This window comes from Paenibacillus sp. MAHUQ-45 (assembly GCF_058133325.1).
In genome coordinates, this window is record NZ_JBYUPV010000004.1 from 403,701 (window position 1) to 449,008 (window position 45,308).

The window sequence follows — 45,308 nt, forward strand, 5'->3', positions numbered from 1 at the left end:
GACCCGAGCACGCTGCAAACGATGATTGGTGGACATACGATTCTCGTAAATAATGGTAAGGCAGCAGCGTTCTCTCGCTCTACGAGCAGTATCGATGGCACTCGTGCCCGTACAGCACTGGGTTATTCCCAAGATGGCCGCTATGTGTATGTGATAGCCGTAGAGAAGAACAACAACAGCACTGGAATGTCGCTCAGCGAACTTCAATCTTTCATGACCAATATTGGAGTCTGGAAAGGACTGAATCTGGATGGTGGCGGTTCTACAACTATGGTCGACCGGCCACTTGCCGAAACCTCGACTACACTGACTTTTAATACAGAGTATGGGACAGAGCAGCGAAGTGTCGTTAATGGACTTGGCGTGTACACCTCTGCGCCGCAGGGCGAAGTAAAGGGCATCAAGATTAGTGGCAACACTACATTGCTGATCGGTCAGAAGGCGACTTACTCTTTGAAGGGGTATGACACATACTACAACCCAATTGACGTTGCTGCAGGAAATCCTACTTGGAAATCAAGTGGTGACAGCGTGACAGTTAAAGCGGGTGAAGTTACAGCGGTGAAGCCGGGAACCGTTACATTGACGGCGGCTAGCGGCGGGGCAAGTGCAAATACTAAGGTGACGGTGCTAGGCGGGAGTGACTTGAACGGCTTGTCCATTGGCACCGCAACAGCGCCCCTGACAGCCGGAGCTTCGGTTTCAGTTCCAGTAACAGCTGTTACGAAGAGCGGAGCGTCTGTGACAGTTCCAGCTTCTGCATTGAAGTGGGAATTTGTTGGTTTTAAAGGCAGTGTACAGGATGGCAAGCTGACGGTAGCCTCTGTGGATGAAGGCGTCACTACCGGTTATGCCATTGCCCGATATGATGGCTTCAGTACCGCTGTTGTACTCTCGAAGGCGGCGGCTACACCTTGGGAGGATTTTGAGAATGTGAATTATCCTATTGCTTTCACCACTAACGCTTCTGGTGTAAAAGGGACAGCAGTTGTTACGGACGGAGGACCTGACCGCGTAGGCTCAAAGGTATTGTCCATGAGCTATGATATGACTGCTGGCAGCGGTAAAATGTATGCTTACGCTCAGTTTAATGGAACGAATGGCAAAGTAATCCCTGCTACAGCAACCTCAATGTCCGTGGATGTAATGGGTGACAAGAGTCTAAATTGGATGCGAGCAGAAATCTTGGATAACAGCGGTGCAACGGTGTATGTCGATCTGGCTAAGGTGATTGATTGGACGGGATGGAAGAGCCTGAATATCGATCTAACAGGTTCAGGTATCAAATTCCCGGCGACACTGAAACGCCTCTATGTTGTGAATGTAGAAGAAGGACAGGATGAACGTTCCAAAACAGGTACTGTAGCTTTTGACAATATCACCTTCACGATGCCGTCGCTATCGAGTGAGGCGGGGCTTCCTAAAGGAACAGCGTCAATGATTATCGGTTCTAAAACAGTTGTTGTGAACGGTCAGAATAAACCGATAGATGTAGCTCCGATTGTCAAAGACAACAGTACCTATGTGCCGATTCGTTATGTACTGGATGCTTTTGGTGGGACTGCAACGTGGGATCCGGTTAACAAGAGAATTCTCGTGCTGCGCGGGTCGAAGGTGCTTGATCTGACACTAGGCAAGAAGGAATTTGTCTTGAACGGAAAACGTCAAAGTGCTGAGGTAGCTCCCTTACTCCTACAAGGCAGGACTTTAGTACCGCTCAGATTGGTTTCTGAACAATTGGGATTAACCGTAAAATGGGAACAGAACACGAAGACCGTAACTATCGAATCGTGATATGTTAATATAAAGGCAAGCCATTAACAACGATCCGATAGAAATGGGGCAAGCATCCGTGGAATTTCAAGCCGATGCGATAGATCGCGTCATCAAGAACACCATCGACGTGATGGAGAGCAGCAAGTATCAGATATATGAAATCCTGCAGGTAGCGCGTGATGAGCTTGTTGCCCTCACTAAGGAACTGCAGCGTGTGATGGAAGAAACGGATGAAACATTGCAAAAGGTAGACAAGCTGGAACTGCAATACCACCGCTCCCGTATCCGGCTGACGGAAGTCAGCCGTGATTTTGTCCGTTATTCGGAGAAGGATATACGCATTGCCTATGAAAAAGCCACGGAACTTCAGCTTGAGCTGATGATGACACGCGAGCGGGAGGCTTATTTGCGAACCCGCCGTGATGAATTGCAATTGCGCGTCCGCGCTGTCGAAAATTCTGTGGAACGTGCGGAATCGATTGGTTCGCAAATGAGTGTAGTCCTGGAATATTTGTCCGGGGAACTGGGACAAGTGACCCGAATTGTCGAATCGGCGAAGAATCGACAGATCATTGGACTCAAAATTATTCTAGCCCAAGAAGAGGAACGGAAGAGAATTGCCCGGGAAATTCATGACGGTCCCGCTCAAATGTTGGCGAATCTAGTCCTTAGGACGGAAATTGTTGAAAGAATGCTGGTAAAGCAGGAATTTGGGCTGGTACAGGACGAAGTATTAGACTTGAAAGGGCAGGTTCGTTACAGCCTGGAGGAAATGCGCAAGGTTATTTTCAACCTTCGTCCGATGGCACTCGACGATTTGGGACTAATTCCGACATTACGGAAATATGTGCATGATTTTGAGGAGAAGACGAAGATCCGCACCTCTTTTGAGACGAGAGGCAAGGAGTATCGCCTTTCTTCAGCCATGGAAGCGGCGGTGTATCGCCTTGTCCAGGAAGCACTGTCTAATGCTGCGAAGCATGCCTACCCTAGCTATGTATTGGTGGAGATCACCTATCAGGCACAGTTAATGAAGATTGTGGTAAGAGATAATGGATTGGGGTTCAATGTGCAAAAAATGAAGACAGAGCAGGGCAGCCGGGAAAGCTTCGGCTTGCTGGGGATGCGCGAACGCGTGGAGCTTCTGGAAGGAAGAATGGAAATTGAATCAGCCGAGAACCAAGGCACAACAATCGTAATTCACATTCCGACGAATGTGGAGAAGGGAAAGGAGTAATACAATGGAGAACCAGAACTCTGAAAAAATGGCTATAAAAGTGCTTTTGGCGGATGATCATCAGCTTTTTCGTGAAGGACTCAAAAGGATTTTGAACATGGAGGAAGATATCGAGGTCATTGGAGAATGCGGTGATGGCATTCAGGTCCTGGAATTCTGCAATGTCAACAAGCCGGATATTGTCTTGATGGATATCAACATGCCAGTTGAGAACGGCGTGGAGGCTACGCAAAAGCTTCGGGAGATGTTCCCTGATGTAAAGGTTATTATTCTATCCATCCATGATGATGAGAGCTACGTGTTTGAGACACTGCGCAAAGGCGCTAATGGGTACCTATTGAAGGATATGGAAGCAGAATCACTGATCAATGCTATCCGTTCGGTATGCGGCGGCCATGCTTTTATTCACCCAAAGGTAACTGGTAAACTGATTAATCAGCTTCGTCGCATGACTTATCTGAACGAAGCGGGTGCGATGGCCGAGACAACGGTGAAGGAAGCTGGTGTTAAATTCGTTGCCGGGGACAATAATCCGCTGACTCGCCGTGAAGCAGAAGTTCTGCGTCTGATGGCAGAGGGCAAGAGCAATAAAATGATTGGTGAATATCTCTTTATTAGTGAGAAAACCGTTAAGAACCATGTGAGTAGTATTCTACAGAAGATGGAAGTCGACGATCGTACGCAGGCTGTAATCAATTCGATCAAGTACGGTTGGGTAACTTTGTAAAGCATCTATTGTTTTAATAGAGCGTTCTCGAGGATCTACGTATCTGGGACGACGTTACATAGTATTTTAAATGTCCGGCAGTCTGGTGTCTGTAAAGCCAAGTTGATCGGAAGAATAAGAAACTGTTACGCCTGTCTTTGCCCCCTGGTTATTATCTGCAAAGATAAGGGTAGGATTGAACCAGGGGGCAGCAGCGTCCGGGAACCAGGCTTGTAACATGAAAAGGTGTGGGCTGTCACCGACCCCTAAGTATCGGCATATATTGTCGGTATACAGAGGAGGTGCATCTCCGTGGTAGCCCAATTAATATGGATTGCGGCGGTTTATTCATCCGCAGTAGCCCTTGTTCACGTGCTGCATATCCGGGAGAAGTCCCGTCAGGCACGGGAATCCGGAAAGTGGATTCAATATATTCTTATTACCCGTAATCACGAATCTGTGGTGGAATGGTATATTCGGGCACTGACGTTTCATGCTTTTCTTACAGGAAAGCCCTTACGAGTGCTTGTGATGGACGATAACTCCAGTGATACAACAATGGGGATCGTATCTAGGATGGCCCGGAGCGGCTGCTACCTTGACTTGGCAACCGCTGTGCCTGCTCTCGGCCAGGAAGAAATGTCGAAATCGCGAGGAATTATACTGGATTTGCGGTTGTCGGGGCAAACCGTCCGATGGCCTATGATGCAGGTGGAAGGAAGTAGGGGATCGAAATCAAAGCATGGCGATATTTAAATGACTATGTAAGCAATGGGTGAAGCACACTCTCCGGTAAATAGGGGAGTGTGCTTTTTTGTATGTCATGGGAGGTCGTGAAAGAGACTGTGGGGATATGTAAGCTGCAGAATAGAAAGTAACAAAAAGTGAAGAGGAAAGAAGAGAGATTAGGAACTGAAGGGACAAAAGCGTTCGTCTAAAAGATTCCGAAAGAAGGCTTACGTTGGAAGTACAAGCTAGTCAGATTTCAACTGCTAAAGGCAGCTTAATTCAGAAGAAACCTGGGGACAGCTGCGACTGTCAATACAATCATTCCACTGTAGTAAAGACCAAACCTTATGTTCGAATCTTAGGTTCGTTTCATTATAGAAGACTACTTCTGAGTTTTAATGGGGGAGGAATTGTGATGAAGGCTGCAATTTATGCTGTGGAGTGCAATGGTACATGGAGGGTGTGGATTTCTCTGGCGCTGGCTGTGGACTTTTGTTGGTGGGGAGGTCGGGAGAAGAGAAGCGGAGATTGGCATCATCCGCAAGAGGTGGGACGCTTGGTGCTGCTCTCGCCGGAAATGCCACTGGGTTGGGCGGTGCTCGTTCGTGATCGTTTCCAGTCGGATAAACTTATGCACATTTGGGGCAGCGGGGAGTGGAGTAAATACATAGAGGATATTCTTCAAGCTGAGTTAAGGACAGAGCGTGAAGCAGGCGCTATTGGGCATTCAGAGTGGCTGGCAGGCGGAATTGCGATTTGGGGATTTGCGGGTGGTAGATGGCAATTGGCGGAAGGGAGTTACAACAAGAGAGTTAGCGATGATAGGGGAATGGAGGAAGGTCAGGCTTTTTTGAGAGGTGAAAGGCGGAATGCTGATAATGTATCTCCAATTGGAGGGGCGTTGACGAATAATTTAAAATGGGATAACAACGTTGGGGATCGGAGTAATGAGGAAGCGGTACCCTTTCTTGGAGACAGGGTTGAGAACTTGCCTCTTCTAGCAAGCCAAGCAGAGCAATTGGTACATGCGGTGGCCGGGCGATCTCTGCTAGAAGCGGAGCTGGAAGCGCTGCTGCTGGATCAAAGCCCGGCATTATGCGGTCATTGGCGCCGCGCTGCCCAGCTGGCGCATTTGCAAGGGCGGCTGAGGATTGAAGCCGCTGTCGGAGAGGACGCGCGTTACGAAGCCGCGCGTCAAGGGCTGCGCCAGCTCCCGTTGGTCGCTGGCGCTCTGCGTGCGGCTGCCGCCTGGGCGCCGCACCAGGCCCTCCCGCGCTGCCATCGCTGCGGCAGCGCTGCCACTGCCCGCACAGCATGCGCCGCGTGCGGGCTCTCGGGTTGCGCCTACTGCGAGGCCTGCCTCGCACTTGGGCGCAGCCGGGCTTGTACGCTGCTGCTGCGCAGCGCAGCGACCCCGGCCGTGCAATGCACGGCCAGCTCTGACCCCACCGTGGCGGCACGCCGGTGGGGGCTTAGCGCGGCCCAGGCGGGAGCCGCCGGGGCTGCGCTGGCTTTTCTGGCGGAGCGGCGGCAGCGCTCCGCGGTCTTGAGTCTAGAGTACTCCGCTGGCTCGGACCAAAAGCGCTCCTCCGTCCCGAGCCCAGAGCGGTTCTTGCTCTGGGCGGTGACAGGAGCGGGAAAGACGGAGATGATTTTCCCGCTCCTGGAGGCTGTGCTCGGCGCCGGAGGCCGGGCGCTCGTAGCAACACCGCGGCGGGACGTTGTACTGGAGTTGGCGCCGCGGCTGGGACGGGCTTTCCCGGCGGAGAGCCTCGCCGTGCTGTACGGCGGCAGCGCAGAGCGCTGGGTGGGTGCCCGAATGACATTGGCGACCACCCATCAGCTGCTGCGCTTCTATCACAGCTTCGATCTCGTTATCATAGATGAGCTGGATGCTTATCCCTATCATAACGATCCGATGCTGGCCTATGCGGCAAGGCAGGCGTGCAAGCCGGACGGATGTTTCATCTACCTGTCTGCCACGCCGCCGATGGATATGCAGCGTCAAGTCAAATCGGGGAAGCTGGCCCATGCCAGGGTCCCCGTCCGTTTCCACGGACATCCTTTGCCTGTTCCGCGGCATTTGGCTGCGGACCCGGTGAGGATCTGTCTGAAACGGGGGAGTTTGCCGAAGAAGCTGATTCAAGAGCTGAAGATATCGCTAGACCGCAGCGCACAGATTTTTCTATTTGTATCCCGAATCGCCCACATCGAAGGTTTGTTGCTGCTTCTGCGTCGCCGTTTCCCAGGCATAGCGATAGAAGGAACCTCCTCTCAGGACGCAGCAAGAGGGGAGAAAGTGATGGCGTTCCGTGACCGCAGCATTTCGCTGCTTGTGACTACAACGATTCTTGAGCGCGGGGTAACTGTACCACGGAGCGATGTATTTATCTTAGATGCGGATAGTTCGCTTTTTGATGAGGCCTCACTTGTTCAAATGGCCGGCCGCGCCGGGCGCTCCAAGGATGATCCAGCGGGCCGGGTCTTCTTCATCTCTCCGCAGTGGAGCCGTTCGCAGCGGGGAGCCATTGGCCAGATCCGGACCATGAACCGAATTGCTCGTCAAAAGGGCTACATTCGTAAGGAGAGTCTCCAATGAATAGGCTGTCACAATGGTTGAGACAAGCAGAGCGACTGCTAGCTCCTCCTTTAACCAGGTGTTTGATTTGTGGGAAGAACAGTAAGGGATCGTCGCCTTTGCCCGAAGTCTGTTCAAACTGTGTTGCTGCGATACCCTGGATACAGGTTCCTCGTTGCACCATATGCGGCAGGCATGTAGGCTGCCCGGATTGCACGCGAAATAATGAACCTACTCCACTGATTTGCAACCGTAGTGCTGTGGCTTATAACGAGGTAATGCGTGAATTGATAGGGCAATATAAATACAGAGGGAATGAGAAATACACGTTTCTCTTAGGCTTAATGTTAGACAGGGCTTATGGTTTGCTGAAGGCAGAGCAGGAAAGAGAGAGGCAATTCCGGGTGAAAGAACAGAGAAGTCCCTCACTCCTTTCTCTTCTTGGCTATAAAAGCTATAAAAGAAGAGAAGTGTGGCGAGCAGATCTGCTGGTTCCCGTTCCGGTCAGCGGGGCCAGATTGGTGGAGCGAGGCTTTAATCAGGCAGAACGATTGGGCCATGTGTTATCCTCGCGAAGAGGCATACCGCAACTTGAGCTGCTGCTTCGCACTCATCATACGGGGAAACAGAGCTTTAAGAGCCGGGCCGAACGGTTATCAGACATGAAGCATGCCTTTGCCATTGACCCTGGGATGACAGATAGATTCACTGGTTGGCTACAGACACGACGTAACCCTGGTGCTCCTTTGCGCATCATTATAGTAGATGATATTTATACAACAGGAAGTACATTGCGTGCCTGTGCTGAGCCCATGCAGCATCTTGCAGATGATTGTGGCGTAGCTGTGGAGATTCGCAGTTTGACTTTGGCACGCTCCTAGAGAACTATTTCTTCGTATATCCTTTGCAAGAGATAGACGAATGCCCTTCAATCATGTAATCTAGGAGCATAAGAATTGTAATGTTTGCACAAAATGTATGGGAGGAGCGGCTGCTTGTTATGAATCTCGACAATTGTCCAAGGTGCGGCCGGTTATACGTCAAGAATCTCATGGAATTATGCCAGCCGTGTATCAAGGAACTGGAGCATCACTATGAGATCTGCGTAAATTACTTGCGAGAAAATAGAGGAACCAACATTCAGGAATTGTCCGATGCTACGGAGATCTCCATTAAAGAGATAACCCGTTTTATTCGGGAAGGCCGGATTTCCATAGCTAACGCACCTAATATGATGTATCCATGCGAAGTATGCGGAACCTTGATCCGGGAAAATCACATGTGTGACAGCTGTCGCAATCGTTTGCGAAAGGATCTTGCTAATGCCGCGAAGGAAAGTGCCGCTGCAGATGCCTCCAGTCTTTCTCAAGAGGGTGCATACCGTGCTATAGATAAGCTTCGTTAGCCCTAAATCTGCAAAAAAACGTTTGCAGCTATAAAAAATGTTTCAACAAGCGCCGATAAACTTAGTAAAGATTATCGGCTTTTTTATATTACAAGGAAGGTGGCAGTTATGAAAATTAACGAGACCGGACGAATTAACGCGATTAACCCCTATCAGCGGAGTGCCGAATCGCAAAGGCAGGAACAAATGAAGAAGAATTCGCGCAAGGATGAGGCTACTTTTTCCGATGAAGCCTTGAAGCTCTTGCAGGCTCAGAATAGCGGCAAGGCAGATGCTGAACGCGCCGTTAAGATTGAAAGCTTGAAGCAGCAGGTCTCCGCTGGTACTTATCAAGTAGACGCAGCCAAACTCGCAGAGAAACTCGCCCCCTATTTTAAGCAATCCTCCGAGAATTAGGTGAATTCATCCATGGCATTGACAACATTGATCGAACTGCTGGAGCGGTTGGACGAGGTGCATATCCAAATGCTGGATCTGGCCGCTACCAAGAAGCAGGCAATTATGGAGAACAAGATTGAAGTGCTGATCGATATTCTGAATCGTGAATCCAAAATGATGAAGTTGGTTGGACAGCTTGAGGAACAGCGTACACAAGCAGCGTATGCCTTTTTGCAAGGAGTGGGAATCCGCTCCAATCTGAATCTAAATCTGACAGAGCTATCCAGACTAGTATTCGACCCGGAAGACAAGTCGCGTCTGCTGCAAATCCAGAAGAAGCTCTCAGATACGTTGCACCATTTAAAAGAAGCCAATGATCTCAACCAGAAGCTGATTGAGCAATCACTTACTTTTATAGATTATTCCTTGGACCTTATGGTCGGAAGACCTAATCAGGAGATGACCTATCACCATCCGTCTGATAAGGGCAGCAATGTGTATCGGTCGGGTCTATTTGACGCCCGGGGATAGAAGATATCAATGAACCGTTTTGCCGAAGCAAAACCAGAGGAGGAGCCAGAGGAATGACATCCACATTTCATTCGATAGAAACGGCAAGACGAAGCCTTTTCACCCAAACTACAGCCCTTAATACCACCGGACATAATATAGCAAATGCCAATACCCCGGGCTATACTCGCCAGCGTGTCAATATGAACGCTACCAGGCCTATCGAAGCTTATGGTCTTACTAACTCTACCGTCCCGGGCCAGCTTGGAACAGGGGTGGAGTTCTCTTCCATCGACCGTATCCGGGAGAAGTTCCTGGATGATCAATTCCGGGGAGAAAATTCAGCCAATGGCGGCTGGAGTATCCAATCGGATACGCTGGACAAGCTGGAGGCTATTGTCAACGAACCTTCCGATACCGGTATACGTACCGTACTCGATAACTTTTGGAAGTCTTGGTCGGATCTGAGCAAGAATCCAGAGGATCCTACAGCGCGCAAAATCGTTGTGCAAACGGCACAGGCTCTGACCGACGCAATGAACTATATGAGCACTCAATTGAACAACCTAGAGAAAGATATTAACTCTAACATAGATATTAAAGGGAAGGAAATTCAAAGCTACCTTTCTTCCATCGCAGATTTGAATCAATCCATTAACAAAATTGAAGGCATGGGTGATAAGGCCAATGATCTTCGTGACCAGCGGGATTTACTGACCGACAAGCTCTCCAAGATTGTGAACATCAGTGTAGTAGAGACAGAAACGGGCTATAACATTTCCTTGGGAGGACAGCCGCTGGTTCAAGGGGATACAGTTTCCGCTACCGTAGATGACGCATTTCTCAATAATGCCTATGCCTCAGGCGACCTTAAGGGCGGCGAAGTTTTCGGCATGATTAAGTCGAACACAACTTATGTTGCTGATTATAAGAAGCAGCTTGACGTTATGGCCAACACGCTTGCCAACGGCAATATGGAAGTCACCGTCCCGGCCGGCTCTAACCTTCCGGAAGGAACGGTCCTAACCAATGATGTCAAAATTACTTTGGTGGATGGGTCAGTCACAACACTTGGTAAAGGGCAAGCTATGCCTAAGGGAGCAGCATTGTTCGAAGACGTGAAGACGATTGTCAAAGGATTGAATGGTCTGCATCAGTTAGGCTATGGGATGGATGGCAAGGCTGGACGTTCCTTCTTTACAGCAGGAGACAACGGTGGAGATATAACTGCTGGCAACATCAAGCTGAACGCTGATATTATCGCCGATGTGAGCTTGTTTGCAACTTCGCTGCGAACAACCATCGGGGCAGATGGGAATCCGCAGATTATTAAAGGCAATAACACCTTGGCACTTCTGATGAGTAATTCCAAGGACAACTTGATGACTACACCTGATGGCAACAAGACAGGTACTATCGGTTCTTATCTCAGTTCCATGGTCGGCCAGTTAGGTATTCAATCACAGGAAGCCAAACGTCAGACTGAGAATTCCGACTTTCTCGTGCAACAAGTGGATGCCCGTCGGCAATCTGTCAGCGGTGTATCTTTAGATGAAGAAATGTCCAACATGCTGGTCTTCCAGCACGCCTATAGTGCCGCTGCACGCTTTATGACAACCTATGACGAGATGCTGGATAAGCTTATTAACTCAACCGGCACCGTTGGAAGATAAGGAGGAAGAGGCACATGTTAAGAGTCACATCGAATATGATGAATTCACAATTGCTGCTTAACCTGAACCGCAACGCGAGAACGATGAATGATACTCAGCTACAACTCTCGAGCGGCCGCAAAATCAACAAGCCCTCCGATGATCCGGTAGGCATTACCTATTCTCTCCGCTATCGCGCAGAGCTTTCATCTAATGAGCAGTATACAAGGAATGTCGATAGTTCCCTTTCCTGGCTCGATTTCAATGACACGGTTCTGGGACAGGCGGGAGATGTCATTCAACGTCTGCGCGAACTGACTGTACAGGGTTCAACAGGAAGCAATCCCCAGACGGCGTTGGACAGTATTAACCAAGAAGTACTGCAGTTGAAGGAGCAACTCGTAGACATCTCCAACAGTAAGCTTAATGGTAAGTACATTTTCAATGGTGAGGAGTACACTACCAAACCATATGATTTTACCAAAGGTGCCGACGGCACTTATGATGTTTCTAAAGAGATCACTACAGATAACGGACAAATCCAGTTTATCGTAGGTGAAGGTGTGCAGATGCCGATCAATATTACCGGAAATGATGTGTTTGGTAGTATTGGGGATGCTGATAATCTGTTTGCAATCATCAATAATATTTCTGAGGGCCTGAAATCGGGCAATATTACGGCTGTCTCCAGTCAACTGGATAAAATCGATACTCGTGTAGAGACGATTCTCTCAGCTCGTTCGGAGATTGGTGCCAAGACCAACCGTGTAGAACTGATGCGGGATCGTTTATCTGACTTGAATACGAACCTGACAGATCTGCAAGCCAAGACCGAAGATGCCGATTACGAAGGACTCATTATGCAATCCAAGATTCAAGAGAATATCTATAACGCTTCGCTTTCGGTGGGAGCCAAGATTATTTCCACTACATTAGTTGACTTCATCAGGTAATTGAGGTGAGCCTTATGCTCCAGCCTATACTCCAGATTCGTCAGACTCCGGCATTGCTTGGAATAGATGCAGAACCGGGTTCGTTTTCGATTACTCAGCCCAAAGCTGAGGTCAAGACAACTACGACTCCGGGCGAACTAACCGTTCAATCTTTCCGGCCCGAGCTTCAGGTAGATCAGTCTCGCGCTTGGGCTGCTTATCATGGTGGCAATATGCTTGATATGAATAAACGCATATACTCCGGTATTCAGCAGTTATATCTGCAAGGGTTGGCTAGAAGGGTAGAGCAGGGCAACCGGATGGCTGAATTCTTTAAGCCAGGCAACACTATCGCTGAGGTTTACGGTACAGATACCGAGCCGAATTCTTTCCCAGAGATGCGCGGACCGGCCTCTTACGATAATGTGGATATACATATTGAGACCAGGGCTCCACAGCTTGATTATCGTCCTGCGAAGGTTGATATTGAAGTGGAAAGGCATCAGCCAGAGATCGAGTATACTCGCGGAAAATTTGATATTTATATGAAACAGTATGCTTCTGTGCAGTTTATTCCGCCGGAAGTGGGCGTTCAATTGTAAAATAAGCTATAGAGGTGCCTAGAGCGCCTGTATAGCTTTTCTGTTATTTGCAATTTATTAGAATTGGTTTTGCGCAGCAAAACTTTTTGAGGAGTGAACAATTTGATTATAGAAACACTTTCCTGGGGTGAGCTTGAAGTACAAGAGGAGCAACTCTATCATTTCTCCAAAGGGATTCCGGGCTTTGACGAAGAGACGGAGTTTGCACTGATCGCGATGGTGGAGGCGCCATTCTGGTATTTGCAATCTATCAAGAGTAAGGGACTGTCCTTTTTACTCGGTGATCCGTTCTCGTTCTATCCTACCTATGAGTTTGAACTGCCGGATGAAGAAGCGGAGGAGCTTGGAATGGGCTCCAATGCCGCTGTACGCTGCATGATTACACTCAAGGAACAGACAGAGCAATCTACGATTAATTTGTTGGCTCCCATTGTCCTGAACCCGGATAACCGAACCGGAAAACAAATTGTGCTGCACAAATCACCTTATCACACGAAGCATAGTCTGCTGCAAATGCAGGTGGCTATCGACGGAAAGGATGGTGGATGATATGCTGGTGCTTTCCCGAAAGAAGGGAGAATCGATCGTCATCCAGGATCAGATTGAGTTGACGGTTTTGAGTGTGGAGGGTGACACGGTGAAAATAGGAATCTCCGCTCCAAAGCATGTTGATATTTTTCGCAAAGAAGTTTATCTCTCGATACAGGAAGCCAATCGCGAGTCTGCCGCTCCCCAGCAATCCGATCTTTTTGCACTCATTCATCGACTGCGCGGACCTAATGGCAGCGGCGAATGAAAACGAATATTCACTTCCCTGAGGCGTAAGCCTCAGGTTTTTTTGTGATGTAGGCATTTTCGACAAGAAAATATTGAAAAAAATTTCGAATTGCTCTAAACAGTTTGCGGTACGAAGTCGATATATGTAGTAGACGCTGATCCGGCAGGGCGGCCGACCTTAATGGTTCGGCGTTTACCACAAGGATGTGGAACTAACTTAATTTCAGGGAGGAAATACCAAATGATTATCAACCACAATATCGCGGCGTTGAATACTCACCGCCAACTATCTGCTAACACAGCTAACACTAACAAAAATATTGAGAAACTGTCTTCCGGTCTTCGCATCAACCGTGCTGGTGACGATGCTGCCGGTCTGGCAATCTCCGAAAAAATGCGCGGTCAAATCCGCGGTTTGGATCAAGCTTCCCGTAATGCTCAAGACGGTATCTCTTTGATTCAGACAGCTGAAGGCGCGCTGAACGAAACTCACAGCATCCTGCAACGTATGCGTGAAATCTCCAACCAATCCGCGAACGGTACTAACACTGATACTGACCGCGGCGCTCTGCAAGATGAAATGAACCAACTGACTTCCGAAATCAACCGTATCGGCAACACTACTGAGTTCAATACTCAAAAATTGCTGAATGGTGGTATTGGTTCCGGTGAGAGCGGTAAAGTTACACAAGCAACTAAGGCAGAAATTGCTGGTGCCACTACGTTTGTAGGAAATGCAGATGCCTCTGCTTTAACAGCAGCTACAATTAAAATTGATGGAACTACATTCGATATTACTTCTATACTGAAAAAAGATTTCAGTGTAGCAGCAGTTCCGGGTCCTCCGGCTGTGCCTGCAACGGCCATTACGAAAGATGATCTGATCACTCAATTAAACAATGCTACATCGGGTGGAGTAAAACTTTCTGATCTCGTGGATATCAAAGACAATGGTGCAGGCTTAACTTTCACAGCAAAATCAAGTGGAAGTACAAGTTCCCTTACTATTACTGCTGATGATAATGCAGCAGCAGTAATGCTTGGGTTTGCAAATGCAGCAGCTACTGGAAAAGAAGTTAAAGGTAACCCGACTACTGTAGAGCGTGCAGGCGTGCAAGGTGGAACGGCACTTAACGCTACTGGTGCTACTAACCCAAGTATCGCATCTGGTGCAACTTTGAAAATCAAAGTTGGAACAGAAAGCGATGTTGAAGTTAACCTGAACTCTGGTCCTAATGCAAAAACATATGACACTAAAAATGCAGATGCTAATGTAGCAAAAGCTGCCATGGACGATCTGGTTAAAGACTTGAATGCTGCTCTTCAAAAAGCCGGATTAGATAGCAAAGTAACTGCTTCCTTGTCTAAGGATAATGAAATTCAATTTATTTCTGAGACAGGAAAAGATATTAGTGTAGCAGATGGATCTGGTGCTGCTCTGGCACAACTTGGGTTTACTGCTGCTCAAGGTAAAGCTATCAAGAACGTAGAACAAGTCGTAGGCGCTGGCGCTCAAGGTTCTGGCTTCTCCACGAAGTTCCAAATTGGTGCTAACACTGGTCAATCCATGTCCCTACAAATCAATGATGTTCGTGCTTCTGCTCTTGGCATCACTGGTAACGCTGGACAAGCTGGATTCACTAAAGAAAATTCCGTTACTAACGGAACTAACGATGTGAAAGCAGAAGCTGCCCTGAACATCTCCACAAGAGAAGATGCTTCTAAGGCTATCGCAGTTCTGGATAAAGCTACTCAATCTGTATCCAGCGAACGCGCTAAGCTTGGTGCTGTTCAAAACCGTCTGGAGCACACTATCAACAACTTGGGAACAGCTTCCGAGAACCTGACTGCTGCTGAATCCCGTATCCGTGATGTTGATATGGCGAAAGAAATGATGGAGCAAACAAAGAACAATATCCTTGCACAAGCTGCACAAGCTATGTTGGCTCAAGCGAACCAACAGCCACAAGGCGTTCTGCAATTGCTTCGTTAATTTTAAATCTCTTTTATCGAGCCCTGGGGAAACCCGGGGCTTTTTTCTTTTTTTATATTGACTTTTATTGAAATCCCTAAAATATCCTTCAGACTAACCGATATATAGAGTATAAAATGAGCGTCGTTGGAGGTCGGGGTTAATGAATGTTCAGTTTTCACTTTCTGCCAGTTCGGTTTCGGGTGGACAAGGCAGACCTGAAGTTACATCCGCTAATAGTTCGGTAACAGCTGTAAGTCAAATGTCAACTATTCGGGATGCCAAGGATATGGACCTGAGAGAGAAGCAAGGTGTTAATGTATCTGTTGCCGAAGAGCAGCTCATTCGGACCATAGAACGGGCAGTGAGATCCCTTCAAGGCCCTCAGACCACGCTGGAGATCAGCATCCATGAGAAGACGCATGATATTATGGTGAAAGTTCTCAACAAGGATACAGGAGAGCTTATTCGGGAAGTTCCGCCAGAAAAAACGCTTGATTTAGTTGCTAAAATGATGGAAATTGCAGGTATATTGGTAGACGAGAAAATTTAAGTTTAGGAGGTGCTGTTTTGGTAACACGGATTAATGGATTTTCGGGTATGGATATTGATAGTATGGTTAAGAGTATGATGAATGCCAAACGGGTACCACTCGATAAGTTAAACCAACAGAAGCAAATTCTGCAATGGACCCGTGAGGGATACCGGGAAGTTAACAGTAAACTGTATGATTTTCGGACCAATAAACTGGGAACAAAATATGGTGTGAGCGCTGCTATGAATACTCAGAAGGCGGTCACCTCTGGAGATACTGATGCGCTAAAGGCAGAGGCTAAGGCAGGCGCAAACGGAATTGATATGAAGGTAAGTATTACCCGACTGGCAACTTACACAACTGTAAAGACTGATAGTATTGGAATTGGCAAGACAGGAGCGCTTACCCTGGGGGAATTGGATAAAACCGATACGTCTAATATGGATGCTGAGGAAAAAGCGACTTATGAAAAAAATGCCTATAAACTCACTATAAATAAAGTCAGTTTCGAGGGTTTTACAAAAAACACAACGATTTCTTCCATGATCTCTACGATTAATGCTGACACCAAAGCAAATGTGGTTGCCAGTTTTGATGAAGTAACAGGGCAGCTACTAATTCGTTCTAAGGTTAGTGGGAATCCAGTTCAGCCGGATCCAGATGATGTAGTTCCAGCTGACGAGGATCCAGTTGGTCCGTATCAGCCGGCTCAGCCGGCTCAAGATCCTACAAGTACAGACAGAAAAGTAGAAATAGGAGCAGATTCCAAGGTGCTCTCACTTTTTGGAGGTATTACAGAGAACAAAAATGGTCTGGATGCTAGAGTAATAATTAACAATCAGAAACTTCTGTACAAGAGCAATAACATCAGCGTGAACGGTGTCGACTTAACGTTACAAAAAACAACTTCTAAAGATAATCCTGTCTTTATCAAAACTCAAGCGGATCCACAAAAAGCGCTAGACACAATCAAGGGATTCATTGAAGATTACAATAGCTTAATTACCTCTTTGAATGCTAAGATCAATGAAGCTAAATATCGCGACTTTCAGCCGCTGACAGATGACCAGAAGAAAGATATGAAAGAGGATGATATCAAGACATGGACAGAGAAGGCCAAAAGCGGTCTGTTCAAGAACAATGATATTATAAGCCCTCTTCTCACACAAATGCGCGGTATCCTAACAGAAAAGCTTGGGCCGCTTAGCTCCCTTGGCATCACCACTGGAAATTATATGGAGAACGGAAAGCTGGTTCTTGATGAAGAAAAATTTAAGAACGCCGTGAATGCTAATCCTCAAACGGCAATAGATCTTTTCCAGGGCCCTGCAAATGCACCCAAAGAGGGCATCTTTCGGAAAATGCAGGACAAGATTACAAGTGCAATTGAGAAGATGTCTGATCGTGCAGGTACCAATAGGTTCTCTATGGATCTTTCGAGTGCTTTTAAAGACGAAAGTGTTATGGGTAGAACGCTGAAGGATTACAATAACCGCATTGCTACCTTGATGACCAATCTAAACAACACCGAAGACCGCTACTACAAACAATTTTCAGCGATGGAAAAAGCCATGAGCAAGTTAACCGCTCAGTCCTCCAGCTTGTTATCCGGCCTAGGAAAATAATAAATTAAAGGGTGAAATTCATGCTTACTTCTCCATATGAAAAATACCGTCAGTCTTCTGTTCAGACATCGACACCCGCACAATTGGTCATCATGCTGTATGACGGAGCGATCAGGTTTGTGAGAGCTGCAATGGATGGACTCAGCAAGCAAGACTATGAGAAAACAAGCCTAAATCTAGGGAAAGCTCAGACGATTGTCAGTGAGCTTATGAGCACATTAGATCAATCCTATGAAGTCTCCAAATCGCTATATTCATTATATGAATATACGAATTATTTACTGGTTCAGGCTAATATCAGCAAGAGTTCAGAGAAAGCGGAAGAAGCGGTTGGCTATCTAACGGATCTCCGGGAAACCTGGTTGCAAGCCTCCAAGATTGCCGCAAGCCAGACCGAAAGCGCTCATGGATAAGCTTATTGTCGATTTAAATAGTCTCACCCAAGACATCATGAACCGACTCTATGACTTGGCTTATGAAGAGATTGAAGAATTTGTAGAAGAACGTCAGAAGCTTGTCGATTCCTTGGTGTTTGAAGTCGAACGTGGCAAGCCTACTTCTGCACAAAAACTCGAAATCACACGTATTTTGGAACACGACCCTGAAATCATGGCTCGCATGAACGCCCTTCGCCTGGAAGCACAAGACTGGCTATATAAGCGCAATCAAGCCAAGGCCCAGCGCAGCGCCTACGAGGCTGCCTACACCCCTGACAGCTTTCTAATGGACCGCAAAAAATAAAGTCTTTGTTGTTTCAGCGAAGGAGCAGACGGGTATTATATAACGTCTGCTCCTTTTGATCGTTATCATTTTGTAAGCTCTTAATCTGGAAAATTAATGAATGGTAAATAATTGCATGTAATCATTTACTATTCCAATTGACAATTGAGAAGCAGCGGTGGTATAGTCGAGTTGTGAGCAAGACTCACGTTCATCTGATGACGAAGGGAATGTTTAATCAATGGAAGGTAAAGTAAAATGGTTTAATGCAGAAAAGGGTTATGGTTTTATCGAGACTGCAGACGGTGGGGACGTATTTGTACACTTTTCCGCGATTCAAACAGACGGTTTCAAGACATTGGATGAAGGTCAATCCGTAGAATTTGATATCGTTGAAGGTGCACGCGGACCACAAGCAGCTAACGTAATCAAATTATAATCATCCGGCGAAGCCGACCTACATATATGGTAGATGGTTAGCAATTGATACAACGCTAGCGAGAACCTTGGGATATTCCCGAGGTTCTTTTTTGTTGTATACGCAATCATTAGGCGATTGAGCGTGCAGAGATATTTTATATAACTATAATTTTCCATAAAAAGGTTTCGTCCTCCATATACTCGGGTAATGGGTTGCGTTGAGCTTTTTATCTTACCTGGGCGCACACTATACTTTCTGTAAGAGGATGAACTGCAAAATGAAAAAGATGTGGCGTGGTCTTATGACTGGAATGCTGGGAGTGAGCATGTTGCTCGGCTCTCTGGGCAGTGTATCTGCAGCCGCTGTACCCAAAGATATTCAGGGACACTGGGCTCAGGCGCAATTGCAGCAATGGCTTGATAAGGGATATCTTGGGGGATACCCCGATGGTACAGTTAAGCCCAACAATGCGATAACGCGTGCAGAATATGTTGCCTTCGTAAATCGTCTGTTCGGATTCACTGAGACAGGAACTGTTAGCTTCACGGATCTTAAGAGCTCGAATTGGTCCTACATTGAAGTAGCTAAGGCTGTCAAAGCGGGATACATTGGAGGGTATGAAAATAATACGTTCCGTCCAAATAATCCCCTAACTAGACAGGAAGCAGCCGTGATTACTGCCAAGCTGTTGAAGCTGAGCACGAATGCGATGACTACTAAATTTAAAGACAGCAGCCAGTTTGCGGCATGGAGCCGAGGCGCAATTGCTGCAGCCGCAGATAAGAAGATCATAAACGGTTATCCAGATGGAACATTCGGCCCTAAAAAAGCGCTGACCCGTGCCGAGGCCGTAGGTATCATTAGCAACTCGGTTGTGTATAAACCGGCGGCACCAGGTGGTGTACCAACACCAGTACCAACGCTATCGGCTACACCTGTACCTACAGCTAGCCCTACGCCAGTACCTACCTCTGTTCCTGGTGGGGGCAGCGGAGGAGGCGGTGGTGGAGGTGGCGGAACCATCACCACACCAACGGTTACTGGTGCCACCTATGGACATGTTGGATCGGTTACAGCAGATGTGTACCTTACCCCTTCAGTAACAGGTGAAGTGTATTATGTTGTGGTTCCATACACCGGTACGCTGGTAACACCAAGTGTGGCAGAAGTGAAAGGCGGACAAGGTGGTGCTGATGTAACGGTTGTAAACCATGGACACAAGGTAACGTCTGCGGGCACAACTGTTTCATTCTCCGTTTATGGCCTGCAAGCTAACACAGAATATGCTACATTCGCTGTGATTACGGACAACTCCGGCAATTGGTCCTCCGTAACAAAGGTACAGCTGAAGACAGCTGCGACCAATGGGGACGCCATTACGCTGGCACAACCGGGACAAGTCGGAACCGTAACGGCAGATGTGTATTTCAAATATGGACAAGCTGGTGGAACGGCTCAGCAGGTTAAGTACGTAGTGCTTCCTGAGAAGGATGCCGTACCAAGCGCTGCACAGGTAGCAGCTGGACAGAACAGTACAGGTGTTACGCTGACAGCTCCATGGACGGGTACCGTGTCTGTACTTCCAGGGATAGGTCACACGTACACCTTAACTGGACTTACTGCGGGAACGGGTTATAAGGTTTATCTCGTTAGCGGCTCCGGTAGCAACTGGTCATCCGTAGAGGTTGTTCGCTTCCATACGAAGCAGCCATAATAGAAGAAAATCAGGTAGCAGATGCCCAAGTGAGGATCTAGTTTAACTGTGTATGAGCAATTATAGTCTTTAGCAAAATAGAATTGTAACCGTCCGGGAAGGGTCGTTTCTTCACTCTTTCCGGACTTCTTTTTTCAAGGGAACATCTTGTGGCTATTTTGTTAGCTAAATGTAAAGGCTGTAATGATTTTTTTTTACTTAGCTCTAACAATTTGGTATAATGGAGCTGTAAACAAAGGAGGAGTGCCCCATGCAATTTAGCATTCGAGGTCAACAAATTGAAGTGACCGACGCTTTGAGAGACTATGTTGATAAGAAGCTCAGCAGACTTGAGAAGTACTTCGATGCACCCCCTACCTCAGAAGGATATGTAACGCTTAGCGTTGTACGCGGCCTTCATACAGTGGAAGTAACTATTCCGCTTGCGGGTGTGACGCTCCGTGCCGAGGATCGCAGCGATGACATGTATTCATCCATTGATGCCGTAGTGGACAAGCTGGAACGCCAAATTCGTAAACACAAGACCAAATTGAACCGTAAGTTCCGCCAAGAAGGCAGCCTGAAGACATTATTCGTGGAAGGCAGTGGCAGCTCTGTAGCTGTAGAAGAACAGGATACGGATGATTTGGAAGTTGTACGGAACAAGCGCTTTACTCTGAAACCTATGGATGTGGAGGAAGCGATCCTGCAAATGAACATGGTAGGACATAACTTCTTCGTCTTCTCCAATATCGATACATCCGAAGTGAGTGTTGTTTACAAACGTAATGATGGTAAATACGGACTGATTGAACAGAACTAAACTTCAGCCAATTCAATAACTGGTGAGATTTAGAAGTGCTAATGATCAGTCAGATGTAAAAAAATTAAACGAGCCCTTATTCGCGTGAAGCGAATAGGGCTCTTGTGCGTATATATAGTTATGTATGAAAATGTGCCAAGTATTTGCTTGTATTGCGGCATCTCTTACAAACTGTTACAATTTATGAAGCAGCGGAATCGATTCTGCATTTTGGCCCTTTCAATTTAAGTGGGGATGGGCTAAGGTTCCACCATCTGTGTTGCATGAAAGGGGTTAACCATGCTAGGACTTGTAAAGAAAATTTTTGGCGATACTAATGATCGTGATGTTAAACGACTCTCGAAAACAGTCGAAATCATTAATGGAATGGAACCGGATTTCGCAGCGCTTTCCGATGAAGCACTGAAAGCGAAGACAGAAGAATTCCGGGCCCGGATCGAGAAAGGTACTACTCTGGACGAGCTTCTTCCGGAAGCATTTGCTACGGTTCGTGAAGCTTCCAAGCGGGTGCTGGGCAAGCGCCATTATGACGTACAGATGGTTGGGGGTATGGCACTGCATGAGGGCCGTATTTCCGAGATGAAAACAGGTGAAGGGAAGACCCTTGTAGGTACATTGCCTGTTTATTTGAATGCACTGCTCGGTAAAGGCGTTCACGTCGTTACGGTGAATGACTACCTGGCTCAGCGCGACAGTGCTGAAATGGGACAAATCTATAATTTCTTGGGCATGACGGTCGGGGTGAACCTGAGCGGCATGGACCATGCTTATAAACAAGAGGCGTATGCTTGCGATATCACGTATGGTACGAACAACGAGTTTGGTTTTGACTACCTGCGGGATAACATGGTGCTCTATAAAGAGCAGATGGTACAGCGTCCGCTCTATTTCTGTATCATTGACGAAGTGGACTCCATCTTGGTGGATGAAGCACGGACACCGCTGATTATTTCGGGACAAGCTGAGAAGTCGACAGAGCTGTACTATGCGGCTGACCGGTTTGTGAAGAAATTGAAGGCAGAAGAAGACTACACAGTTGATATCAAGGTGAAATCCGTTGCTTTGACTGAAAAAGGTGTGGCTACGGCTGAACGTGCTTTTGGCTTAGAAAACCTGTATGACCACAGCAATGTAACGCTGAACCATCATATCGTTCAGGCCCTTAAGGCGAACGTAATTATGCGCCGCGATGTGGACTATGTCGTTAACGAAGATGAAGTTGTCATTGTCGATGAATTCACGGGCCGTCTGATGGCTGGCCGCCGTTACAGCGACGGTCTGCACCAGGCGATTGAAGCGAAGGAAGAAATTCAAGTACAGAACGAGAGCATGACGCTAGCGACGATTACTTTCCAGAACTATTTCCGGATGTACCGGAAGCTCGGCGGCATGACTGGTACGGCCAAGACTGAGGAAGAGGAGTTCAAGAAGATTTATGGTCTTGAGGTTCTTCAGGTGCCAACGAACAAGCCAAACCAGCGTCAGGATATGCCGGATGTAGTTTACAAGACCGAGAACGGCAAGTTCAATGCCGTAGTAGCTGAGATTGTGGAGCGTCACAAGAAGAATCAGCCGGTATTGGTAGGTACCGTATCCATCGAGAATTCCGAGCTTCTCTCCGAAATGCTGAAGCGCAAAGGTGTCAGACACCAAGTATTGAACGCGAAGCATCATGCGGCGGAAGCAGAAATTATCTCTCATGCGGGACAACCGGGTACGGTTACGATCGCTACGAACATGGCGGGACGTGGTACAGATATCATTCTGGGTGAAGGTGTATCTGAACTCGGTGGATTGCATATCATTGGTACAGAGCGTCATGAATCACGGCGGATTGATAATCAGCTTCGAGGACGTGCTGGACGCCAGGGCGACCCGGGTTCAACACAGTTCTACCTGTCACTTGGCGATGAGCTGATGAAGCGTTTCGGTGCAGACAATGTACTGAACATGATGGACCGTCTTGGATTCGAAGAAGATCAGCCGATTGAGAGCCGGATGATTACTCGTGCTGTCGAGTCTGCTCAGAAACGGGTAGAAGGCAATAACTTTGATATCCGTAAAGTGGTTCTCCAGTACGATGATGTTATGAACCAACAGCGCGAAATCATCTACAAGCAGCGTCGTGAGATTCTTGAATCTGAAGACATCAAGGATGTTGTAATGGAAATGATCAAACCGGTCATTGACCGCGTAGTTCATGCCCATTGTAGCGACGATATTCCTGAGAACTGGGAACTGCAGGAAGTCGCGGATTATGTGAACAGCAAACTGCTGGATGAAGGCACATTGACTCGCGATGATCTGTGGGGCAAAGAAGTTGAGGAGATCACAGACTATATCTTCGATCGTGTACTGCAGAAATATGCAGCCCGCGAAGAACGTCTTGGCTCAGAGCTTGTTCGTGAATTCGAGAAGGTTATCGTACTTCGTTCCGTAGACAGCAAATGGATGGATCATATTGATGCGATGGATCAACTGCGTCAAGGGATTCACCTCCGTGCATACGGCGGTACAGATCCGCTTCGTGAATACCAGTTCGAAGGTTTCGAAATGTTTAATGAAATGACCGCCAACATTCAGGAAGAAGTGGCGACTTATATTATGAAGGCACACATCGAGGCCAATCAGGAACGTCAATCCGTAGTGGAAGAAGATAAAATCTCCACTAACGGTGAGCCGGCTGAGAAGCGTCCGGTGCATGTGGAAGAAGCGATCGGTCGTAACGATCCTTGTCCTTGCGGAAGCGGTAAGAAATACAAGAACTGCCACGGTCAGAACGCATAATTTATACGTTCTCTAGGCATGTAACAGCAAAGAGCGGCTGGGCCCGGGGATTTTCCGTTACGGCCGGCCGCTCTTTTGGGTGCTTTTTTGGTGAAATTTAATGTAGAGGTTATTGGAACTGAAGAAGCGTCAGCGTTCGCCTTTATCACCGGATTCTTACTGCGCAATACAGTGTAATAGATGGAATCTGGTGATAACAGCGATCGGAGTCCAATAATCTCGGAATGGCCGATATTCACCAAGCATGTACTTAAATAAGCCAGGCCGGCAACTCATTTTTGAAAGGTGAAGTGACATATGATAGATCCAAATGTGAAGCAGGACTTGCGGGAAATTGGCAAGAAATTAACCAACCTTAGGGGGTCTCTTTGACTTAGACCTCAAGCAAGAGATGATTGCCAACTTCGAAGAGAAGATGGCAGCTCCCGGGTTCTGGGATGATAGCGAGCAGGCTCAGGGCGTTATCGCTGAGATGAATGCTGTTAAGTCTTCGGTAGATCAGTATGAGAAGCTGCAGCAGGATTATGATGATGCTGCAATGATGGCTGAGCTCGCCGATGAAGAGGGCGATGAGGAGCTTGCGGCGGAGGTTGCCGGCAATATCCGCGCTCTGGTCGTTAAGGTTGATGAGTTCGAGCTGCAGTTGCTGCTGAACCAGCCGTACGACAAGATGAATGCGATTCTGGAGCTGCACCCGGGTGCAGGCGGTACAGAGTCCCAGGATTGGGGACAAATGCTGCTGCGGATGTATACGCGCTGGGCAGAGAAACGCGGCTTCAAGGTCGAGGTACTTGATTACTTGCCGGGTGATGAGGCAGGCATCAAGAGTGTGACCTTGCTAATCAAAGGCTTTAACGCTTATGGGTATTTGAAGGCAGAGAAGGGCGTACACCGCTTGGTGCGTATCTCGCCTTTTGACTCCTCCGGCAGACGGCATACTTCATTCGTATCCTGTGATGTGGTACCGGAAATCTCTGATGATGTGGAAGTTGAGATCCGTACAGAGGATCTCAAAATCGATACCTACCGGGCAAGTGGTGCCGGGGGTCAGCACATCAATACGACAGACTCGGCGGTGCGGATCACGCACATACCAACCGGTGTGGTTGTGACCTGTCAGAATGAACGTTCCCAGATCAAGAACCGGGAACGGGCGATGACAATGCTTCGTTCCAAGTTATATGAGCGCAAGCTGCAAGAGCAGCAACAACAGCTGGATGAAATCCGAGGGGAACAGTCGGATATTGCCTGGGGCAGCCAGATTCGCTCCTATGTGTTCCATCCCTATAGTATGGTAAAGGATCACCGCACTTCCGTGGAAACAGGAAACGTGGGTGCTGTAATGGATGGCGATCTGGACGCATTTGTTGATGGATATTTGCGCAGCCAGATCAAGACTGAAGCAGAATAAGTATAAATGAATTCCTACGCATCTTCGGAAGCGTAGGAATTTTTGGCGTCAAGAGAAAAGATAAAGTTACTTTGAAGGAGAGCCTTTCATGCAAAAGATCAACTCGCGCAATAAGCCGCCGTTCATTCCGTTGAATGGACCCCTGCGCCATGCAGTGGATGTAGGACTGATTTTGTTGGGGTCGCTGATTACGGCGCTTGCGTTTAATTTGTTTTTCCTGCCAAACCGGATCGCTTCTGGAGGGGTGTCCGGTCTATCCGTACTGGCTGAAGCCTGGTTTGGGGCAGAGCCTGCTTTTACCCAGTGGGCACTGAATATTCCACTGTTCGTGCTGGGGGTAGTATTGCTGGGCAAGCAATATGGAATGCGCTCCTTGCTGGGCAGCTTTGTGCTGCCGTTGTTTATTTTTTTGACCAAAGATGGTCCCGTTCCGACTACTAATCCACTCCTTGCTTCCATATATGGAGGGATTGGGGTAGGTCTTGGTCTTGGATTGGTGTTCCGAGGTCGTGGCTCAACAGGCGGGCTGTCTATTCTGGCCCAGATTATTCAGAAATTCTCTGGTCTGAGTTTTTCAATGTCAGTCGTAATACTGGATGGCACGGTAATTACACTGGCCGCCTTTGTACTCGGCATGGAGCAGGCGATGTATGCGTTGATCGGTTTATTCGTCACGGGTAGAGTCATTAATGCGCTGGAGGTCGGCTTTAGCTATACCAAGGTTGCCTATATTATCTCGGAGCAGACAGAGGAAATCTCCCAGGCGATACTAAATGATCTGGACCGTGGTCTGACGAAATTGAACGCTCAAGGTGGATATACAGGTGACAATCGCACAGTGCTGATGGTTGTGGTTGGCCAGAACGAAATCACAAGACTTAAAGCGATCGTTCGCTCGGTCGATCCGGGGGCGTTTGTAATCATTACGGAAGCCCATGAAGTCCTGGGCGAAGGATTTAAAAGAGAAGCGTGAACTCCCCTGCGCGGGGAGTCGCGCTTCTTTTTTTATACCTAATAACTGTACAAAGTTAACTTAATATGTTGTATTTATATTAATTGAGTCGTATAATAATACATATTTCAGAGCGGCTATACATTAAGTTTAATATCAGGCACGACCAGATAGATTAGAGTAGTAACATCAAGCAGAGAGTGGGGATGACGGTGGAGAGCAAGCTGAGGGCGGCAATTGTGGGTTCAACGGGATACGGAGGCGTGGAGCTGATCAGGCTGCTGCAAAGCCATCCTAAGGTGGAGATTACATCAGTGATTTCCTCATCTAGCGCCGGGGTGCCTATCGAAGAAGGTTTCCCGCATTTGACTGGGGTAGTGGAGCGAAGGCTGGACGGTGTGGATGCAGGAGAGATCGCTAAGAAGGCGGATGTTGTATTCACAGCTACTCCGTCTGGGGTAAGTGCGAAGTTGGTCCCACAGCTGCTTGAGGCAGGACTCAAGGTTGTGGATCTGTCTGGTGATTTCCGTTTGAAGGACGGTGCAGCTTATGAGCAGTGGTATAAGCATCCGGCACCGGCCGAGGCTTATCTGGAGCAGGCGGTCTACGGACTCTGCGAGGTGTATGGAGAGCGGGCTGCAGGCGTTGATTTTATCTCCAATCCCGGCTGTTATCCTACGGCTACGCTGCTGGGGTTGGTTCCGGCAATTGAAGCGGGCTGGATCAAGCATGACAGCATCATTATAGATGCCAAATCAGGGGTGTCCGGAGCAGGTCGTGGAACGAGCCTGATGGTGCATTTTTCAGAGATGAATGAGAATTTCAAAGCTTATAAAATCAACAAACATCAACATATTCCAGAGATTGAGCAGACGCTTACGGACGTAGCAGGGAAAGACGTTACGGTAACATTCACCACACACCTCGTACCAATGACACGGGGCATTATGAGCACGATGTATGCGGGAATGAACGGGCAATATACGGAGCAGGATTTTGTGGACTTATATCGTAAGTATTATGCAGGCAGACCTTATGTGCGTGTGCGGGACGCGGGAGTGATTCCGGCGACGAAGGAAGTTAGCGGCTCTAATTATTGTGATATTGGCTTTGCGGCAGACCCCCGTACCGGGCGCATTACGATCGTATCCGTTATTGATAACATCGTGAAGGGTGCAGCAGGGCAGGCAATACAGAACCTCAATTTGATGATGGGATGGGAGGAAACCCTTGGCCTCGGCTATACACCTGTGTATCCGTAGAGTTCAGTGGTAAAAGAGACGATGAGCGAGAAGCAAACATATACCGTCGTGGAAGACGGCAGCATCACAACACCCAAGGGCTTCAAAGCCGGAGGCTTGCACTGTGGCTTGAAAAAAACAGACCGCAACGACCTCGGCGCCATCCTGTGTGAGGTGCCCGCTACGGCAGCAGGGGTATATACAACGAATGTATTTCAGGCCGCACCACTGAAGGTGACGCGGGAAAGCTTGGTGAATGGAACGCTGCAGGCGCTTGTGGTGAACAGCGGTAATGCCAATGCCTGTACAGGAGAACAGGGTGAAGCGGATGCGTATGAGATGCGTGCTGCTGCTGCCCGTCAGCTGAATGTGGCGGAAGAGAATGTGGCCGTTGCTTCGACTGGCGTGATCGGGGAACTGCTCAAGATGGATGCTGTGCGGAGCGGGATTGCTGGATTGCCAGAGAAGCTGAATGGAGAGGCTGCCGGAGCAGAAGAGTTCTGCCAAGCGATTTTAACTACTGATTTGGTGAAAAAAGAGTGCTGCGTAAAAGTATCGGTAGGCGGTGTAGAGGTCGTGATTGCCGGTGCCGCGAAGGGCTCCGGGATGATTCATCCCAATATGGCGACGATGCTCGGCTTTGTGACTACAGACGTCGCCATTGACGGTGAGGATTTGTTGAATCTGCTGCGCGCTGCGACGAATGTTACTTTTAATATGATTACGGTAGATGGCGATACTAGTACGAATGATATGCTTGTGGCGATGGCTAGCGGACTTGCAGGGAATAGTAAGCTGAACCGGTCGCACCCGGATTGGGATAACTTTGCCGCTGCGTTTACGCATGTGTGCCAGAGTCTGGCGAAGTCGATTGCTCGTGACGGTGAAGGTGCAACGAAGCTGATCGAGGTTCAGGTTAGCGGGGCAGTGAATGACGATGCTGCTGCTGCCATTGCGAAGACGGTGGTCGGTTCCAGTTTGGTGAAATCGGCGATTTTCGGCGCGGATGCGAACTGGGGACGGATTATTGCTGCTGTGGGGCGTGCCGGAGTTCCGGTCTCACCGGAACGGGTGGATATTTCGCTCGGTGAGATCGAGGTGCTGCTGCAATCCAAGCCGGTTGCTTTTGATGAAGAGCAGGCTTTGGTCTACTTGCAGAAGAGTGACACGGTAGTGATTACAGTAAAGCTGCATGATGGAGAGGGAACGGCCACTGCGTGGGGCTGTGATCTTACTTATGATTATGTGCGCATTAATGCTGCATACCGCACCTAACCCTGCGGGCATGGCTGCTGAATGCTAAAGTGCTCCAGGGAGGGACACGGGTATGGTAATGAATGCAACCGATAGAGTTATACAGGACAATAAAGCTGATCGACTGTTCGTGATGAAATGTGGTGGCAGTACGCTAGCGGCACTTCCGGATTCGTTCTTTGAGGAGCTGCGAGACCTGCAAGCGGACGGGGTTCAGGCTGTGATCGTTCATGGAGGCGGTCCGGCTATTTCCGAGAACCTGACGAAGCTAGGCATCGAGAGTAGCTTTGTAAATGGTCTGCGAGTGACCACAGAGGAAGTGCTGGACGTGGTGGAGATGACGTTGGCGGGCAGCATTAATAAGGCCATCGTACGTCGAATTCAAGGCAGCGGGGGGCTTGCGCTTGGATTGTCCGGCGTGGATGGCAACTTGATTACCGTTCGTCCGGTAGCGAATAGCGCCGAGGTAGGGCTGGTCGGAGAAGTAACCGGGGTGAAGGCAGAGATTGTGACGGGTATCCTCGCCTTGGGTTATATTCCTGTGATTGCCCCGATCGGGGTGGATGCTGGCAGCCAGCGTTACAATATTAATGCAGATACGGCAGCGGGAGCTGTGGCTTCCCATATTGATTCACCGCAAATGATCGTAGTGACTGATGTTCCTGGTATTATGCGGACAATAGACGGGGAGAAAGTAGTTCTCCCATCGGTAACGGTACAGGAAATTGAAGCGTTAATTGCCAGCGGCGAAATCTATGGCGGAATGATTCCCAAAGTTCGTGCTGCGATCGACTGTATCCAGGGCAGTGTGTCTGAAGTGGTTATTGTGGATGGTAAGGAGCCCCATGTGTTGGGGCGTGTTTTACAGGGGGAAGCGCTAGGAACGCGCATCGTCCGATAAAGCAGTAGATGTACTCTTGGACAGATTCAAGTTCACCATAAATAGGCAGCCCCTTAGCGGCGCAGATGACAGGAGAGTGACAATGGAATGAGCAAGCTTACAGAAGTAGAAGATGGTAAAGCAGTAGAAGACGCTACAGGACAAGCGACATCGACAGATAAGTTGAGCGCGGTGTTCCCATCCTATGCGAGATTTGATATCAGCCTCGTTAAAGGTAAGGGCAGCTGGGTGTGGGACGACAAAGGGAACAAGTATTTGGACTTCACCTCCGGACTGGCTGTAACCAGTTTAGGTCATGCTCCAGAGAAAGTTGGCGCCAAGCTGAAAGAGCAGATCGATACACTGTGGCATGTCTCCAACCTGTTTCATATTCCGGGACAGGACAAAGTAGCCAAACTGCTTACCGAGAATAGCTGCGCAGACCAGGTCTTCTTCTGCAACAGTGGCGCAGAGGCTAATGAAGCGGCGATCAAACTGGCGCGTCGTTATCAGCAAAAGATCAAGGGTGTGGACCGCTATGAGGTTATTACCTTCGAGCAATCCTTCCATGGCCGCACTTTGGCAACACTGACCGCGACCGGGCAGCAAAAGGTCAAAGAAGGCTTCCTGCCACTGCCGGCAGGCTTCAAAACCGTGCCGCTGCATGATTTGTCTGCGCTGAAGGCCGCAATCGGCGAGCATACAGCAGCAATCATGATTGAAATGATACTGGCGGAAGGCGGCGTGCTTGAGGTGCAACCGGACTTCCTTGAAGCAGTGGCGGCACTGTGCAAAGAGCACGGGCTACTGTTGATTGTCGACGAGGTGCAGACTGGAATGGGCCGTACCGGCAAACTATTCGGTCATCAGCACTACAATATTGAGCCGGACATCTTCACGCTGGCTAAAGGCGTGGCGAGCGGCTTCCCGGCAGGGTTGATGCTGGGCAAAGGCTACTTGCGCGAAGCGTTCTCGCCGGGCAGTCATGCGACTACTTTCGGGGGGACACCACTAGCGGCAGCTGTGATGTCAGCGACTATTGAGACGATGCTTGAAGATGATGTGCCGCAACGTGCGGCGGAATCGGGCAGCTATTTGGTCGGACAACTGAAAGAAAAGCTGGCAGACATTCCTTTTATCACTGAAATTCGCGGTAAGGGTCTACTGATCGGTATTGAATGCAAGGGTCCTGTAGGCGATATTGTGCTGGCTGGACAGAAAAAAGGACTGCTGTTCGTAACAGCTGGACCTAATGTCATCCGGTTGCTTCCGAACTTGTATGTCAGTAAAGAGGAAATCGATCAGGCGGTGGACATCCTTTCGGAACTCATTCATACTTATGCTACAGAAGCAAACGGGGAGGCCTAGTTCATGAATCAGGTTATACCAAGTGAAGCACAGGATATTGCCAAGAAGCTGCAAGGGCGCGACCTTCTGGAGCTGAATGACTACAGCCCTGAGGAGATTACGTACCTAATTGAGCTGGCGATTGAACTGAAGCGGAAGCAGAAGAACGGCGAGGTCTATCAGCCGCTGAAGGGCAAGACGATCGGTCTTATTTTTGAAAAATCATCTACGCGTACTCGCGTATCGTTCGAGGTTGGCATGTATCAGCTTGGAGGACATGCGCTGTTCCTGAGCAAAAATGACATTCAGCTCGGACGTGGTGAGACTGTTAGCGATACAGCGCAGGTGATGTCCCGTTATCTGGACGGCATCATGATCCGGACCTTTGGTCATGACAAGGTCGAGGAGTTGGCAAAGTACGCTTCTGTGCCGGTCATCAACGGCCTGAGTGATCTAGCGCATCCCTGCCAGGTTCTGGCGGACTACCAGACTGTATATGAGCACAAGGGTCGCCTGAAAGGCTTGAAACTGGCTTATATCGGAGACGGCAACAACATGGCCCATTCCCTGCTCATCGGCGGAGCCAAACTGGGCGTGCATGTATCTGTAGCGGGACCGCAAGGCTATGAGCCAGATGCAGCGGTAGTAGCAGAGGCTCGCGAGATCGCCAAGGAGACTGGCGCAGAGATCGTAGTGACGACCAGCCCGCAGGAAGCGGTGCAGGACGCCGATGTTATTTACACAGATGTATGGGCGAGCATGGGCTTTGAAGCCGAGCAATTGGCGCGTGAAGCGGCGTTCAAGGACTATCAGGTTAATGAGGAGCTAGTGAAGGGTGCGAAAAGCGACTATCTGTTCCTGCACTGCCTGCCAGCACACCGTGAGGAAGAAGTGAGCACAGGTGTGATCGACGGCCCGAACTCGGTGATTTTTGATCAGGCGGAGAATCGCCTGCATGCGCAGAAAGCGCTAATGGCTACACTGATGGGTTAAGGAAATAGATCTTATTTAAAATATAATTATCTATATAAGATGGAGTGGATAGAAGTATCTTGATCCTAGTGGAGAAGTAACGTAGTGGAAGTTTGGAACTGGAGAAGCGTCAGCGGTCGTCTTTATCATCAGATTTCATCCGCAGCATGCGGCTTAAACATAGAAATCTGATGATAACAACGATCGGAAGTCCAAACATTCCGCGCAGTTACGACCGGACACGAGGCTTCAACGGTATTCGCATTCACTACATCTTATATAGCCCACACGAAAGGAAGTTGCTTGTTCATGGCTAAGGAAAAAATTGTACTCGCCTATTCCGGCGGACTTGATACATCGGTCATTCTGAAATGGCTGAAGGAAACTTATGATGCGGAAATCATCGCGTTCACAGCCGATATCGGCCAGAAGGAAGAACTGGATGGCTTGGAGGAAAAAGCGCTTGCTACTGGCGCGTCGAAGGTGTACATCGACGATCTGCGCGATGAATTCGCGAGTGATTTTATCTATCCAATGTTCCAAGCCGGTGCCCTGTATGAAGGTCAGTACCTGCTGGGCACCAGTATCGCCCGTCCGCTGATCGCCAAGCGGATGGTAGACATCGCTATTGCTGAAGGAGCTACTGCGATTGCACACGGTGCTACAGGTAAAGGTAACGACCAAATTCGTTTCGAGCTGAATGCTGCGGCATTGGCACCTGGCATCAAGGTGATTGCACCTTGGCGTCTGGAAGAATTCCGTAACCAGTTCCCGGGTCGTGCGGAAATGATCGCTTATGCAGAAGCCAACGACATTCCGGTACAGGCGTCGGCAGCGAAGCCGTATTCCATGGACCGCAACCTGCTGCACATCAGTTATGAGAGCGGCGTGCTGGAAGATCCGTGGTTTGATCCAAGCGCACCGGAGAACAAAGGAATGTTCCTGCTGAGCAATGCGCCTGAGGATGCACCGGATGAAGCAGAATATCTGGAGCTTGAATTCCTGAAAGGCGACTGTGTAGCCCTCAATGGCGAGTCATTGTCTCCGCTTCAGGTCATGGAGAAGCTGAACGAACTGGGCGGCAAGCACGGCATCGGTCGTGTGGATATGGTCGAGAACCGCTTTGTCGGCATGAAGAGCCGCGGCGTATATGAGACACCGGGTGGAACTATTCTGTTCACAGCGCATCGCAAAATGGAGTCCATCACAATGGATCGCGAGGTCATGAACCTGCGCGACAGCCTGATCACCCGTTACAGCACCTTGGTGTATAACGGCTTCTGGTTCGCCCCTGAGCGTAAGGCATTGCAAGCGCTGGTTACTGAGAGCCAACAAAATGTCACAGGTACAGTGCGCGTCAAGCTCTACAAAGGCAACATTATCGGTGCCGGCGTGAAGAGCCCAGTAAGCTTGTACAACCCTGAGATTGCGACTATGGAAGCTGATCCGACACAGGCGTACGACCAAGGAGATGCAACAGGCTTTATCCGTCTGAACGCTCTGCGTCTTAAAGTATCTTCTGGCGTGTCGGAATCGAATAAATAAGTGGAGTGTATCGTGTACGTTGCCAGTAGGTAACCCTTGCGGACCCTTTTGGCAGGATGATGCATTGAGTGGATTAAATGTAAGTAACGATTAGTTTGTTAGGATTACGCATTATGTGCAAGTAGTAATCAGACAAGCGGACCGTACAGTGGGCCGTTCCTCCCGCAAGGACAGGAGCGGCTCTCTGACGTCCAAAGAGGAGGAGTCGACAGGTGAGCAAGCTGTGGGGTGGAAGATTTACCAAAGGAACGAACAAGCTGGTGGAAGAATATACAGCATCCATCGGATTCGATAAGGCGTTGGCGGAAGAAGATGTGCAGGGCAGTTTGGCCCATGTGACCATGCTGGGCAAATGCGGAATTCTGCCGCAGGAGGATGTAGAGACGATCAAGGCGGGCCTGAACAAAGTACTGGATAAGGTTCGTGCGGGAGAGGTTGTTTTCTCGGTATCGGATGAAGACATCCATATGAACATTGAGAAGCACTTGATTGAGGAGATCGGACCGGTCGGCGGCAAGCTGCACACCGGACGCAGCCGTAACGACCAAGTGGCGACAGATATGCATCTTTATTTGCGCAACCGGGTGGTGGAATTGGTGGGTCTGCTGCACAGTCTTCAGGAAGCGTTGATTGAGCAGGCCAAAGATAATGTAGAGACGATTATTCCTGGCTACACGCATCTGCAGCGGGCGCAACCGATTCTGTTCGCCCATCACCTGTTGGCTTATGTGTCGATGTTCCGCCGCGACGCGGAGCGCCTGACAGACAGCTACAAACGGATCAACGTGCTGCCGCTAGGAGCGGGTGCGCTGGCGGGAACGACGTTCCCGATCGACCGTCATTTTGTGGCGGAGCAGCTCGGCTTTGATAGTGTGTACGAGAATAGTCTGGACGCTGTCAGCGACCGCGACTTTATCGTAGAGTTTCTGGCGAATGCTTCGCTTGTAATGACACACCTGTCCCGGCTTAGTGAGGAGTTGGTACTGTGGAGCAGCACCGAATTCAGCTTTGTCGAATTGGATGATGCGTTTTGCACCGGAAGCAGTATCATGCCACAGAAGAAAAATCCCGATGTTCCGGAACTGGTACGGGGCAAAACAGGCCGCGTATATGGCAACCTGATTGGTCTGCTGACTGTGCTGAAGTCGCTTCCGCTGGCTTACAACAAGGACATGCAGGAAGACAAGGAAGGCATGTTCGATACGGTGACCACGTTGACAGGGGCGCTGCAGCTGTTCGCACCAATGATCGCTACAATGAAGGTGAACAAGGGCCGTATGCGCGAAGCGGTGAACACCGACTTCTCTAACGCGACTGATATCGCCGATTTCCTGGTGGGCAAGGGTTTGCCGTTCCGTCAGGCGCATGAAGTGATCGGCAAGACGGTGCTGTATTGTATCAACGAGGGCAAGTTCCTGCTGGATCTCACGCTTGATGAGTTCAAGCAATTCTCGCCGTTGTTCGATGAGAGCATCTATGCAGTATTGCAGCCGGAAGCCGTTGTGAACGCACGTAATGTATACGGCGGCACTGCTACCGTACAAGTGAAGGCTGCCATCGAGCGGGCAGAAGCTGCTTTGCATGAGGCGAATGAATGGGTTGTAAAACACGGGAACGCTATTTTGTAGGTTATTATTACCGATGACCTGACGAGGGGCGCGAGTATTCCTGAACATGACAAAGACTGTCTATCCCTAGTTACTGAAGTACGGGGGAGACAGTCTTTTTTTGCATAAAAAAATCTATTTACTTAAGTGGTAACCAGTTCAGCACATCGCGGATCTTGGCATCCCAATAACCCCATTCATGTTCTCCCGGGCCTTCATCATAAGTCAGCGATAGGGAAGTCTTGCGGCAAGCGTCCCGGAACGACAGATTGTTCTCGTAAAGGAAGTCCGCTGTTCCACAGCATTGATAAAAGGCAGGCTTCGGTCCTTGGGACTGATCCAATTCCTTCAAGAGCCACAGAAGATCGTCTGGTGTGCCTTCAATGCTGTTTTCGCCGAAAATCATCTGATACTCTTTGTTGGCAGCCGGGTCATCCGTATTCTTTAAATACTGTACCATATCCAGTGAACCTGACAGACTGGCCACCGCTGCAAAGCTTTCGGGCTTGCGCAGTCCCAGCTTGAATGCTCCATACCCACCCATCGATAATCCCGCTACAAAGTTGTCCTCACGTTTATGCGAGAGCGGAAAAAAAGAACGTGCCAGCGCAGGCAATTCCTCGCTGATGAAGGTCCAGTACTGGCCTCCCGCGGCCATATCCGTATAAAAGCTGCGATGCACCTGGGGCATCACCACAGCAATCCCCATTTCGGCAACATATCGTTCGATGGAGCTCCGGCGTAGCCAAATGGAGTCGTCATCGGACAAGCCGTGCAGCAAGTACAGCGTAGGATGCAGCTCACCCCGCGTTACATTGCTCATACCAATCTGTGAGGTTGTCTTTTGCGGCAAAATTACAGTCATGGAGGTGCTGAGACCTAACACTTCCGAATAAAATCTACATTCAATCAAAGCCATTGTATATTCTCCTCCCAGCACAAATCATAGCATAGTCCCAAGATGAGATGAAACGTCGAACGCTCCGATTAGCGTTTTCATGGGGGGATGGATTGGGTATTTTAGCTTACGGGGTGTAATAAGCATCTTTAAGCGCACTTTTTGACTTGCTTTGAAAGGGAGGAAATACAAGATGAATAAAAAATGGATGATTGGCACATTGACTCTTTCCCTGGGATTGCTGTCGGCGGGAGGAGGGGTGATGGCTGCTTCAACACCCACCGCAAACCATCTAGTAAAAACGGTGGGGGCCTCGATACCCGGCAAGGAAGGTCCGGCAACGATTAACAATCTGACCGAGAAGAGCATCATTCCACTGCTAATACATGCGAAGGCTATCTATTCCTATGCCAGCCAGGGTGGGGGCGATTACAAACGGGAGATTTTTCAGTATAAGGGCGAGGAATATCGTTATCTCTCTAGTGACATTGGTACAGAGCAGAAACTGCTGAATTATTTAAAAAAGGCGTTTACACACAACGCAGCAGTTTACTATTCCCGGTCACAGTTTATGGATCATGAAGGAAGGATGGCGCAAGTGAACAGGGATTTAGGGTCATCGCTGGATTTTGAAAAGGCTAGCGCCCGGATGGTCTCCAAAAATGCGTTAGCCGCAGTATTTGAACTGAAAGTTCCTTATAAGAATCAAGGGACAAGTACGGATGTAATTGTGAAGCTGAAGAAGGTAGAGGGATATTGGAGAATTGATGTGTCACCGAATGCTCTTTTTTAAGAGAGAGACTAGAGTGGAGAGCGGAGAATTTGATAGTACAAATAAAAAAAGCTCTACTGCAGGCAGCGGAGCAGATCGGACGGATAGGCAACGCCGGCATATTTTCCGTTACGGGTAACAATTACGCAATCATCTTTGAATTCGGTAGGACGGTTGGTAGCCGCCGCCATCACGGTTTCCAGAGGGGCTTCAATATCGAACATCAGCGGAGTCTTGTTCATGAGCTTCAGGACTGGCTCGCTGTAGAAGGAATCTGCGCCCACTCGGCCGGTAGCCCGTAGGAAGAAATGTTCGCTCATCAATAGTCCCAATGGCTCGTTGGCTGCATTACAGACGACAATGCTTTTGGCTTCGGGATGCTGGAACATCACACGCAGCGTTTCGCGGCAAGTGCGGGAAGCATAGACAGCAGGTTCAGTACGAATCAATCCTGCAAGATCGTTGAGAATAGCTGTAGTCATTCTAAGTCATCCTTTCAAAGTCGGGTGTATTCCTACTGTACTCCTTAATCGTAAACTGCGATGGTTCTCTGCGTAATTTACCCGTAAAAACAGACCGACTGCCTGTACACGAATATGAAAATAAAACGGTCGAACCCTCGCGGGTCCGGCCGTTTTTTGATAGCTGTTATTGGCTGCTGCGCACGCCATCCTCCATGAAAGGCCGCTCTGTCGCTTCTGGTGTCGGGTAATGGCCCGCACCGGGCTGATTGGCTGCGATCAGCCGTTTCTGTGCGGGGTAGACGTCACGGGACAATCTGGTAGTCTCGGCGGCCTTGCCGTCGACATAGCGGGTGATGTAAGTCTCGACTACATATCCCGTTTTACCCTGCTGGATTACGCGGGAGCTACCAGGCGACAGGGAGGTATCGCGGACGAAAATATCCTTCGGTGGCAGAATTTCCACCGTTTTTGATTGGATGTCATAGCGGACATTCTTGGGGAATGTACCGAACAGCTTGACAGTCAACGCACGCCCTTGAACCTCGGCTTGGATAATGATGTACTTGCCAGTATTATTCCGGAAGCGGAAGTTGATATACCCTTCAGCGAACGTAGCATCCTGTCCTTTTGGCAGATAATTGACGGGTACGGAATGATTGCGCCGCTCCACAATCTCAAGTCCAGTGCGCAGCGCAGCATTGTATAGTGTACTGGATACTTGACAAATCCCGCCGCCCGTACCGGGTTGCAGCTTACCGCCGACGATGACCGGTGCCTCGCGGAAGCCATACTCCTGGCGGGCTTTTTCAATGGCCTTGCCATAATCAAATACAGCACCCGGCGGGAGGATAGTTCCGTTAACAGCTCTGGCAGCGGCATCTACGTTATGCGTGCGACCCGGTCCACTTGAGCCGAGTGAAGTACTGAATTGTGTGATCTTACGTTCTACCCCCTGATCCTTCAAATCTTTCAAGGTTATCTCTGGCTCCAGCACATTTAAGGGGATTTCCAGAACCAGTGGGGTACTCTGCAGCTCCTCCAGCTGTTGGAGGTCTGTTGGAACCGCGGCCTGCAATGTAGTCTCCAGGGCAGGCCAGTTCACTTCAAGTGAATTGGTTCCCGGTGTATAGACCACCTGATCGCCAGGGGTAATAACCCGGGTTGCATCCACCGGAACGCCGAAGGAGGACCTCTCCCATGCTGGGCTGAGGATATTTTTAAGCTGCTTGATGTCCAAACGATAGGTCAGGCTCCAATTATGGGGAAAGCTGCGGCGGGCGTTGAAGCGGTCCCACAGATTTCCTTCCTTAAGCTCCTGAAGGGCTTGCAGAAAAGCCGGGGCATTGTAGGTCAGCCCTGCCTGCTTCAGGGAGGGGGCAAGATCCGCAGCACCGTCTGCCTTCAGAACAAGGGGTAGGGCTTCGAGTGCGTGAAGTCGCTGCTCAAGACCGGAGCGGACATCATCAATATCCATACCGCCAATCTCCCAGCCAGCCAGGTTGATTCCTTCAGGTAATGTGCGCTGACTTGTATACAGATGAAGTCCGCCAATGATTAGCGAACCTGCCAGTATAAGGCTGATTAATGCAATGAGGGCTGCGTGAATTTTTTTCATAGGAATCTCCTCTTGAGGGGTTGAATTGGTTAAGAAAACCGTAATATTTCAAGTATATGTGCGGCCAATGTAAAACTTTCGGGTACTCAAGGGGTAACGGATTTGTTACAATAGAGACGCCTGCTGTAAAGTGCAGTTTATGGAAGTCTGGGCTAGACCCTGTCGAAGACTTCACGGCGGAATATGTCATAATCGGGAAGTGATAGAGTGATCGAAATGCAGGATGTGTGGAAGACGTACCCCAATGGCACTCATGCGCTGCAGGGCGTGTCCGTCAAGATTGACCGTAACGAATTCGTATATGTTGTCGGTCCGTCTGGTGCTGGGAAGTCAACTTTCATGAAATTAATTTATAGAGAAGAGATGCCGACCAAAGGGCAGATTTCCGTGGGCGGTTTCAATATAGGCAAGCTCAAGCCGCGCAAAATCCCTTATGTGCGCCGTAACATTGGCGTAATCTTTCAGGATTTCCGGCTGCTTCCGAAGCTGACGGCTTTCGAGAACGTTGCTTTTGCAATGGAAGTTATTGAAGCTCCGAAGAAAATTATCAAGAAGCGAGTCAATGAAGTACTAGATTTGGTCGGTCTAAAGAATAAAGCCAATCGGGAACCTTCACAGCTCTCAGGTGGTGAGCAGCAGCGGATTGCTATCGCTCGGGCGATTGTTAATAATCCGTCAGTTATTATTGCGGATGAGCCTACCGGTAACCTTGACCCAGAGACTTCCTGGGACATTATGCAACTGCTAGACGAGATCAATTTCCGTGGTACTACAATCGTCATGGCTACGCATAACCGTGACATTGTTAATAAAATGCGCAAGCGGGTTCTAGCCATCGAGAACGGCAACATCGTGAGAGACCAAGTGAGAGGGGAATATGGTTATGAGTTTTAAGACCTTCTTGCGACACGTGCGGGAAGGCTTTAAAAACGTATTCCGCAACGGCTGGATGTCTATAGCCTCCATCACCTCAATTGTCGTCTCGTTGTTCGTTCTAGGTGTCTTTATTTTGCTTGTACTTAATGTGAACGCTATCGCGGATAAGGCGGACAGCCAGGTCCAGATCAATGTTCATCTGGCGCTGAATACCGACCAGAAATTGCGTGAGACGGTTGAGAACGAGATTGGTAGCATGCCGGAGGTTAGCAAGATTACTTTTGTCTCCAAGGAACAGGGACTCAAGGAATTCCGTGAAGATATGGGTGCGGACGCCGCCGAGCTTCTTGAAGGCTTCGATGAGGACAACAATCCGCTGCCGGACAAGTTGGTAGTAGAGGTCATTGAACCGACTACCGTCCCTTTTGTAGCTGAGAAGATCCAAGCGTTGAACGAGACTCATGAAGAGCAACCAATCTATAAGGTGAATTACGGAAAGGGCTCGATCGAGACGCTGTTTAAAGTAACGCGTGCCGTGCGCAATATTGGTTTTATTTTTGTAGCAGGATTGGGCCTGATGTCCATGTTCTTGATCTCCAATACGATTCGCGTAACTATTTTGGCTCGTCGCAAAGAAATCGGCATTATGAAGCTGGTTGGAGCGACAAATTATTTTATTCGCTGGCCGTTCTTTATAGAAGGGGCACTGATTGGATTAATTGGTTCACTGGTTACCTCGGGCCTGCTTTACGCGGGTTACAGCAGTCTGTTGTCTTCTGTGCAGGGTGACCCAATGCTGGGGCTGAGGCTGATCCCGTTCAGTGAGATCTGGCTACTCCTGTGCGGCTTGTTGGTCGGGCTGGGTATGCTGATTGGTATTTGGGGAAGTACCGTGTCCATTCGCAAGTTTTTGAAGGTATAACGAGATTGCTAAGGTTCTAGCCAAGCTTTTAATTTTTGATTTTGGATAAAGGATGGGGAGTGCGAGTTGAAGAAGATTGCTGCCGGGTTAGCCGTATTATTGCTGACTGTCACTATGTTCGGAACCTCTGAAGGATCTGCCAACAAAAAGAGTGTCGCCGAAATCGACAAGCAGCTCAAGAAGCTGCAGCAAGAAGTTAAGGACGCCAAAGTGCAGCAAGAGAAAGCTGCTTCGCGCAATCAGGAAGCACAGCACTATAAGAACAAGACGAATATGAATTTGAAATATGTGCTTGGGCAAGTAGATATCGTTAAAGGAAAGATGAACGAGATTTCTGGGAAAATTGCCGATACCGAGAAATCGCTGAATCAGACGGCTGCTCAATTGGATGAGGCGGAAGCGCGTATTGCTTCTCGAGAAAAGGTTCTGGAGTCCAGGGTACGTCTTATGTATACGGACGGAGCCGTTTCCTACCTGGATGTGCTGCTCTCCTCTAATAGCTTCACTGATTTTCTGGACCGGGCGGATTCCCTAAAGCTGATCGTTGATCAGGATCAGGATCTTCTGGTGCAACATAAGGTGGACAAGCAGCTTGTCATCGATAAGAAGCAAGAGCTGGAAGGAAAGTACGCACAGGCCAAGCAGCTGTATACCGATTTGGAGGAGCAGCGCAGTCTGTTGAAGGAGAAGGAAAAGGATAAGCACGAACTTATTGCTTACTATGACAAGGAAATTCAAGATTCGGATGATATCAGTGAGGAACAGAACGAAAAGCTTGTAGAGCTTGCTAGTCAGCGCTCTGCGTTAGAGAAGGAAAAGGATAAGCTTAAAGCGGAGGAAGCGGCGCGGAAGGCAGCCGCTGCCAAGGCAGAAGCTGCTCGCAGAGAGGCTGAGGCCAAGAAAAAAGCTGCGGCGGCTGCGAAGGCTGCAAAGGCTGCGGAGTCTTCAAACTATACAGCGTATGCAGGCGGAGACGGTCCGCTCTTGAGACCTGTAGGTGGAGCGCGAATCTCTTCTCCTTATGGCTATCGAACCCATCCGGTTACGGGAGAAGTAGGCAAGCTGCATACTGGGACGGACTTTGCTGTTCCGCAGGGAACCAGTATCCATGCTGCAGACTCCGGTACGGTAATAGTAGCGGAATCGTGGAGCGGTTATGGAAACTGTGTGATTATTGATCATGGCGGCGGCATGTGGACGTTGTATGGCCATATTCGTAATGGCGGAATCAAGGTTAAAGTCGGTGAGCATGTCAGTCGTGGTCAGGTCATAGCGGAGTCCGGTTCTACCGGACGTTCCACGGGTCCCCATCTTCACTTTGAAGTTCGGATCGACGGTAAGCCTGTTAATCCGATGCCGTACTTGTAATTTCCGGACTTATAAATATTAATTGGACATAGGGCATATACTGGAAGAGATACCGTTCTATGCTGAACGGGTAAAACGCAAGGTTCGAGAGAGGGACAAGAAGGGACGGTGGGAACTGATGTTGAAGAAAAGCACAGCGGCGTTTTTGATGGTCGCCGCCCTACTGTGCGGCAGCTTGCTGACCCTGAGTGTGACCGGTTATATGCAAATTTCCGGACAAGCTGCAGGGCAAGGTGCATTATCCTCTGCGCTGAGCGGAAACAGCGGTCTGGATCAGAAGGAAGCCAAGAAGCTGGGCACGGCCCTGGGATTGATTGAGAGTAATTATTATGAAACTGTAGATCGGAACAAATTGATCGACGGTGCTGTTAATGGGATGATGGAAGCGCTGGGCGATCCTTATTCCAATTATATGGGTAAAGAAACGGCGGCGAAATTCGAGGAGAGCATCGAAGGCTCGTTCTCCGGAATTGGAGCCGAAGTCTCCTCGGAGAATGGTAAAGTTGTCGTGGTGTCGCCGATCAAAGGGTCACCTGCTGAAAAGGCAGGTATTCAGGCCAAAGACGTAATTCTCTCCGTTAACGGCGAGTCATTAGAGGGTCTGGAACTTAATGCGGCGGTTGCCAAAATCCGCGGTCCTAAAGGCAGCAAGGCTACGCTTAAAATTCAGCGTGCCGGCTCTGCAGAGCCGCTGGAGTTTGCCATCACTCGTGATGATGTGAAGCTGGAGACCGTCTACGCCAAGCTGGAGAAGGGCAATGTCGGTGTCATCGAGGTGACCCAATTCTCCATGAACACAGCAGAGCGGTTCAAGGAAGAACTGGACAAACTGGAGAAGCAGGGGATGAAGGGACTGGTCATCGATGTTCGTAACGATCCCGGCGGTGTGCTACCTGTAGTGATCCAGATGGCGGAGCAGTTCGTTCCGTCAGGTAAAACCATTGTACAAGTTGAAGACAAGAACAAAAATCGTGAGCTTAGTAAATCCAAAGGATCCAGCAAAGCCTATCCGGTTGTGGTCCTAATGAACAAAGGGAGCGCAAGCGCATCGGAAATTCTGGCAGGGGCCTTGCAGCAGTCCGCAGGCGCCAAGCTGATCGGCGATAACTCGTTCGGTAAGGGCACAGTTCAGACCAGCTTCGACAAGCAGCTTGGAGATGGCAGTTTGCTGAAGATCACTATAGCCAAATGGCTGACACCTGACGGTACATGGATTCATGGCAAAGGTATCAAGCCAGATATTGCAGTGTCTCAGCCAGACTATTTCTCGGTGGCTCCAATCAACAAGAGCGTGACTCTGCAGTACAACATGAACAGCGCAGATGTAAAGAATGCGCAGATTATGCTGGATGGGCTAGGCTATAAACCGGGCCGCAAAGATGGATACTTCGACGCTGCTACCAAAGAAGCGGTGAAGAAATTCCAGAGCTCAGCCAAGCTATCAGTCACAGGTTCTATCGATACCAAGACTGCGGAGAGTCTGGAAGCGGCGCTAATCAAGGCTATCCAAAATCCGGCTAATGATAATCAACGGAATAAGGGAATTGAAGAGATTCAGAAGGAAATCAAGTCGGCATCGTCGAACAAGTAAGAAGGCTGAATTCAGCCTTCTTTTTTTCTTTGACTTAGGAGAAATGTAGTAGCCGGACGAAAAGGAGCGTGACGAACGGTTGAATGTGATGCTGGAACTGTTGGGAAGCTTGGGCAAGGCAGCTTTGAATTTGCTGATTCAGCCCTATTACTATATTGCTCTTATCTTTGTTGCTCTGTATTACCGAAGACAGGTAGCCTTGGAGCGGAAGCTCATTCATGTGAAGCTGCACAGTCAGGGTCAGGAAATCTGGCGTACGGTCTGGAGTGGCCTGGTTATGGGGCTTCTGGTATCCGTTGCTGCTGTTTTACTGGGTGTTTCAATCTCTGGCCCAGCAGTAGCCTGTATTTGGATTGTTACTTTGCTTTTATTGCTGATTCGTGTCCGTTATCTATGTTTTGCCTATGCTATAGGCATATTAGGCATTATACAATTCGTATTTTCTTTCTTTCCGAATGCTTTCCAGACAGGGACAATCGGGACTCTAGTTACCGGTCTGCGGGAAATGGACATTCCAGCCTTGCTGGTGCTGGCCGCCTTGCTGCATCTCGCTGAGGCCCTGCTGGCACGTTGGCAGGGGCCCGGATTGGCTTCGCCGCTATTCCTGAAAGGTAAGCGTGGCAAGGTCGTCGGTGGCTTCCAACTGCAAGCGTTCTGGCCACTGCCGTTGTTCCTGCTGGTTCCTGCTGCTGCCGGAACTGGTGATCTGCCATGGCAGCCGCTGCTGGGCGGCGGGCTGGGCATTGTGTCCCTGCCCGTCATCATCGGCTTCAGCGAGATGACGCACAGCCTGCTGCCGGGGCGAAAAGTCGCCCGTACGGCAGGGCGGCTGCTGATCTACAGCGGCGTCCTGCTGGGCCTCAGCCTGCTGGCCTTCTGGTGGAGCCCGCTGACACTGCTCGCGGCGCTCGCAGCGATCCTTCTGCACGAAGGGCTATACTGGTACAGCGCTCTGGAAGAGCGCAGCAGCAGTCCCATCTTCGTGCATCCCCCGCACGGCCGCAAGGTGCTGGCCGTGCTGCCGGGCAGCCCCGGGCAGGAGCTGGGCATCCTGCCCGGCGAGGTCCTGCTTAAGGTCAACGGGGTCCTGTTGACCGAAGCCGCGCAGCTACATGAGGCGCTGCGCAAGAACCCGGCGTTCTGCAAGCTGGAGGTGCAGAACCGGGCAGGCGAGAGCAAGTACCTGCAGACCGCTATCTATGATGGCGATCATCATCAGCTCGGCATTATCCTTGCGCCAGAGCCGGATGAGACGACCATCGCGCTGGCTAAGCCGACGAGTATCTTCGGCATCATCAGCCTGCGGACAAGCCTCAGCCGCAGCAACCGGTCTGCGGCCAATGATCTTAAACGGTCTAAAGCCGCTGCTGAATCCAAAGCGGATTAGGCAACTTAGCTGAGCAGGGCGTTCCAGTGCTGACGATTAGTTGAATCTTTGGAAGGCGCGGACTTGAGAACCAATGAGGCCTTCGTTCTACCTTTGCAAAAGTAGAACTTCTGAGTCGGCATTTAACAGGAAATTATCCTGTTAAATAACGTGAAATGGCATAAAGCGCCGGATTAACAGGAATAAGTCCCGTTAATCCGGCGCTTTTTATGGTTTTCGAGGCTAAGGGGTGAAAATAACGGGATCTTTTCTAGGCCTGTTGATTAGCCAAAAAAAGGTAGAAAAAAAGCCGCCCGTTCGTTACAGTGTTTGTACCCCTACAAACAGTGGAAACGAGGCGACTTCATG

At 49.2% G+C, this 45,308-nt stretch carries 42 protein-coding genes (1 of these 42 only partly in view); 38 read left to right on the forward strand and 4 right to left on the reverse strand.

The annotated features are described in order from the left end of the window. The 3 genes in view from AC3Y23_RS12535 to AC3Y23_RS12545 are tightly spaced (at most 58 nt apart) and all read left to right on the forward strand, a layout consistent with a single transcriptional unit that may run on beyond the window. Positions 1 to 1,794, forward strand: the 3' portion of a protein-coding gene (locus AC3Y23_RS12535) for a stalk domain-containing protein (protein ID WP_379199258.1). It extends 936 nt beyond the left edge of the window; only the last 1,794 of its 2,730 coding nucleotides appear in the window; its start codon lies off the left edge, out of view; the stop codon is at positions 1,792 to 1,794. A 58-nt stretch (positions 1,795 to 1,852) separates the two neighbouring features. After that, positions 1,853 to 3,013, forward strand: a complete 1,161-nt coding sequence (locus AC3Y23_RS12540) for a sensor histidine kinase (RefSeq protein ID WP_379199362.1) — start codon at positions 1,853 to 1,855, stop codon at positions 3,011 to 3,013. A 4-nt stretch (positions 3,014 to 3,017) separates the two neighbouring features. After that, on the forward strand, positions 3,018 to 3,740 hold the full coding sequence (locus tag AC3Y23_RS12545; protein WP_379199260.1) for a response regulator transcription factor: 723 nt from the start codon (positions 3,018 to 3,020) through the stop codon (positions 3,738 to 3,740). 66 nt (positions 3,741 to 3,806) lie between these two features. Here the strand turns inward: AC3Y23_RS12545 and AC3Y23_RS12550 are convergent, their stop codons facing one another. Further along, positions 3,807 to 3,959, reverse strand: coding sequence for a hypothetical protein (locus AC3Y23_RS12550; RefSeq protein ID WP_379199262.1), 153 nt, complete (start codon positions 3,957 to 3,959; stop codon positions 3,807 to 3,809). 72 nt (positions 3,960 to 4,031) lie between these two features. On the opposite strand from AC3Y23_RS12550, the gene AC3Y23_RS12555 reads away from it, so the two are divergent. From AC3Y23_RS12555 to argH, 29 genes are all read left to right on the forward strand, one after another. Beyond that, a complete protein-coding gene (locus tag AC3Y23_RS12555; RefSeq protein WP_379199264.1) occupies positions 4,032 to 4,475 on the forward strand; it encodes a glycosyltransferase family A protein in 444 nt (147 codons plus the stop codon). Between the two features lie 388 nt (positions 4,476 to 4,863). Further along, complete coding sequence (locus AC3Y23_RS12560; protein WP_379199266.1) at positions 4,864 to 7,047, forward strand: helicase-related protein; 2,184 nt, start codon at positions 4,864 to 4,866, stop codon at positions 7,045 to 7,047. 323 nt (positions 7,048 to 7,370) lie between these two features. Beyond that, complete coding sequence (locus AC3Y23_RS12565) at positions 7,371 to 7,907, forward strand: ComF family protein (protein ID WP_379199268.1); 537 nt, start codon at positions 7,371 to 7,373, stop codon at positions 7,905 to 7,907. Positions 7,908 to 8,026: 119 nt separating this feature from the next. After that, positions 8,027 to 8,431 (forward strand): TIGR03826 family flagellar region protein, encoded by a 405-nt coding sequence (locus tag AC3Y23_RS12570; RefSeq protein ID WP_379199364.1) that lies wholly within the window; start codon positions 8,027 to 8,029, stop codon positions 8,429 to 8,431. 108 nt (positions 8,432 to 8,539) lie between these two features. Continuing rightward, positions 8,540 to 8,827 (forward strand): flagellar biosynthesis anti-sigma factor FlgM, encoded by a 288-nt coding sequence (gene flgM, locus AC3Y23_RS12575; protein WP_379199270.1) that lies wholly within the window; start codon positions 8,540 to 8,542, stop codon positions 8,825 to 8,827. 12 nt (positions 8,828 to 8,839) lie between these two features. After that, a complete protein-coding gene (locus AC3Y23_RS12580; RefSeq protein ID WP_379199272.1) occupies positions 8,840 to 9,340 on the forward strand; it encodes a flagellar protein FlgN in 501 nt (166 codons plus the stop codon). A 53-nt stretch (positions 9,341 to 9,393) separates the two neighbouring features. Next, positions 9,394 to 10,992 (forward strand): flagellar hook-associated protein FlgK, encoded by a 1,599-nt coding sequence (gene flgK / locus AC3Y23_RS12585; RefSeq protein ID WP_379199274.1) that lies wholly within the window; start codon positions 9,394 to 9,396, stop codon positions 10,990 to 10,992. A 14-nt stretch (positions 10,993 to 11,006) separates the two neighbouring features. Continuing rightward, the gene (gene flgL / locus AC3Y23_RS12590) at positions 11,007 to 11,924 is read left to right on the forward strand and encodes a flagellar hook-associated protein FlgL (RefSeq protein WP_379199276.1); all 918 of its coding nucleotides are present in this window, start codon (positions 11,007 to 11,009) and stop codon (positions 11,922 to 11,924) included. A gap of 14 nt (positions 11,925 to 11,938) precedes the next feature. Next, positions 11,939 to 12,505, forward strand: coding sequence for a DUF6470 family protein (locus tag AC3Y23_RS12595; RefSeq protein ID WP_379199278.1), 567 nt, complete (start codon positions 11,939 to 11,941; stop codon positions 12,503 to 12,505). Between the two features lie 93 nt (positions 12,506 to 12,598). Next, complete coding sequence (gene fliW / locus AC3Y23_RS12600; protein WP_379199280.1) at positions 12,599 to 13,054, forward strand: flagellar assembly protein FliW; 456 nt, start codon at positions 12,599 to 12,601, stop codon at positions 13,052 to 13,054. Position 13,055: 1 nt separating this feature from the next. Further along, the gene (gene csrA / locus AC3Y23_RS12605; protein ID WP_379199282.1) at positions 13,056 to 13,301 is read left to right on the forward strand and encodes a carbon storage regulator CsrA; all 246 of its coding nucleotides are present in this window, start codon (positions 13,056 to 13,058) and stop codon (positions 13,299 to 13,301) included. Positions 13,302 to 13,523: 222 nt separating this feature from the next. Further along, positions 13,524 to 15,275 carry a flagellin N-terminal helical domain-containing protein gene (locus tag AC3Y23_RS12610; RefSeq protein WP_379199284.1) on the forward strand — a complete coding sequence of 584 codons (1,752 nt, stop codon included), beginning with the start codon at positions 13,524 to 13,526 and terminating at the stop codon, positions 15,273 to 15,275. A gap of 142 nt (positions 15,276 to 15,417) precedes the next feature. Further along, positions 15,418 to 15,807, forward strand: coding sequence for a flagellar protein FlaG (locus AC3Y23_RS12615; protein WP_379199286.1), 390 nt, complete (start codon positions 15,418 to 15,420; stop codon positions 15,805 to 15,807). Between the two features lie 17 nt (positions 15,808 to 15,824). Further along, entirely contained in the window at positions 15,825 to 17,414 is a 1,590-nt protein-coding gene (gene fliD / locus AC3Y23_RS12620; protein WP_379199288.1) for a flagellar filament capping protein FliD, read from the forward strand. A 20-nt stretch (positions 17,415 to 17,434) separates the two neighbouring features. After that, positions 17,435 to 17,827, forward strand: a complete 393-nt coding sequence (gene fliS / locus AC3Y23_RS12625) for a flagellar export chaperone FliS (RefSeq protein WP_379199291.1) — start codon at positions 17,435 to 17,437, stop codon at positions 17,825 to 17,827. Next, positions 17,820 to 18,155: a flagellar protein FliT gene (fliT, locus tag AC3Y23_RS12630; RefSeq protein WP_379199293.1), complete on the forward strand. Its 336-nt coding sequence runs from the start codon at positions 17,820 to 17,822 to the stop codon at positions 18,153 to 18,155. The genes fliS and fliT overlap by 8 nt, the downstream gene beginning before the upstream one ends. A 220-nt stretch (positions 18,156 to 18,375) precedes the next feature. Beyond that, entirely contained in the window at positions 18,376 to 18,573 is a 198-nt protein-coding gene (locus tag AC3Y23_RS12635; RefSeq protein ID WP_019915069.1) for a cold shock domain-containing protein, read from the forward strand. Positions 18,574 to 18,832: 259 nt separating this feature from the next. After that, positions 18,833 to 20,269 carry an S-layer homology domain-containing protein gene (locus AC3Y23_RS12640; RefSeq protein WP_379199295.1) on the forward strand — a complete coding sequence of 479 codons (1,437 nt, stop codon included), beginning with the start codon at positions 18,833 to 18,835 and terminating at the stop codon, positions 20,267 to 20,269. Between the two features lie 250 nt (positions 20,270 to 20,519). Further along, positions 20,520 to 21,071 (forward strand): ribosome hibernation-promoting factor, HPF/YfiA family, encoded by a 552-nt coding sequence (hpf, locus tag AC3Y23_RS12645; RefSeq protein ID WP_379199297.1) that lies wholly within the window; start codon positions 20,520 to 20,522, stop codon positions 21,069 to 21,071. Between the two features lie 279 nt (positions 21,072 to 21,350). Continuing rightward, entirely contained in the window at positions 21,351 to 23,858 is a 2,508-nt protein-coding gene (secA, locus tag AC3Y23_RS12650) for a preprotein translocase subunit SecA (protein WP_379199299.1), read from the forward strand. A gap of 297 nt (positions 23,859 to 24,155) precedes the next feature. Continuing rightward, positions 24,156 to 25,269, forward strand: a protein-coding gene (gene prfB / locus AC3Y23_RS12655; RefSeq protein ID WP_379199301.1) for a peptide chain release factor 2 whose coding sequence is annotated in 2 segments (ribosomal slippage) — positions 24,156 to 24,227 and positions 24,229 to 25,269 — 1,113 coding nt in all. Because the reading frame shifts where the segments join, the coding sequence is not laid out codon by codon here. 88 nt (positions 25,270 to 25,357) lie between these two features. Then, positions 25,358 to 26,242, forward strand: a complete 885-nt coding sequence (locus tag AC3Y23_RS12660) for a YitT family protein (protein ID WP_379199303.1) — start codon at positions 25,358 to 25,360, stop codon at positions 26,240 to 26,242. Positions 26,243 to 26,433: 191 nt separating this feature from the next. Continuing rightward, positions 26,434 to 27,483, forward strand: coding sequence for an N-acetyl-gamma-glutamyl-phosphate reductase (argC, locus tag AC3Y23_RS12665; protein WP_379199366.1), 1,050 nt, complete (start codon positions 26,434 to 26,436; stop codon positions 27,481 to 27,483). Between the two features lie 21 nt (positions 27,484 to 27,504). Then, a complete protein-coding gene (gene argJ, locus AC3Y23_RS12670) occupies positions 27,505 to 28,737 on the forward strand; it encodes a bifunctional ornithine acetyltransferase/N-acetylglutamate synthase (protein ID WP_379199306.1) in 1,233 nt (410 codons plus the stop codon). Between the two features lie 52 nt (positions 28,738 to 28,789). Next, positions 28,790 to 29,617, forward strand: coding sequence for an acetylglutamate kinase (argB, locus tag AC3Y23_RS12675; protein ID WP_379199308.1), 828 nt, complete (start codon positions 28,790 to 28,792; stop codon positions 29,615 to 29,617). 87 nt (positions 29,618 to 29,704) lie between these two features. Then, positions 29,705 to 30,964, forward strand: a complete 1,260-nt coding sequence (argD, locus tag AC3Y23_RS12680) for an acetylornithine transaminase (protein WP_379199310.1) — start codon at positions 29,705 to 29,707, stop codon at positions 30,962 to 30,964. Positions 30,965 to 30,967: 3 nt separating this feature from the next. Next, entirely contained in the window at positions 30,968 to 31,936 is a 969-nt protein-coding gene (gene argF, locus AC3Y23_RS12685; RefSeq protein ID WP_379199312.1) for an ornithine carbamoyltransferase, read from the forward strand. A gap of 288 nt (positions 31,937 to 32,224) precedes the next feature. Next, the gene (locus AC3Y23_RS12690; protein ID WP_379199315.1) at positions 32,225 to 33,460 is read left to right on the forward strand and encodes an argininosuccinate synthase; all 1,236 of its coding nucleotides are present in this window, start codon (positions 32,225 to 32,227) and stop codon (positions 33,458 to 33,460) included. 212 nt (positions 33,461 to 33,672) lie between these two features. Beyond that, positions 33,673 to 35,088 (forward strand): argininosuccinate lyase, encoded by a 1,416-nt coding sequence (gene argH, locus AC3Y23_RS12695; protein ID WP_379199317.1) that lies wholly within the window; start codon positions 33,673 to 33,675, stop codon positions 35,086 to 35,088. A 118-nt stretch (positions 35,089 to 35,206) separates the two neighbouring features. Here argH and AC3Y23_RS12700 read toward each other — a convergent pair whose 3' ends face one another. Next, complete coding sequence (locus AC3Y23_RS12700) at positions 35,207 to 35,986, reverse strand: alpha/beta hydrolase (RefSeq protein WP_379199319.1); 780 nt, start codon at positions 35,984 to 35,986, stop codon at positions 35,207 to 35,209. A 172-nt stretch (positions 35,987 to 36,158) separates the two neighbouring features. Here AC3Y23_RS12700 and AC3Y23_RS12705 point away from each other — a divergent pair, with 172 nt between their 5' ends. Continuing rightward, positions 36,159 to 36,758, forward strand: a complete 600-nt coding sequence (locus tag AC3Y23_RS12705; protein ID WP_379199322.1) for a DL-endopeptidase inhibitor IseA family protein — start codon at positions 36,159 to 36,161, stop codon at positions 36,756 to 36,758. Between the two features lie 53 nt (positions 36,759 to 36,811). Here AC3Y23_RS12705 and AC3Y23_RS12710 read toward each other — a convergent pair whose 3' ends face one another. Further along, positions 36,812 to 37,219 (reverse strand): CBS domain-containing protein, encoded by a 408-nt coding sequence (locus AC3Y23_RS12710; RefSeq protein WP_379199324.1) that lies wholly within the window; start codon positions 37,217 to 37,219, stop codon positions 36,812 to 36,814. Positions 37,220 to 37,385: 166 nt separating this feature from the next. Beyond that, a complete protein-coding gene (locus AC3Y23_RS12715; protein ID WP_379199326.1) occupies positions 37,386 to 38,816 on the reverse strand; it encodes a VanW family protein in 1,431 nt (476 codons plus the stop codon). 207 nt (positions 38,817 to 39,023) lie between these two features. On the opposite strand from AC3Y23_RS12715, the gene ftsE reads away from it, so the two are divergent. From ftsE to AC3Y23_RS12740, 5 genes are all read left to right on the forward strand, one after another. After that, positions 39,024 to 39,710: a cell division ATP-binding protein FtsE gene (ftsE, locus tag AC3Y23_RS12720; protein ID WP_066378748.1), complete on the forward strand. Its 687-nt coding sequence runs from the start codon at positions 39,024 to 39,026 to the stop codon at positions 39,708 to 39,710. Next, positions 39,700 to 40,614, forward strand: a complete 915-nt coding sequence (gene ftsX, locus AC3Y23_RS12725; protein WP_379199329.1) for a permease-like cell division protein FtsX — start codon at positions 39,700 to 39,702, stop codon at positions 40,612 to 40,614. The genes ftsE and ftsX overlap by 11 nt, the downstream gene beginning before the upstream one ends. Positions 40,615 to 40,680: 66 nt before the next feature. Beyond that, on the forward strand, positions 40,681 to 41,982 hold the full coding sequence (locus AC3Y23_RS12730) for a murein hydrolase activator EnvC family protein (RefSeq protein WP_379199331.1): 1,302 nt from the start codon (positions 40,681 to 40,683) through the stop codon (positions 41,980 to 41,982). Positions 41,983 to 42,100: 118 nt separating this feature from the next. Then, the gene (locus AC3Y23_RS12735) at positions 42,101 to 43,573 is read left to right on the forward strand and encodes a S41 family peptidase (protein WP_379199333.1); all 1,473 of its coding nucleotides are present in this window, start codon (positions 42,101 to 42,103) and stop codon (positions 43,571 to 43,573) included. Positions 43,574 to 43,652: 79 nt separating this feature from the next. Further along, complete coding sequence (locus tag AC3Y23_RS12740; RefSeq protein WP_379199335.1) at positions 43,653 to 44,960, forward strand: PDZ domain-containing protein; 1,308 nt, start codon at positions 43,653 to 43,655, stop codon at positions 44,958 to 44,960. Positions 44,961 to 45,308 lie beyond the last annotated feature (348 nt).

Coding starts and splice junctions, on each gene's coding strand:
- AC3Y23_RS12545 (WP_379199260.1), top strand. CDS start 3,018: ATGGAGAACCAGAACTCTGAAAAAATGGCTATAAAAGTGCTTTTGGCG.
- AC3Y23_RS12550 (WP_379199262.1), bottom strand. CDS start 3,959: ATGTTACAAGCCTGGTTCCCGGACGCTGCTGCCCCCTGGTTCAATCCT.
- AC3Y23_RS12560 (WP_379199266.1), top strand. CDS start 4,864: ATGAAGGCTGCAATTTATGCTGTGGAGTGCAATGGTACATGGAGGGTG.
- AC3Y23_RS12565 (WP_379199268.1), top strand. CDS start 7,371: ATGTTAGACAGGGCTTATGGTTTGCTGAAGGCAGAGCAGGAAAGAGAG.
- AC3Y23_RS12570 (WP_379199364.1), top strand. CDS start 8,027: ATGAATCTCGACAATTGTCCAAGGTGCGGCCGGTTATACGTCAAGAAT.
- flgM (WP_379199270.1), top strand. CDS start 8,540: ATGAAAATTAACGAGACCGGACGAATTAACGCGATTAACCCCTATCAG.
- AC3Y23_RS12580 (WP_379199272.1), top strand. CDS start 8,840: ATGGCATTGACAACATTGATCGAACTGCTGGAGCGGTTGGACGAGGTG.
- flgK (WP_379199274.1), top strand. CDS start 9,394: ATGACATCCACATTTCATTCGATAGAAACGGCAAGACGAAGCCTTTTC.
- flgL (WP_379199276.1), top strand. CDS start 11,007: ATGTTAAGAGTCACATCGAATATGATGAATTCACAATTGCTGCTTAAC.
- AC3Y23_RS12595 (WP_379199278.1), top strand. CDS start 11,939: ATGCTCCAGCCTATACTCCAGATTCGTCAGACTCCGGCATTGCTTGGA.
- csrA (WP_379199282.1), top strand. CDS start 13,056: ATGCTGGTGCTTTCCCGAAAGAAGGGAGAATCGATCGTCATCCAGGAT.
- AC3Y23_RS12610 (WP_379199284.1), top strand. CDS start 13,524: ATGATTATCAACCACAATATCGCGGCGTTGAATACTCACCGCCAACTA.
- AC3Y23_RS12615 (WP_379199286.1), top strand. CDS start 15,418: ATGAATGTTCAGTTTTCACTTTCTGCCAGTTCGGTTTCGGGTGGACAA.
- fliS (WP_379199291.1), top strand. CDS start 17,435: ATGCTTACTTCTCCATATGAAAAATACCGTCAGTCTTCTGTTCAGACA.
- fliT (WP_379199293.1), top strand. CDS start 17,820: ATGGATAAGCTTATTGTCGATTTAAATAGTCTCACCCAAGACATCATG.
- AC3Y23_RS12635 (WP_019915069.1), top strand. CDS start 18,376: ATGGAAGGTAAAGTAAAATGGTTTAATGCAGAAAAGGGTTATGGTTTT.
- AC3Y23_RS12640 (WP_379199295.1), top strand. CDS start 18,833: ATGAAAAAGATGTGGCGTGGTCTTATGACTGGAATGCTGGGAGTGAGC.
- hpf (WP_379199297.1), top strand. CDS start 20,520: ATGCAATTTAGCATTCGAGGTCAACAAATTGAAGTGACCGACGCTTTG.
- secA (WP_379199299.1), top strand. CDS start 21,351: ATGCTAGGACTTGTAAAGAAAATTTTTGGCGATACTAATGATCGTGAT.
- AC3Y23_RS12660 (WP_379199303.1), top strand. CDS start 25,358: ATGCAAAAGATCAACTCGCGCAATAAGCCGCCGTTCATTCCGTTGAAT.
- argJ (WP_379199306.1), top strand. CDS start 27,505: ATGAGCGAGAAGCAAACATATACCGTCGTGGAAGACGGCAGCATCACA.
- argB (WP_379199308.1), top strand. CDS start 28,790: ATGGTAATGAATGCAACCGATAGAGTTATACAGGACAATAAAGCTGAT.
- argD (WP_379199310.1), top strand. CDS start 29,705: ATGAGCAAGCTTACAGAAGTAGAAGATGGTAAAGCAGTAGAAGACGCT.
- argF (WP_379199312.1), top strand. CDS start 30,968: ATGAATCAGGTTATACCAAGTGAAGCACAGGATATTGCCAAGAAGCTG.
- AC3Y23_RS12690 (WP_379199315.1), top strand. CDS start 32,225: ATGGCTAAGGAAAAAATTGTACTCGCCTATTCCGGCGGACTTGATACA.
- AC3Y23_RS12700 (WP_379199319.1), bottom strand. CDS start 35,986: ATGGCTTTGATTGAATGTAGATTTTATTCGGAAGTGTTAGGTCTCAGC.
- AC3Y23_RS12705 (WP_379199322.1), top strand. CDS start 36,159: ATGAATAAAAAATGGATGATTGGCACATTGACTCTTTCCCTGGGATTG.
- AC3Y23_RS12710 (WP_379199324.1), bottom strand. CDS start 37,219: ATGACTACAGCTATTCTCAACGATCTTGCAGGATTGATTCGTACTGAA.
- AC3Y23_RS12715 (WP_379199326.1), bottom strand. CDS start 38,816: ATGAAAAAAATTCACGCAGCCCTCATTGCATTAATCAGCCTTATACTG.
- ftsX (WP_379199329.1), top strand. CDS start 39,700: ATGAGTTTTAAGACCTTCTTGCGACACGTGCGGGAAGGCTTTAAAAAC.
- AC3Y23_RS12735 (WP_379199333.1), top strand. CDS start 42,101: ATGTTGAAGAAAAGCACAGCGGCGTTTTTGATGGTCGCCGCCCTACTG.